Origin of the sequence: Kitasatospora saccharophila, assembly GCF_039529925.1 — a bacterium.
Classification (GTDB): domain Bacteria; phylum Actinomycetota; class Actinomycetes; order Streptomycetales; family Streptomycetaceae; genus Kitasatospora; species Kitasatospora saccharophila.
Window position 1 is genome coordinate 1 of record NZ_BAAANS010000044.1, and the last position, 56,388, is coordinate 56,388.

Here is a 56,388-nt window from a genome sequence, read left to right on the forward strand (position 1 = left end):
CTTCCAGGCAGTCACACCGAGCCCGGCCGCCGCAGCGGCATGACCCGATCACTGGGCGTCACCACCCCGGCTTGACAATGCCATTGGGAATCTCCTTGGGGTGGATGGTGCGGGCGCCGACGGCAGCTCGACTGTCAGGGGTGACGGCACCTCGGGACCCACGCTATGTTTACAGTGCTAACACAGCATGGGAGGGCAGAGTAAGCGATGTCAACATTGGAGAAGAGCAGCTACCACCACGGCGACCTGCGGGCGGCGCTGCTGTCGACCGCGATGGAGATGCTGGAGAACGGCGAACCCTTCTCGCTGCGCGCCGTCGCACGCCAGGCAGGCGTGTCGCCGACCGCGCCGTACCGGCACTTCAAGGACCGCGACGCCCTTGAGTCCGCGCTGGCCGTCGAGGGTTTCCGCGACCTGCTGGCCGACCTGGGCAGCGGGCGCGGCCTGCCCGCCTCCGCCTCGGACCTGGCCGAGTTCGCCGTCGCCTACGTCGCCTTCGCGCTGCGGCGCCCGGCCCTGTTCGGCGTGATGTTCGGCAAGCCGTGCGACGACGCCGACGACGAGCGGGTCAAGGCCGCCGACGCCCTGCACGCGCTGCTGGCCGACGCGCTGGATCACGTCTTCCCCGACGCGGACGCCTCGGCGCTGGCGTCGGCAGGGTGGGGGCTCGCCCACGGGCTGGCCTGCCTGCACCTCGACGGCAAGCTGCGAGCCATGTCGGAGGAGGAGGTCGCCGACCGGGTGCGCAGCGCCTTCCTGGCCATCACGTCGGTCGGCTCCTGATCCGTGCCGCCCAGCCCGCGCATGCCCTGCACCGCGACGGAGCGTCACCTCGCCGTCCCGGCCCGCACGAAGGAAGATCAGCCATGACCAAGCACGTCCTCCACGTCGTCACCAACGTCGGCCACTACGACGACCCGTCCCACACCACGGGCCTGTGGCTCTCCGAGCTCACGCACGCCTGGCACGTCTTCGAGGAACACGGCTACGAGCAGACACTCGTCAGCCCGGCCGGCGGCGCGGTGCCCCTTGAGCCGCGCGCCCTGAAGTTCCCGAACTACGACAAGACCGCCAAAGCCTGGCGTGCCGACCCCGGGAAGACGGCACTGCTGGAGAACACGGCCAGCCCGGACCGGATCGACCCCTCCGAGTACGACGCGATCTACTTCACCGGCGGCCACGCGGTGATGTACGACTTCCCCGACAGCGAGGGCCTGCAGCGCATCACCCGCGAGATCCACGAGCGCGGTGGCATCGTCTCCTCGGTCTGCCACGGCTACTGCGGCCTGCTCAACACCCGGCTGTCCGACGGCTCCTACCTCATCGCCGGCCGCAAGATGACGGGATTCGCCTGGACCGAGGAAGTCCTCGCCCGCGTCGACGGACTGGTCCCCTACAACGCCGAGGAGAAGGCCAAGCAGCGCGGCGCGCTCTACGAGAAGGCGGCACTGCCGTTCGTCCCCTACGTCGTCACCGACGGCAACCTCGTCACCGGCCAGAATCCTGGCTCGGCCAAGGCCACCGCGAAGAAGGTCGTCCAGGCCCTTGAGGGCAACGCGTCCAAGGAGCGCGGCTGAGTCGGGACGCCGTCCCTCCACGGGATTCTGACCCGTCAGCTTCCTCTTTTCGGGGCGCGCATGCTGACCGGGTCGACCGCGCAGCGGGACCAGTCCAGCTCACCGCGGCTGCCGAGTTCGTCCAGGAGCACCCGATGGAGCTCGGCCCGCACCGGAGCCTTGCTCCACCCCCGTGCCGCCGGCGACCGCCGCCCTACCCCGCCGGGCCGAACCAGCGCGCCAGGGCCTCCGGCAACCCCTCCCCGGCCCCCGGCTCCTCACCGACCCAGGCCACGTGCCCGTCCGGACGCAGCAGCACCGCCGCCGCCCCCAGCTCCGGGCAGCCGTCCACCAGCACGTCCACCCGGTCCTCCCGGCCGGCCGCCGACAGCAGCCCCGACCGGTCCAGCAGCACGCCCCGCCCCGCGTGCATCCGCCCGTACAGCCGGTCCGCCGGCGCCGGGGCGTCGACCAGCCGGACGTCCCGCAGCCGGCGGCCCAGCAGGGCCGGGCCCGGACCGAAGTCGTAGCGGACGTCCACCCCCGAGATCACGCCCGTGATGTACCGGTTGACGTCCGGGAAGTCCATCAGGCGGGCGAACACCCCGCGCAGCGCCACCGCGCCCGGCGCCGTGCCCAGCAGCGTCATCTGCGCCCGGGTGTGCGCGATCACCGCCGCGCCCACCGGGTGCCGCTCCGCGTGGTAGCTGTCCAGCAGGCCCGGCGGGGCCCAGCCGGCCACCTCGGCGGCCAGCTTCCAGCCCAGGTTGAACGCGTCCTGCACGCCCAGGTTCAGCCCCTGGCCGCCCGTCGGCGGATGGACGTGCGCCGCGTCCCCCGCCAGCAGGACCCGGCCCGCCCGGTAGCGCTCCGCCTGCCGCGTCGCGTCCCCGAACCGGGACAGCCAGCGCGGCGAGTGCACCCCGAAGTCCGTGCCCGCCACCGCGCGCAGCCGGGCCCGGAACTCCTCCAGCGTCGGCGCCGCGCGGTCCTCCGAGACGCCCTCCGCCGGAACGATCACCCGGTACACCCCGCCGCCCTCGTGGTGCAGCCCGAACCGCAGCTGCGTGCGCCGCACCTCGGCCACCACCTCGGCGATCCGCTCCGGATCCTCCGCCGCCGCCATCTGCCCCAGCAGCGTCTGCACCGTCGCCGGCTCGCCCGGGAACGCCACGCCCGCCAGCCGGCGCACCGTGCTGCGCCCGCCGTCGCACCCCACCAGCCAGCGCGCGCGCAACCGCGAGCCGTCCGCCAGTTCGGCCTCCACCCCCTCCTCGTCCTGCGCCAGGCCCACCAGCTCGCAGCCGCGCCGCAGCTCCGCGCCCAGCTCCTCGGCCCGCTCCCACAGCAGCCGCTCCGTCACCGGCTGCGGCGTCGCCAGCCCGTACGGGTGCGCCGTGTCCATCCCCTCCGGCCACGCGCGCGCCTCGCCCGCGAACAGCCCGCCGACCCGGAACTCCTCGCTCACCGCCCGGAACCGCTCCAACAAGCCGCGCTGATCCATCACCTCCACACTGCGCGCGTGCAACCCCTGCCCCCGGGACTCCCCGGTCGGTGCCGTCAGCCGCTCAAGGACCACCACCTCCACCCCGTGCAGCCGCAACTCGCAGGCCAGCATCAACCCGGTCGGCCCGCCGCCGACCACCAGCACGTCGATCATCAATCCTCCGAAAACGTCCGACAAGTGATTTTCCGTCAGCTTGCGGACTTCTCTCCGCCATCCCGGCACCAGCCGGACATTCTGGGCCATCGACCGGGCCTTGCGGCAAGGCCCCCGGCGCGCGGTACCTTGGAAGTGGCGGGGCCTCCGGGGCGGGGCTCAGCGGACCACGTCGAAGACGTTCTTCTGCACGCCGTTGGAGTACGCCGCGAACTCGACCAGTTCGAGCTTCTGCACGTCCTTGTCGGTGTCGCTGAACAGCCGCCGGCCCGCGCCCAGCAGCAGCGGGAAGACCAGCAGGTGGTAGCGGTCGACCAGGCCCGCGTCGGACAGGGCGTGGTTCAGGCGGGCGCTGCCGTGCAGGACGATCGGGCCGCCGTCGGTCTCCTTCAGGGCGGCCACCTCGTCCACCGAGCGGAGGATCGCGGTCGGCCCCCAGTCGGAGACCAGCTCGTCCTCGCCGAGGGTGGTCGACACCACGTACTTCGGCAGCTCCTTGTAGCGGGCGAACTCCGCCATCCCCGGCCACACCGGGCTGAACGCCTGGTAGCTGACCCGGCCCAGCAGCACCGCCCCGGCCTCCTCCTGCTCCCGGCCCTTGATCTCGAACGCCTCCGGGACGAAGTCGATGTCCTTGAACGTCCAGCCGGCGTTGCGGTAGCCCGGCTCGCCGCCGGGGGCCTCCATCACGCCGTCCAGGGAGACGAAGGCGGTGCTGATCAGGGTGCGCATCGGTGGTACCTCGTTCTGCTGGGAAGGGGAAGGGGAAACGGATCGGGGGTCAGGAGTCAGGGCTCGGGGGGCAGGCGTCAGCGGGCGGGCAGGGCGGAGAGCCAGTGCTGCCAGGCGGACTCGGCCGCCGCGGCGGCCGGGGCCGGTTCGGCGAACAGGTGGTGGAAGAGCAGCAGCACGCCCGGCGGGTGCAGGAAGGCGTACAGGCCGTCGGCGGTGCGGACCTCGAAGCGCTCCTCGTCCGACCAGACCAACTCGCCGTCCAGCGGCGGCAGTCCGGGCAGATCGGCGCGGACCCGGGTGCCGGTCGGCGGGTCGGCCGGGAGGGCGAGCGCGGCGGTCAGCGCGGCGCGGACCCCGGCGGCCGGGAGGCCGGCGGTCGGCCGCACGGCGAACACCGGGACGGCGGTGCGGCCCGCGAAGTGCGTCAGGTACTCGCGCAGCGTGTGCAGGTGGAACGGCCAGCCGCGGCGCAGCGCGTCGTACTCGTCCGCCCAGTCGTCGCCGAGCACGCCGCTGTGCACCACCCGGAGCACGGTGCTGCCGCCGTCGCGGCCCTCGACCAGGTACTCGAAGGCCATGAACCGGCCGTCCCCGCCCGGCTCGGTGCGGGTGGCGAAGCGCTTGCCCGGCTCGTACGCGGTGACCGTCGAGGTCTCCCGGTGGCCGCCGGTCTCCATCGAGGCCGCGCCGCCGACCCGGGGGTCGACCTCGTTGCGGCCCATGAACCAGGAGTCGATGCCCGGGCCGGTGGCGATCGCCGCCCAGACCTGCTCGGGATCGGCCGGCAGGGTCAGTTCGAATTCCAGCTCGAAGGGGTGCGGCACGGTGTCAGTCCTCCTGCGGGGCGGACGGGTCGGTGGTCGGGGCGGGCGCGGCGGCGGGCGGGTCGGTGGTCGGGATGGCCGGGATCTGGTGCAGGCCGACCACCAGTCGGTGGTCGCGGCCCTGCGGGGCGGACTCGTCGTGGTAGCGGCCCACCAGGGCGGTGACCGCCTGCGAGAGCTCCTCGGCGAAGGCCGCCCGGTCGGCCGCCGAGGCGAACCGCACCCGGGCGTCGATCCCGAACGAGGCCACCCGCTGCCGGGCCCGGGCCGCGCCGGTCAGCAGCGAGCCGACCTCCTGCACCAGCCGGGCGCCGAGGGCCAGCAGCCAGCGCGCCGAGAGCTGGTCGGGCGAGCGGGCCGGATCCGGACTGACCGCCGCGAGGGCGGCCGGCGAGATCACGTACGAGGCGGCCGTCGCCCGGTACACCCGCTCCGCCACGTTCCCCTTGCGGCGCTCCTCGGTCAGCTCCACCAGGCCGTGCCGCTCCAGCTCCTTCAGGTGGTAGTTCACCTTCTGCCGGGGCAGCCCCAGCCGGGCGGCCAGCATGGCGGCCGAGCCCGGCTCGGCCAGGGCCGCCAGCAGGCGGGCCCGCATCGGGTCCAGCGAGGCTTCGGCGGCGGCGGGTTCTTCGATCACGGCTACGTCCAGCACCCCTCCAGGATCGCGCCGACAAATTTTCTTGTCAAGGAGGAAAAGTTTGTCGGCGCGGCGCGGGCGGGTGCCGGGGGAGGGTCGAAGGAGGGCCGGAACGGGGGTCACCCGTTCGGGTGATCGGCCTTGCGGGGGGCGGCCGGGGCGGAGAGCGTCCGTTCGGGGGCCGGTCCGGACGCGAGGAGCACGCGAGCATGATGTCGGACGATCTGCGGACGCTCGCCCACGAGGCGTACGTGTACCTCTACCCACTGGTCACCATGGACGTCACCCGGCGGCAGGCGGTGTCCGCGCCCCCCGGGGACAAGCCGCTCTTCGGGCCGCCCAACGAGTTCCACCACCTGCGGGAGTTCCCGCCGGCTGAGTTCCGCTCGGTGGTGCGGCCGAACTTCGACACCCTGTACTCGTCCGCGTGGCTGGACCTGACGGCCGGCCCGGTGGCGCTGCACGTGTCGGACACCGGCGGCCGGTACTTCATGGTCCCGCTGCTGGACATGTGGACCGACGTGTTCGCCACCCTGGGCCCGCGCACCACCGGCTCCGGCGACCAGGACTACCTGGTGGTCGGCCCCGACCACGAGGGCGAACTCCCGGCCGCGGCGCGGGTGCTGCGCGCGCCCACGCCGCACGTGTGGGTGATCGGGCGGATCCAGACCAACGGGCCCGCCGACTACGAGAAGGTCCGGCGGATCCAGGACGGCCTCACCCTGGAGGCCCTGCACCCGGTCGAGCACCCGGTCGACCCGGCGGTGGACGCCGTCACCGACCCGCTGGCCACCGTCAACGGCTTCACCGCGGTCGAGTTCTTCACCCGTGCGTGCCGGGCGCTGGCCGACAACCCGCCGCACCCCACCGACTTCTCGGTCCTGGCACGCATCGCGCCCCTGGGCATCGTCCCGGGCCGCGACTTCGACCCGGACCGCTTCACCGACCCCGACCTCGCGGCCCTCGAAGCGGGCGCCGTCAGCGCCCGCAAGGCGATCCTCTCCCCCCTCGACACCATCGCCACCCCCGTCAACGGCTGGCGCGTCAGCGCCGAGACCATGGGCGTGTACGGCAACGCCTACTTCAAGCGGGCCGCCATCGCCGCCATCGGCCTCGGGGCCAACCCGCCGGAGGACGCGATCTACCCCGTCCTCGCCACCGACGCGGACGGCGAACCCGTCACCGGGGAGCACGACTACCTGCTGCACTTCCCGGCGGACGGCCTGCCGCCCGTCGACGCGTTCTGGTCGCTGACGATGTACGACGCGGAGGGCTTCCAGGTCGCCAACGGGATCGACCGCTTCGCGCTGGGCGACCGCGACCCGCTGGTGTACGGCGCCGACGGCTCGCTCGACCTCCTGATCTCCCACCGCGACCCCGGCCCCGACAAGCGGGCCAACTGGCTGCCCGCGCCGACCGGCCCGCTCGGCCTCACCCTGCGCCTGTACGCGCCCCGGCCGGCCGCCCTGAACGGGCGCTGGGCCCCGCCCGCCGTCCGCCGGATCGGCTGACCGCCGCCCGCCGCAGGGCCCCGGGCCGGTTCACAGGGCCGGGGCCAGGCGGGTGGCGGTCTCCAGCAGGAGGGCGTGGACGAACGCCTGCGGCAGATTGCCGCGGAGCTGGCGCTGGGCGATGTCGTACTCCTCGGCGTAGAGGCCGGGCGGGCCGCAGGCGGCGCGGTTGCGCTCGTACCAGCGGAGGGCCTCGGGGAGGTTCCCCTGGGCGAGGTGGGAGAGGGAGACCAGGAAGCCGCAGAGCAGGAAGGCGCCCTCGGCCTCGGCCAGCGGGCCGGGGGCGTGCCGGAAGCGGTAGCAGTGGTGGTCGTCGGCGAGGTCGGCCAGGACGGCCGCGAGGGTGGCCCGGCTGGGGCGGGCCCGGGGCGGGACGGCGCCGCGCAGGGCGGGGAGCAGCAGGGCGGCGTCCACGGCGGGGTCGGTCGGGGAACGCTGCCAGCGTCCGCCGGAGTGCAGGGAGTCGGTGAGGGCGGCGGCGGTGAGGCGTTCGGCGAGGGGCAGCCAGTCGGGGCGGCGCAGGGCGTCGGCCGCGGCGCGCAGGCCGGCCGCGCAGGTGAGGCGGCTGTGGGTCCAGTGGTCGGGGTGGATCTCCCAGATGCCGCTGTCGGCTTCGCGGTACCGGGCGGCGATCGCCTCGACGGCGACCCGGGCGGCCCGGTGCCCGTCGGCGTCCAGCTGGTCGTGCCGGGCGGCGGCCGCCAGCAGGAGCAGGCTCTCACCGAACCCGTCGAGCTGGAACTGCCGGTTCACCCGGTTCCCGGCCACGTCGAACCCGCCCGGGTAGCCCGGGAGTTCGAGCCTGCGCAGGTCGGGGACGGGTCCGCCGTCGACGGTGTACGCGGGGGCCAGCCGCGGCCCGTCGGTGAGCAGCCGGGCGGTGACGAAGCGGGCCGAGCCGGCCAGCAGCGGGTGCGGTCCGCGGGCCGCGACGGCCTGGCCGATGTACGCCTGGTCGCGGATCCACACGTACCGGTAGTCGTAGTTGCGGCCCTGTTCGGCGCGTTCGGGCAGGCTGGTGGTGGCCGCGGCGACGGTGCCGCCGTCCGGCCCGGTCAGGCCGGTGAGGACGGCGTGGGCGTGCCGGGCGTCCCGGCGGCCGGGCAGCCCGGCCAGTTCGTCCAGGGGCGGGACGTCCGCGGCCCAGGCCGCCCCGGTGGCCGCCCAGGCGCGGTCCGGATCCGGCGGGGCCTCGCGGAGCGGACGGTCGGCGAGCTCCAGCACCAGGTCGTACGAGGCGCCCGGCGCCACCCGCAGCACCGCGTGCAGCCCGCCGCAGCGCTCCGGCCGGGCCTCCGGCAGACCGGTCAGCCGGGCGTGCAGCGGGCCGGTGCGCAGCGTCCAGCGGCCCGCGGCGTCCCGCTCCGGGCCGGTGGCGGGCGCGGTGCCGAAACCGGCGGCCAGGTGCAGGGAGACGTCGAGCTCGGCCGGGCCGTCCACGGCCAGCACGCGGCGCAGCAGCACCACCCGGTGCGGCTCGGCCGGGCGGGCCAGGGCCTCCCGGCACTCCACCACCCCGCCCCGGGTGACCCAGCGGCTGCGGTGCACCAGCCCGCCGTCCTCGTACCGGCCGCCCGGCACGTACGTCCCCGTCGGGGTCAGGCCGAACCAGCCCGGGCCGCCGATCAGCGAGGACAGCACCGCGTCGCTGTCCCAGCGCGGCGCGCACAGCCAGCCGAGCACGCCGTCCGGGTCGAGCAGCGCGCCGCGGCGGCCGTCGGCGAGCAGGGCGTAGTCGCGCAGCGGGTGCGGGGCGGGCGGGGCGCAGGGACGGGACGCGGCGGGCACGGCGGCCTCCGGGAGTCGGGCGGCTCTCGCGGTCGCGGCTGTCCGCTCCGGCGCCGCCGGAAACCTCCGGTCCGTTTCCGGCCCCGGGCGCCGGGCAGACGTCCGGCGCACGCGCCGGCCCCCGGGCCGGCGGCGGAACGACGCGAGGAGACGGCGATGGGACGGCAGGAACGTCCGCTGCACGACATGGGCGGGGCGATCGGCCCCGCCGACCAGGGGCGGCGGGACGAACACGGCCCGGCGGGCGACGGCCCCGGACGCGAGCCCGCACCGATCGGCAAGGGCGGCACGCCGAACGTGGCGGGCAGCGACGAGCAGCAGCCCGAGATCGCCGAAGGGCCGGTGCCGGGCGTCCAGCCGGACGAGACGGGCGGCGGGCACGGCGACGGGGACGGCGGGGACGGTGGTGACGGCGGGGACGGGGACGGCGGGAGAGGAGTGACCCGGGAGCTCGATCCGCCGGGCCCGCCGCGCGCCCCGTCCCGCCCGGTGCGCCCCGACGCGGTGGAGGACGCCCCCGCGGCGCTCGACCCCGAACGGGCCCGCCCCGCCGACCCGGGCGCGGACCCGCGGGACGAGGGGCTCCCGAACCTCGCGGACGGCTCGCCCGCCGCCGACCGCGCCGCCGACCCGCAGCGCCCGTCGGTGCCGGGGGACCGGCCGGTCGCGGCCGAGGCGTTCGGGGTGACGGGGGAGGAACAGGCGCTCGGCGAACCGCTGGAGGACAAGCTGGCGGCGGAGCAACCGGAGGTCTGGGAGGAGCAGCCGGAGCGGGCGGACGACCGCCCCGGGGCGTCGGCGGAGGAGGCGGCGGTGCGGGAGGAGGGGGAGTGACGGCCCGCCGGGGGAAGCACCGGTGACGGTGCGCGGCGGTGCGCGGGGCTTCTGGGAGTGTCGAGGGCCGGGGCCGTCAGTGGGCGGGTGGTCGGCGTGCCGGGGCGAGGCTCCGGGGGAGGGATGGGGGCGGAGCGGGCCGTCAGTGGGCTGGTCAGCGCAGGGTGGTGGTGGGTGCGGTGCCGGAGGCGGTGCGGTGGTCGGCGGCGAGCGGCTCGCGCTGGGCGGCGCCCGGGCGGACCCGGCGCAGGTGGGCCAGCGGGGTGGCGTCGAGGTGGCGGCGGAACGAGTACCGCAGCGCGCGCGGGGTGACGGCCGAACTGTACGCCGTGCTGGGGGAGGACTGAGACGTGGCGCCCGCCCGGGGCTGCCAGGTCTGCGGGAACCCGCCCGCCGCCGGGCGGAGGTACAGCGCCGTGGTCCGGGGCCGGGGACCGGGCGGCGTCCGGCTGCTGGTCGCCTGCGGGGCCGAACACCTGGCCGCGCTCGTCGCGCGGCGACGCCGACACCGCCGCACGCCCGAGGAGTTGTGGCTCGGCCAGATCTACGCCGCGCTGCGCCTGGTCGGCCGCGAACCCGCCGAGGAGGAGCTGCGGGAGGTCGGCGGCCTCGCCGCGCAGCGGATCGACCGCGCCGTCCGGGGCGGCCGGAGCCCCCGCCCCGGGGAGGCGCTCGGCACGGGGTGAACCGATCGGGGCCCGCGAGGGCCCGGCCCGCGGGGGCGGGGTTTGAGACGCGCGGCCCTGGTCAGCCGCTGGGTATGGAGTTCACGCCGGAGTACCTGGAACCGCTGCCCACCGCCGACCGGTGGTCGGGGGGCGGCGGGCCGCGACCGTCCGCACCCTGGGTGGTGGTGCGGGACGCGGGCGGGCGGCGGGCGGCCGGGGGCGGGGACGGCGGGGTGGCGGTGCTGTTCGACCGGGACGCCGTGCTGATCGAGGACATCGCGTACAACGGCGACCCGGGCCGGGTCTACCCCCGGCCCGGCGCCCGCCGGGCGGTCGGCGAACTGCGGGAGCTCGGCGTCCGGTTGGGGGTGCTCACCGAGCAACCCGGGATCGCCCGGGGGGTCCTGACCCGGCGTCGGGTCGAGATCGTCCAGCACCGGATCGAGGAACTGTTCGGCCCGTTCGACGCCTGGGCGCTCTGCCCGCACGGGCCGGCCGAGCGTTGCGGTTGCCGCGCGCCGGCCCCCGGGCTGGTCCTCGCCGCGACCCGGGCGCTGCGGGTGCGACCGGCCCGCACCACCGTCATCGGCGGCACCGCCGCTGGCCTGGTCGCCGCCGCCGAGGCCGGGGCGCACGGCCTGCTCGTCCCCACCGCGGTCACCCGCCCCGGGGAGATCAGCGCGGCGGGGCACCGCCGGGCGGCGGACCTGGGTGGTGCGGTGCGGCTGGTGGTCGCGGGCGGGTCGGTGCGCTGAGGGTGAGCGGGGGGCGGGGGTTGGGGCAACGCCCCGGGGGTATGCGCGGGGCGCGGGCCCGCGGCCGTGGGTCGGACGGGTCGTGGAGGAGCAGGGTCAGGTGGGTGTCATGGACGGGCCGCACGGTTACCGGATCGCCGTCCCCGGGCGGCCGGGGACGCACGCGCCGCAGCTGATGGTGGTGGTGTACCGCTCCTCGGAGACCACCGAGGAGGGCCTGGCCGTGTACGTGGGGGCGGACGGGCTGCGGGTGACGGTGCACGGCACGGTGGCCTGCTTCCTGGCGCCGTACCCGCCCGGCCTCGGGCACCCCTACGGGTACGCCTACCCGCTGGCCGCCGCCTGAGGGCGGACGCGCCGGGGCCGCCGGGCCCCGGGGACCGGTTTCCGGATCCGCCCCCGCGACCCCACACTGGCCGGATGGGTACCGAGACCGAACCGTTCCGTGCCGTTCCCGCCGAAGTGCGGCCCTACCTGACGGAGCTCGTGCACCGCACGCGCGCGGTGTGCGGTCCCCGGCTGACCGCGGTGGTCGCGGTCGGGTCCCTCGCGCTGGGCGACTACCGGCACGACCGCAGCGACGTCGACGTCACGGTCGTCCTGGAGGGCCCGCCCCCGGACGGGGTGCTACGCGAGCTGGCCGAGGTCCTCGACCACCGGCGGCTGCCGTGCCCGGCGGCGGGGCTGGAACTGGTCTGCTACGCGGCCGACTTCGCCCGGGTCCCGTCCGGGGAGGCCGGCTACCTGCTGGATCTCAACACCGGCGCCCAACTGCCGGGCCGGGCGGCCTTCGGCCCGGACGGGGGGCCGTCGTTCTGGTACGTGATCGACCGCTCGGTGGCCCACCAGTCCGGGATCGCGCTGTACGGCCCGCCCGCGCCGGAGGTGATCGCGGAGCCCCGGCCGGCCGACCTGTACGCCGCGGTCCGGGCCTCGGTGCGCGAGCACGGCGACGGCGAGGGGCACCTCGCCGACAACCGGGTCCTCAACGGCTGCCGCTCCGTGGTCCACTGCCGCACCGGGCGCTGGTTCGCCAAGCGCGACGCGGCCGGGCGGGTCGCCGCCGCGGAGGAGGAGTTCCGTCCGCTGATCGAGGCCGCGGTCCGCAGCTTCGAACTCCCCCGGGCCGCCGCGCTGCCCCTGCCCGCTCCGCGGGTCCGGGAGTTCCTGGGCTGGGTGCGCGCCCGCGTCGAGGAGAGCGCCGCGGCGGCCGGGGCCTGACCGGCCCGGACCGGGCGTCACCCGTCCGGGCGGCCCGCCCGGGTGGCCCGGACGGGGTGGAGGCGGCGGCCGGATGCCGGGCCCCGGGCGGATGTCAGGGGGTGGCGAAGGCGGTGACCAGGGCGCGGTCGAAGGCCGGGAGGTCGTCCGGCTTCCGGCTGGAGACCAGGGTGTTGGGGCCGTCGGTGCAGACCACCACCTCGCGGTCCACCCAGTGCGCGCCCGCGTTGGCCAGGTCGGTGCGCAGGCTCGGCCAGGAGGTCATGGTGCGGTCGCGGACCGCGTCGGCCTCGATCAGCGTCCACGGGCCCTGGCAGATCACCGCGACGGGCTTGCCGCGGCCGAAGAACCCGGCGACGAACTCCACGGCCCGCTGGTCGGTGCGCAGGAAGTCCGGGTTGGCGACGCCGCCGGGCAGCACCAGGGCGTCGAAGTCGGCGGCCGAGACGTCCTTGACGGCCGCGTCCACCATGAACGGGTCGGCCCGGTCGAGGTGGTGGAACGCCCGGATCTCGCCCAGCTCGGTGGAGACCAGGCGCGGGGTGCCGCCGTGGTCCAGGACGGTCTGCCAGGGCGAGGTCAGCTCGACCTGCTCGGTGCCCTCGGGCGCGACCAGGAACGCCACGGTCAGGCCAGCCAGCTCGTCCGGCCGCCCGGCGCTGGCGGCGGTGGCGGTGGCGTCGGCGGTGGTTTCGGTGTCGGTGGGGGTGTCGTTCACGACGGTGCTCCGTTCTTCGATCGGGCGGACGTGCGGGGGAACCCCCGTGCGGGGCGTCTGGCCGCGAACGGTGCCCGGCAAACCGGTGTGAAAGGTGTGGATCGGGCGAACGGTCGGCATAGGGTGGAGGCCGGGTGGAGGAGGTGGAGGACGCGGTGGACGGTGAGCGGGCCGAGCTGGAGGCCACGGTCGACCGGCTGCGCACCGAACTGGAGGGCGTGCGCACCGCGATGCGGACCCGGGCCGTGATCGAACAGGCCAAGGGCGTCCTGGTCGAGCGGCTCGGCTGCGCGCCCGAGCGGGCCTTCGACGAACTGGTGCGCCGCTCCCAGGACGGGAACCGCAAGCTGGCGCTGGTCGCCGCCGACCTGGTCGCCGCCGCCGCCCCGCCCCCGGCCGCCCGCGAGGCACCGCCCGAACCGGCCCCCGCCGCCTCGCCCGAACCGGAGCCCGAACCGGAGCCCGGACCGGCAACCGCCGCCGGACCACCGGCCGCACCGGTGGAGCCGGTGCGCGGAGCGGATGCGGCCGGGGCCGAGGACGAGGGCGCGCTGGCCGCCCGCTTCCACCTGGCCGCCGCCGCGCTCGCCACCGCCAGCGGCCCCGACGAGGTCGCCGAACAGTTGCACCGGACGGCCCTCGGACCGCTCGGCGCCCAGGCCCTCGCCCTGGCCGTGCGCGAACCCGACGACGCGCTGCGCCTGGTCGGCGCGCACGGGGTCACCTCGCGCCAGCTCAGCCAGTGGCAGCGCATCCCGCCGCACACCCGGGTCCCGCTCACCGAGGCCGTCCGCACCGACCGGCCGGTGTGGGTGGGCGACCGGCGCGAGTTCGCCTCCCGCTACCCCGACCTGACCGGCGAGGACCTGGTGCCCGGCAGCACCGTCTGCGCCCTCCCGCTGCACGCTGGCGGACGGCTGCTCGGCGCGCTCAAGATCGGCTGGGCGGACCGCCGACCCCCCGACCCGGCCGTCACGGCCCACCTGGCCGCGCTCGCCGACCTCGCCGCCGACGCCCTGCTGCGCCTGTTCGACGCCCTGCCGTCCGCCGCGCCGTCCGCGCCCGGGGCACCCCCCGTCGCATCGGCCGGCGCGCTGGAACCGGCCGGCACCCCCTGGTTCCGGGCAGTGCTGGACGGCCTGCTGGACCCGGTGCTGCTGCTGCGCACCGTCCGCGACCAGGACGGGAAGGTCACCGACCTGCGGGTCGAGCACGCCAACGCGCCCACCGTCGACCTGGCCGGGCGGGACGCCGCCGAACTGCGCGGCCGACGGCTCACCGAGCTGTACCCGGGCATGGTCGCCTCCGGCACCTTCGACCGGCTGCGCACCGCCGCCGCCGACGGCATCCCCTACCGGGGCGAGGCCGAACGGTACGTCGAGACCGTCGCGGGCAGCACCCGCTCCAGCGCGATGACCGTGCACGCCACCCCCTTCCAGGACGGCCTGCTGCTCACCTGGCGGGCCCACGACGAACGCGACCGGCGGATCGCCCAGCTCGCCCAGACCGCCCGGCTGGCCCGGGTCGGCACCTGGGAGTGGCACCCCGGCGAACGCCGGATCACCTGCTCGGACGGCGTCCCGCAACTCTTCGGCGCCCCCACCGGAACCGCCGGCCTCGACCCGCGTGCCGCCCTGGACGCGGTCGCCCCCGCCGACCGCGAAGCCGTCCGGACCGCCGCCCGGGCCCTGCTGGACGGCCGCACCCCCGTCATCGCCGACTTCGCCGTCCGGGCCGCCGACGGCCGGCGCGACCTGCGCGCCCTCGGCGAGGCCACCCGCGCCGACGACGGCCGACTGCTCGCGCTCAGCGGCGTCGTCCAGGACGTCACCCCCTGGCGGCGCGCCGAACAGGCCCTCAACGACACCCGCGACCGCCTCGCCGACCAGCGCCGCCGCACCGAGGACGAGCAGCGCGCCGTCCGCGCCCTCCAACAGGCCCTGATGCGCGCCCCCGCCGGCCGCCCCGTCCCCGGGCTCGACACCGCCGCCCGCTACCTGCCCGCCGAACGCGAACGCAAGGTCGGCGGCGACTGGTACGACCTGCTCGACCTGCCCGACGGCACCGTCCTGCTCGCCGTCGGCGACGTCTCCGGACACGGCCTGCCCGCAGCCGGAGTGATGTCCCAACTCCGGTACGCGCTACGGGGGATCGCCTACGACGGCGCCCCACCCGGACAGCTCCTCGACCGGCTCGACCGGATGCTCTGCCACCAGCGCGCCGACCACATCGCCGCCGTCACCGTCGCCCGGCTCGACCCCCGCACCGGACACCTCGCCTGGGCCCGGGCCGGCCAACTGCCCCCCGTCCTGATCCACGACGGCACCGCCCGCACCCTCGACCCGCCACCCGGCCTGGTCCTCGGCGTCACCCCCCGGGCCCACCGCCCCACCGCCGAACTCCACCTCGCCCCCGGCGACACCCTGCTGCTGCACACCGACGGCCTGGTCGAACGGCGCAGCCCCGGCGCGGGCTCCGACGCGGGCACCGCCCGACTGCTGCGCGCCTGCGCCGACTACCGGGCCGCCCCCGACCCGGGCGCACTGGCCGACCACCTGCTGCGCCGCCTCGGCGGCCCCAACCCCTTCGACGACATCTGCCTGCTCGCCGTCCGCCGCCGCGACGCCTGACCTTCCGGATCAGGTCCGGCTGGAGTCGCCGAAGCGGAAGCGCCGGTGCATCCGCTCGCGCCAGGGCAGTTCCGGAGCCACCAGTTCGTCCGGCGGGGCCTGGGCCAGCGGGCCCGGGAGCGGCATCGCGGAAGCCTCCGCCTCGGTGGCCCGGACCTGGGCGCCCAGGGCGGCCAGCCGCACCGGGGCGAGCCGCTCGCGCACCGCCGGGAACACCCGCGCCTCCTCCCGGCCGAAGTGCCCGGTCGCCGCCTCGACCAGCCGGGCCACCAACCGGTCGAACTCGGCCGAACCCGGCGCCGCCCCGCGCAGCTCCCGGACCAGGGCCCGCAGCGCGGCGTGCGACTGCAGACCGTGGTCCACCGCGTCGTCCCCCGGCGGGTGGCCCGGCCGGGCGAGCGGGTACAGGTGCTCCTCCTCGGCCGTCAGGTGCCGCACCAGGGCGTCTGCGGTGACCGCCGCCAGCCGGCAGCGCCGGGGGTCGCCCAGCGGCAGCCCCCCGAGTTCGCTGAAACGCACCCGCAGCACCTCGTGGTCGGTCGTCAGCTGCTCCAGCAGGTCGGGTTCGCGACGGGCGGCCATCTCCACGCGCCTCCTCGGATCGTCCTTCCGCTCCTCGGCGCGCGCCTGCCCACCGGCGGAGTGCGGAAACACCGGCGGGGTGGGGGGAACCCCGGCGGGGTGCGGGAGCCCGGGCGCGGCCGAGGGGCGGGGTCCGGGTAGCCGTCCCGGGCCCCGCCCCTCGGGGTCCTCACTCCTCGTCGCTGGCGATCTCGATGCAGGCCAGGTCGATCTGGTCGGCGAGCTGGCGGACCAGCTCGGCGAGGGTACCGGTGGTCGCCGGGTCGAGGCCGCTGTCAGTCTGCTCGGCCCACTCCTCCCACTCCTCGGGCAGTGCCCGTAGCAGTTCCACCACCTGGAGGGCCGGAATGGCCAGGCCACCCGACAGCCCGCAGATCACCGGAACACTGAGCCGTCCCACGGCGTCCACCTCCTCCTGCGCTCACCTGCCGCTCGACGTCCTGAGCTCATCCGGGCGTCTGCCCGGAGCCGTCCGGCGGAAACGGCGGCGCGGCGCGGTCGGGGCCGGGGGCGGGATCGGGGCCGGGGTGGGGGCGGCGGGTGCGGTGGCTGGTGTCGCACAGCGGGTAGTGGCGGCTGCGGCGGCAGGTGCAGACCGCGACGACCGGGCGCTCACAGGTCAGGACCGTGCCGTCCGGCAGCAGCAGCTCCACCGGGCCGTCGATCAGCAGCGGACCGCGCTCGGTCAGCCGGACCCGGGGCGGGGGCGGCCCGGCGGTGCGCCCCGGCTCAGTCGCGGACACCGCGCACCACCACCAACTCCTCGGTGCGGACGCCCGGTTCGATCAGTCCGGTGCGCTCGAACCAGCCCGCCCGGGCGGTCATCACCGGCCCGAACCCCTGCAGCCGCCGGGCGGCCACCGTCGTCCGCAGCCCGGCCGCGCGCAACTGCCGCACGGTGGCGGCGGGGTCGGCCAGCGAGGACTGCACGAGCAGCAGCACCCCGCCCGGCGCGAGCAGCGGCGGCACCCGCCGGCAGAGCGGGTCCAGCAGCAGCCGTCCGTCCGGCCCGGCGTCCCAGGCCCGGGCGGGGCCGGACCGGGGCGGCGGCCCGGGATACGGGGAGGGCACGTACGGGGGGTTGCTCAGCACCAGGTCGTACCGGCTGCCGGTGGCGGGTGCGGTGAGGTCACCGCGCCGCACCCGCAGCGGCAGGTGGTGCAGGTGGGCGTTCAGCCAGGCGGTGGCCAGCGCCGACCGCGACAGGTCGACGGCGGTCACCCGGCAGCCGCGCCGGGCGGCGGCCAGGGCGAGCGCGCCGGAGCCGGTCCCGAGGTCCAGGCAGCGCGCGCCGGGGCGCACCGGCTCCCGGTCGAGCACGTCGAGCAGCAGGGCGGTGTCCCCCTGGGCGGGGTACACGCCGGGCGGTCGTAGCAGCAGCATGGGCCCGCGTATGCCCGCCGGGCGGCGGGCGACACGTCGGCGGGTCGGGGCGGTGGGTGCGGCGCCGGGTGGGGGTGGTGAACTCGGCCGGGGTGGGGGTGGGTCAGTGGGGTCGGGCGGTGCGCTGGGTGAGGTCGTCGACGACGGCGGAGAGGTGGCCGTGGCGGGCGAGGGCGGCGCGTTGGCGGTCGGCGCCGCTGCCGGTGGCCAGCAGGTGGGCGGTGAGGTGGCGGGCGAGGCCGAGTTCGTGGGTGCGGCGCAGGGCGGGGGCGGTGAACTCGACCAGGGCGGGGAGGAGTTGGCGGGCGGGCCGGGGGTGGCCGGTGAGCGGGTCGGGCAGTCGGGCGTCCAGGGCGGCGGCTGCGGCGCGGCGGTGGGCCAGGTGCAGCGGGCCGTCCGGCAGGGGCAGTGGGCGGGCCGGGGTGCGCGGGTCGAGCAGGGTGTGGGCGAGGGCGCGCAGCAGGACGGCCAGCAGCAGGACGGTGTCCAGGTCGGCGCTGCTGTCGGCGATCCGCACCTCCAGGGTGGGCAGGTGCTCGGACGGCCGGGCGTACCAGTACAGCATCCGGCGGTCGAGGATCACCCCGTCCGCGAGCAGCCGGTCCAGCGCGGTGCGGTAGCCGGGTTCGTCCAGCACCGGGGCCGGGCCGAAGGTGGGCCAACGGGCGTACCGGTCAGGCCGGTTGGAGGCGGTGCCGTGGTCGGTGCCCTCGCAGAACGGGGAGTTGGCGCAGAACGCCTGGAACAGCGGCAGCCAGCCGCGCATCCGGGCGCTGAGCGAGAGGGCCTGACGGTGCGTCAGATCGCCCAAGTGGACGTGGCAGCCGCACAGTTCGGCGCCGACCTGGTCGGCGACGCCGTCGATCCGGTCGGCCAGCCGCAGGTAGCGGGACTTCGGGGTGACCGGCAGCGGGTGCCGGCTGGGCAGCACGGGGGTGCCGGTGGCGGCCAGCCGGCAGCCGGCCCGGTCCGCGGCGGCGACCAACACGGCCCTGGTGTCGGCGAGTTCGGTGCGCAGTTCGGCGGCGGTGCCGACCGGCCGGGTGCAGCCCTCCACCTGGGTGGCCAGGAACTCGTGCTGGGCGCGCGGCCCGAGCGTCCGGGCGGCGTCCGCGACCACCGCCCCGGCGGCCGGCACGGTGACCCGGCTGCGCGGGTCGGTCAGCAGGAACTCCTCCTCGACGCCGAAGCGGAGCAGCGGCGGCGGGCGGCGGCCGTCCGGTGCGGCGTTCACGCCGGGTGGCCCGGGTCGAGTCCGCTGACGTCCCGCAGGGTCAGCACGGCGGGTGGCGGCGGCTCGGCGCCGCCGCCGGTCAGCGGGGCGAGCAGGAACCCGGTGTGGTCGCCGCCCCCGACCCGCTCGACCACCCGCCCGGCGAACCAGGCCGCCGCGTCCGCGAGCACCGGCACCCCGGCCGGGCCCGGACGCCACGCGGCCCGGGCGAACTTGTCGACCTCGTCGCCGGTGCTCCCGCCGAACAGCCGGGCCAGCGCCGCCCCGGCGTCGTCCGGCGGCAGCAGGTGGACGGCCAGGACCTCCGCCCGGGACGCCACCCGGTGGGTGCGGTTGGCGTGCGAGAGCCAGACGGCGAACCGCTCCGGGTGGATCGAGCACTGCGAGCCGAAGCCGACCAGGCAGCCGGCCCGCTCCTCCCCGGCCGCGGCGGTGACCACGTACACGGGCGGGTCGAGCAGGCCCAGGAACGCCCCGGTGCCGTCCGCCGCGTTCACCGCGGGGCCCCTTCCGGCGGAAGCGGCGGACGACCGGCCGGTCCGTGGAGCCGGTCGGGCCGGTCGGACTGGTCGGGCCGGTCGGACTGGTCGGGTAGGCCGGGCTGATCGGGCTGGTCGGGGGCGGCGGGTTCTGCGGGCAGGGGTGCGCGCAGCGAGCAGGTGCCGGAGCGCCAGGCGGTCAGCAGGTGGTCGGCGAACCGGTCCTCGGCCAGCGAGTAGGCCAGGGCGCCGAAGGCGATCTCCGCCGCGGGGCAGTCCGCGGGGCCGGCGAGCAAGGGCTCGATCACGGTGTGCCGCACCAGCTGCTCGTGGACGGCGTCGGCGAGGACGTGCTCCCGGTAGAAGAGCGTCCCGCGCGGCGAGCCGCCGAGCCGTTCGAACGCGGCGGCGAGCCGGGCCGCGCCGGGCGGAGAAGTGATCTCCAGGGCGGCGAACTGCCCGACCAGCGCGGCCCGCAGCGAGCGGTGCAGGCCGAACAGCGACATCGTGTTGACCACGGCCAGGGCGGGCGCGGGCACCACGTCCAGGTAGCGGCCGTACGCCGGGTCGAGGCCGAAGTCGGCCATCATCGCGGCGAACAGTTCGGCGTGCGCCCGCTCCGGCCGGCCCGCGCCGTACTCGTCGTACTGCAGCGCGACGAGTGCCGCCTTCGCCGGGTGCGGCAGCCGGGGCACCGCCCACATCTGCGGGTCGGCCTCCTTCAGGTGGTACGTCGAGCGGTGCGCCAGGTACTCGCGGGCCTGCTGCCGGGTGCCCGCCGTCAGCAGGTGGTGCGAGGGCCCGTCGCCGTCCGGTGGTTCGGCCAGCAGATCGGCCAACACGGCCTCCAGCGGCGGCGGTTCGCCCACCTCCCGGCGCAGCGCGGCCAGGAACGCCCGCTCCAGCCGCCCGCGCAGGGCGAGCAGCGGCGGCGACCACTCCCAGGCGTCGTCGACGTCCGCGAAGCCCCGGTAGTGCAGCTCGTAGCAGACGTACAGGGCGAGTTGGGCGTCCTCGCCCCAGGGGTCGGCCGGGACGTCGAGCGGCGGGGGAGACAGGTGGGTCGGGGGCGGCCGGTGCAGCGCGGTGAGGACGGCGGCCGAGAACGGGCCGCGGGCCGCGGGCAGTCGCGGCGCACCGGTGTTCGTGCGGGTGGCGGTCGACACGGTTCCCACCTCGTTTCGTTCCTCGGGGGCTCGGTCGTTCAGGCCGAACGGAGTTCCAGTACGCAGCACTTGGGGCCGCCGCCGGCCTTCAGCAGCTCCGGGAGCGAGACCGGCACCGGTACGAACCCGGCCGCCCGCAACTGACCGGCCAGGCCCCGGGCGGCGGCCGGCAGCACCACGTGGCGGCCGTCGCTGATCGCGTTCAGGCCGAACGCGGCGGCGTCCGGCGCGTCGGCCAGGATCGCGTCCGGGTAGAGGCGGTGCAGCACCCGGCGGGCGGCCGGGGCGAACGCGTCCGGGTAGTACATCACCCGGGTGTCGTCCAGCACGGCCAGCGCGGTGTCCAGGTGGTAGTAGCGCGGATCGGTCAACTCCAGTGAGACCACCGGCAGTCCGAGCACCCGCTGGGCCTCCCGGTGGGCGGCGGTGGTGGTGCGGAAGCCGCTGGCCGCCAGGATCCGCCGCCCGACCACCAGCAGGTCGCCCTCGCCCTCGTTCACCTCGGCGGCGGTGCGGACCTGCCGGAACCGGGCGGCCGCGAACCAGCGCCGGTGCGCCGCCGACTCGCCCGCGCGCTGCCGGTGGCGGAAGTTCGCGACCAGCACCCGGCCGGCCACCACCGTCGCCCCGTTCGCGGTGAACACCATGTCGGGCAGGCCCGGCTCCGGCGCCAGCAGGTCGACCCGGTGGCCGAGCGAGCGCAGCACCGCCGCGAGGTCCCGCCACTGCCGCAACGCGACCGCCCGGTCCACCGGCCGGTCCGGGTCCATCCACGGATTGATCGCGTACTCCACCGCGAAGTGCTCCGGCGGGCACAGCAGGTACCGCCGTCGGCGGGCCGGGAGCCCGGGGCGGGCCGGGACGGCGGGGGCGGTGAGCGGGTCCATGTGCCGCGTCTGTCCGCCGCCGCCCGCAGCGAAACGGCGGCCCGGCGGGAACGGGACGGTGCTGGCGGGGACGGCGACGGGGACGGGACGGAGGCAGGAGCGGGACGGGCTGCTGGGGTGGCGGGATGGAAGGGCGCTGGCGGGGACGGCGGTGGCGGAACGGAGGTAGCGGGGCGGCGCGGGGTGGGCGGGGGTGGAACGGCTGGGGGCGGGCAGACGGTACGGCCGGAGGTGGTGGTGCGGTGAAACCGGGAGTCGAGCGTCGAACGGTCGGGGGCGGGCGGAGGGGCCGTCCGGTGCGGGGGCCGCGCGGGCCGGTGGTGCGGGGAGTGCGGCCGGGCGCGGGGCCGGGGCAGGTCGGGAAGGGGAGCGGGCTGGAGCGGGCGGCGGCGCGGGCGTGGCGGTTGCTGGTGCTGGCGGCGGCCGGGTACGCGGGCTACCTGCTGGTGGGGAAACTGCTGCTGCCGGTGGTGGCGGTGTTCGTCGCCCTGGTGATCACGGCCGTGCTGCGGCCGCCGGTCGACCTGCTGTCCCGCCGGATGCCGCGCGCGCTGGCCGTGCTGCTCACGCTGCTGGGCGGGCTGGCGCTGATCGCCGGACTGGGGCTGCTGGTCGCGATGGTGGTCCGGGCGCAGGCGGGGCAGCTCGGCGGGCAGGTGCGCGACGGCGTCGACCGGCTGGAGCACTGGTTGGAGGGGCCGCCGCTGCACGCCAGGACCGGGACGCTGTCCGACCTGCGGCAGCGCCTGGGCGACCTGCTCAGCACCCACCGGCAGGCGGTGCTGTCCACCGCCGTGACCAGCGCCGGATGGGTGGTCGAGGCGGCGGCCGCGCTCGCGCTCGCGGTGTTCTGCGCCGTGTTCCTGACCCACTCCGGGGAGCGGATGTGGCACTGGGCGACCGACCTGATGCCGGCCCGGAACGCGGCCGTCTGGCAGCGGGCCGGGCACGCCGCGTGGCGCACCTTCGCCGGGTACACCCGGGGCCTGTTCCTGGTGGCGGGCACCAACGCCGTCCTGGTCGGCGTGGTGCTGGCGGTCCTCGGGGTCCCGCTGGCCGTGCCCCTAGCCGGGCTGGAGTTCCTGGCGGCGCTGATCCCGCTGGTCGGTTCGCCGATCGCGCTGGCCGTCGCCTCCCTGGTCGCCCTCGCCACCCGGGGCCCGGTCACCGCCCTGTTGGGGCTGGCGCTGATCGTGCTGATCGGCCAGCTGGAGGGGCACGTGCTGCACCCGCTGGTGATGGGCTGGGCCGTCCGGCTGCACCCCGTCGCGGTCGCCCTGGCGGTGGCCGTCGGCGGCACCCTCGGCGGGATCGTCGGCGCGGCCGTCGCGGTGCCGGTGCTGTCGGTGGGCTGGGCGGTCTTCCGCGAGCTGCACGAGGGGGACGGACGGGACGACGCCGGGGCGCGGGGAGCGGGGCGGGGCGGCGGCCCGTGAGGCGGTGCGGCCCGTGGGGGCGTCCCACGGGCCGGTCGTGGTCGGGCCGGGGGTGACGATCGGGGCGGCGTCTCCGGCGCGGGTGCGGCCGATCCGGACCGGGCAGCGGCCCTGGGGGCGGGGAGGGCATGACCAGGTCCGCGGCGGCCGTCCGCACCGTCCGGGCGATCCCGTCAGCCCGTGGCGGCGCGGCTCCGACGGGAACACGAACGGCCTGCTGCGCCAACACTTCCCGAACGGCACCGGCCGGGGGCGGCTCAGGACGGCGACTCCTGCACGGGCGGGGAAGGCCGGGAAGGCGCCCGTGGCGCGACCGGAGGACCGGTCGCGCCACGGGTCGGTGGTGCTGCGGGTCAGTGGTGGCGCGGCTGGTTGCGCCGACGCCACCACAGCAGTGCGCCGCCGGCCAGGAGTGCCGTACCGGCTGCGGCGGCGGCCGGTGCCGCGCCGCCCGGACCGGTCGAGGGCAGGTGCCCGCCCCCGCCGTGCCCGCCGCCCCCGCCGTGCCCGCCGGTGGGCACGGGGGCGGGAGCGCTGGTGGAGGCCGTGGGTGAGGGCTCGGCGCTGGTCGGTGAGGGGCTGGGTGTGGTGCCGCCGGTGGGGCTGGTGGTCGGTGAGGGGCTGGGTGTGGTGCCGCCGGTGGGGCTGGTGGAGGGGGAGGGGCTGACCGTGGTCGGTGAGGGGCTGGGGGAGGGGCCGACGTTGCCGGTGGGCGACGGGCTGGGCGAGGGGGACGGGGTGGTGACGGTGGTCTCGGTGGCGCAGGAGGTGTTGTCCGTGCAGGTGCCGGAGCTGCCCGGGACGACGGTGTTGCGCAGGACCCGGTCGCCGGTGGCGGGGGCGTTGACGGTGACGCTGTAGGTGACGGCGGTGTGCGCGCCGGCGGCCAGCGGGCCGGACCAGTTCAGGGCGGTGCCGGTGACGGTGGCGCCGTTGGTGGCGTCGCCGTTGTAGGCGGCGTCGTCGAGGACGGCGCTGAGGTCGTCGGTGAAGGCTGCCGGGGTGTCGGCGGTGAAGTCGGTGGTGCCGGTGTTGGTGACCGTGACGGTGTAGGTGACCCGGTCGCCGGGCCCGGCCGTCGTGCTGGAGGCGGTCTTGGCGACGGTGAAGGCACGTGCGGTGACGGGCGTGCCGGTCGCGCAGTCGGCGTCGGTGGCGCAGGTGCCGTACGGGCCGGGAACGGCGGTGTTGGCCAGCACGGCGCCGGGCGCGGTGCCGGGCCGGACGGTGGCGCCGTAGGTGAGGGTGGTGGTGGCGCCGACGGGCAGTGGCAGGTCCCAGGCGAGGGTGGTGCCGCTGAGGGCGCCGCCGTTGCTGGCGTCGCCCGCGTAGTCGGCGTCGTCGAGGACGCCGGAGAGGTCGTCGGTGACATGGGCGGCGGGCGCGGCGCCGGGTCCGGTGCCGAAGGGCACGGCACCCGTGTTGGTGACGGTCAGCGTGTAGGTGACCTTCTCGCCGGGGGTGGCGGTGGTGGGTGCGGCGCTCTTGTGCAGGGTGAACTCGGCGACGGGGGTGGTGCGTTGGCAGACGTCGGCGCAGCTGCCGGTGCCGCCGGGGACGACGGCGTTGCGCAACACGTGGTCGCCGGTGTCGGGGGAGCCGACCACGACGACGTAGGTGAGGGTCCGGGTCTCACCGACGTCCAGCGGGCCGGACCAGGCGACGCCTTCGGCGGTGGCCCGCAGGCCGCCGGTGAGGGAGGCCGGGTCGAGGGCGGCGTCGTCCAGGACGTTGGCCAGGTTGTCGGTGAACGAGGCCGGGTTGGCGTCGGTGTAGGCGAGGGCGCCGGTGTTGGTGACGGTGACGGTGTAGGTGACGCGGCCGCCGGGGCCGGTGAAGTCCGGCGCCTCGATCGAGGCGGCCTTGGCGACGGTGAACGAGGGGGCGGGCAGCCCGGCCGGGCAGGCGGTGGAGAAGGAGGCGTTGTTGGCAAGGTCGGGGTCGGCCTCGTTGCCGAGGACCTGCGCGGTGTTGCTGATGCCGCCGCTGACGCAGTCGGTGCCGGCGGTGGCGGGCGCGGTGCCGGTGACCGTGAGGGTGGCGCTCTGCCCGGGGGCGAGCGGACCGCCGCTGCACTGCAGGACGCGGTGGCCGCCGTCGTCGCTGGTCACGGCGCAGCCGCTGCTGGTGGTGGCGGTGCCGGACAGCGCGTCGGGCAGGGTGTCGGTGACCACGTAGCCGGAGGAGGCGCCCGGGCCGCGGTTGGTGACGGTCAGGGTGTAGGTGAGGGTGTCGTTCGGGTTCCACTGGGCGGGGCCGGTCTTGGTGATCGCCAGGTCGGCCGTCTCGCCGGGGTACGCGGCGCCGTCGTTCTGGGTGTTCGCCGGGCCCTTGGTCGCCGAGACGATCACCGCGGACGGCGTCGCGGAGGCGGGGTCGACCAGGCGCAGCTGGTAGACGGTGCCGGTGACGTTGTTGGAGATGCCGATGTTCCCGTTGCCGTACACCCACTGGGCGCCGTACGGGTTGGCGGGCAGCTTGGGCGCGGCCACCGACAGCACCTCGCCGGTGGCCGGGTCGATCCGGTGGATCCGGCCGCCCTCGCCGTACACGCCCCACAGGTAGCCGGAGGCCCAGACGAAGTCCGAGAGGTTCGGGACCTGCGCGGACAGGGCGATCCGGGTGGTGGTGCGGGTGGTGACGTTCACCGCGTAGAGGTTGCGGTCGGCGGTGGCCGGGCGCACGTACAGGGTGTCCGCGGTGGGGCCGTCGCCGAAGGTGCCCTGGTTGTAGTTGAACTGGCTGGACGGCAGCCCGACCTGGCCGAGGTTGGTGGCCGCGCCGCCCTGGCCGATCCGCACCAGCGCGCCGTTGTCGTTGACCCCGTACAGGTAGCGGTCGGCGGTGCGGTAACCGATGGCGTTGTAGCCGGAGGCCGCCGTGCCCTGCTTGGCGAAGGCGATCGCCCCCGGCCCCTGGACGGCCTCGTACAGCGTCGTGGGCTCGCCCCGGGCCGGGCCCTGCGCCACGAACACCAGGCCCGGCCCGGCGGGGAACGGGTCCCCGGCCGCCGCCGTGGCCGGTTGCGGCCCCCAGGGCACGGCGGCGGCCCCGAGACCGCCCGCCAGCATCAGCCCGATCCACCATCGACGCCTCATCGCGTCCGCCTTCCGTCCTTCGGTACGAGAACGGGCGGATCGTAAGCTTACTATTAGTCATATATGTAGCATTTACGCCGAATGTGGTCGAGCCGGTCGGCCCGTCCTCACGGGAGGCGCGGGCCCCGACAGTCGGGAGCACCGGGGGAGGGACGGACGGCGCGGGCTGTCGAGGCGGCCAGGGCGGTCAGCGCCGCCAGCGTCGCCACCAGCCCGAGCCGGGCCAGTCGGGCCGTCCGCGCCACGGCCGCTGCCAGGGTCAGCAGGACGGTGAACAGGGCCCGGCAGGGCGGGCCGAGGACGGCTCGGAACTGGTGGTGGCGCATGGTGCGCAGGCGGAGGTCGAGTTCGACGTCCACCCGGAGTTCGGCCTCCAGGGCCGCCAGCAGTTGGCGTTCCCGGGGGGAGAGCGTCGCGCCGCCGTCCACCGTCCTCACCACCAGTCGTCAGGAGCTCAGCCGTCGGCCGTTCCGGGCACCGGGCCGGTCTCCGCGACCGCGACCGCGCCCGGAACGGCGACCGCGGCCGGGCCCAGGAAGGCGCACAGGGTGCTCAGGGCGGTCCAGGACACCGTGCGGGCCCGGTAGGCCAGGCGGCGGGCGAGCGGGCCGACCCGGCGGGGCCGGTCGGTCGGGACGTTCATCGTCCACCGGTCCGGGGGTGGGCCAGCACGCTGGTGCCGAGCTCGTCCAGCAGGGCGCCGACCGAGGAGTGCACCTCGACGGCGCCCGCGCCGCGCAGCTCGGCGGCGGCGAAACCGCCGCTCTCCACGCCCACGCACGGCGTCCCGGCCCGGCCCGCCGCCTCGACGTCCCACACGCTGTCGCCGACGAACACCGACCGCTCCGCCGGGGCGGCCGCCTGCTTCAGCGCTGCCTGCACCAGGTCCGGGGCGGGCTTCGAGGCGTCCACCTCGTCCGCGTCGGTCACCGCGTACAGGGCGTCGTCGGCGTCCAGCACCCGGCGCAGCACGTCCAGTTCGCGTCCGGAGGCGGAGGTGGACAGCACCACCCGCCAGCCCCGTCCGGCGCACTCGCGCAGCAGGTCGCCCGCGCCGGGGAAGGCGCGCAGGCCCGGCCAGTGCTGGGCGTAGAGCGCGAGGTGCGCGGCGTCGACCGCGTCGTCCTCGGAGCGGTCCCGGTCGTCCCCGAGCAGGTGGTCGAGCAGTTGTCCGCTGCCCATGCCGATGGCCCGGTGGATCCGGGCGGCGTCCACCTCGTGCCCGTACTGCGCCAACGCCTGCCACCAGGCCAGGGTGTGCAGGTAGACAGTGTCCACCAGGGTGCCGTCCACGTCGAACAGTGCGGCCGCGACGTCCGCTGCCATGCCGTCGCCTCCTCCCGACCGGGGCTCTGCGGCCCGGACTTCTTCCGCTGCGTGCCCCCGTCTACCCCGGTCGGCGTGCTCCACACCCCCGTTTTCCGCCGGGCCCGGACGGACAGACGCCCGGGAGGAAGGGGACGGTGCGGATGACCGAGCAGCACCTGGGTCGGCACGAGACCCCGAACGAACGCGCGGACCGGCGCTGGACCGAACTCCTCCAGGAGGTCCGGGTGGCCCAGACCGGTGCGCAGATCCTGTTCGGCTTCCTGCTGAGCGTCGTCTTCATGCCGCGCTTCACCACCCTCAGCGGCTTCGAACGCGGCCTGTACGTGGTCACCGTCGTCCTCGGCGCGCTCGCCACCGGCGCCCTGATCGCTCCCGTCGCCTACCACCGGCTGCTCGCCGGACGCCGTCTCAAGCCCCAACTCGTCGACGCCACCGCCCGGGTGGTCACCCTCGGTGTCGTCCTGCTCGCGCTCACCGTCGGCTCCGCGCTGCTGATGCTGCTGCACCTGGCCACCGGCGGCAGCCCGCTGGCCTGGGTGGTCGTCGCCGCCGTGATGGGCTGGTTCGCGCTGTGGTGGCTGGTGCTGCCCTGGCTGCTGCTGCACCGCAGCGGCAACGGGAGCGGCGGGGACGGGGACGGGAGCGGCGGGGACGGGAAGGGGGCGCGGGACTGAGGGGGCCGGTTTCCGTTCCGGCCCCGGTGGTCAGACGCCCGCCATGGCACCCACCGAACCCCGTACCGTCGTCGTCACCGGCGCCTCGGCCGGCGTCGGCCGCGCCGTGGCCCGCGCCTTCGCCGCCCGCGGCGACCGCCTCGCCCTGCTCGCCCGCGGCCGGGCCGGACTGGACGCCGCCGTGGAGGAGGCCCGCGACATGGGGGCCCGCGCGATGGCCGTCCCGGTCGACCTCGCCGACCCGGACGCCGTCGAACGCGCCGCCGAGAGCGTCGAACGCGAACTCGGCCCGATCGACGTCTGGGTCAACGCGGCCCTGGCCTCCGTCTTCGCCCCGTTCACCGAGATCACGCCCGCCGACTTCCGCCGCGTCACCGAGGTCAGCTACCTCGGCTACGTGTACGCCACCCGGGCCGCGCTGCGCCGGATGCTGCCGCGCGACCGGGGCTGCGTGGTCCAGGTCGGCTCGGCGATCGCCTACCGGGGCATCCCGCTGCAGAGCGCGTACAGCGGGGCCAAGCACGCGCTGCAGGGCTGGAACGAGGCGGTGCGCTGCGAACTGCTGCACCGGGGAACGGCGGTGCGCACCACGATGGTGCAGCTGCCCGCCGTCAACACGCCGCAGTTCGACTGGGTGCGCTCCCGGCTGCCCCGGACGGGCCGCCCGGTCGCGCCGGTCTACCAACCCGAGCCGATCGCCCGCGCGATCCTGTACGCCGCCGACCACCCCGGCCGCCGCGAGTACCGGGTCGGCGCCTCCACCGTCCTCACCGTGCTGGCCAACGGGCTCGCCCCCGGCCTGCTGGACCGCTACCTCGCCCGCACCGGCTACGACGCCCAGCAGACCGACGCCCCGCGCCCGCCCGACCAGCCCGACAACCTGTGGGCCCCGCTCGACGACCAGCGCGACCACGGCGCCCACGGCCGCTTCGACGACGAGGCGAAGCCTCGCAGCCTCCAAGCCTGGGCCGACCGCCACCGCGTCCCGCTCGCCGCGGCCGGCAGCGCCGTCCTGCTGCTGGCGGCGGGCGCGGCCCGGCGCGGGCGGGCGGCGCGGGGGTGAGCGGTCAGGGCGACCGGGTGCCGACCGGGTCGTCGCCGGGCGGGGGCGGCGCGGCCGCCGGTGCGGCGGGGAGTCGTCGACGGACGGCGAATTCCCCGGTGCCGGGCACCCGGGTGGGCGCGGGGCAGCGGGGAATTCGGGTTCCGGGCGCGGAGGGTCCTTGCCGGCGGAAGTCCGCCGGGTCGACCGGCCGTCGCCTGCTCCGTCCTGACGGTGCCTCTCCTCGACCTGTCCTCGAACCGCCGGGTTGGTGGCTCAGTGCGTGAAGCGGTGGCGCGGCCGGCCGGTCGGGCGCTGGGCGGCGGTGGAACCGCCGGTGGTGGTGCCAGTGGTGGTGCCGGTGGTGGTGTCGGTGCTGGGGAGGCCGGTCCGGTCGTCGGTGCGGTCCAGGACCACCGGGGCGTCCGCGGTGGCGGCCGCCCGGTGGCGGCGGTGCCAGCGCAGGCCGCCGACCGTCAGGGCGATCCCGGCGCAGAAGAGCAGGGCGAGGGCCAGGCCGGCCAGGAAGGCGCCGAGGGTGCTCATGGTGGCGATCTGGTGGCCGAGCACGTCGACGCCGGTCTCCGGGCCGCCGCCGAGGTTGTCGGCGATCAGCAGGCCCGCGAACGCGCCGGACGCGGCGAACAGCAGGATTCCGAGCAGCAGCATGGTTCAGGTCCTTTCGCTTGCTCCGTTGCTCCTGGTCGGCGGGCGTCTGCCCAGCCCGGCCGGGCCGAATCAGCCCGGGTCAGACGTCCGCCAGGTAGGGCGCGGCGCGCCCCTCGGCGAGGGTCAGGCCGTGGCCGGGGGCGCCGTCCGCGCCGGGGGTGACGGTGCCGCCGGCCGGGTCGAGGGTGCCGTCGAACAGCAGCGACTCGACCCGGACGTGGTCGTGGAACCACTCCAGGTGCCGGACGGCGGCGCCCCGGGCGGCGGCCGCGTGGGCGTGGGCGTGCGGCGAGCAGTGCGCGGAGAGCGGGACGCCGGACGCCTCGGCGACGGCCGCCGCCCGCAGGAAGCCGGTCGGGCCGCCGCAGCGGGTGGCGTCGGCCTGCAGGCAGTCCACGGCGGGGGCGAGCCGGGCGAAGTAGCGGCTGTCGTCGCCGTACTCGCCGGCCGCCACGTCGGGGGCGACGGCGGCGCGGACGGCCGCCAGCCCCGCCGGGTCGTCGGAGGACACCGGCTCCTCGAACCAGCTCACCCCGTCGTCGGCGAACGCCGAGGCCAGCCGGATCGCCCGCTTCGGGGTGAACGCGCCGTTGGCGTCCACGTACAGCGCCGTGTCCGGGCCGATCGCGGTGCGGGCGGCGGCGATCCGCTCCAGGTCGCGTTCGGGGCGGGTCCCCCAGGACTCGCCGATCTTGATCTTGACGCGCGGGATGCCCTGCTCCTCGACCCAGCCGCGCAACTGCCGCTCCAGCACCCGGTCCGGGTACGTGGTGAAGCCGCCGCTGCCGTACACCTCGACCGGCCGGGGCCGCCCGCCCAGCAGCCCCACCAGCGGGACGTCCAGCAGCCGCGCCGCCAGGTCCCACAGCGCCAGGTCGACGGCGGACAGCGCGTACGTGCCCAGGCCCGGGCGGCCCGCGTTGCGCAGCGCCCGGCGCATCGCCTCGTACGCGCCGGAGGTGTCGAGCGCCTCCCGGCCGAGCACCACCGGGCCGAGCTGCTCGCGCACCAGGGCGGCGGTGGCGGGCGGGCCGTACGTCCAGCCCAGGCCGGTGGCCGGTCCGCTGCCCGCCTCGACCAGCACCAGGGTGGTGGAGTTCCAGGCGAGGGTGCCGTCGGCCTCGGGGCGGTCGGTCGGGACGGTGTACACCCGGGCCGTCAGCCATTCGATCGGACGGTCGGTCCACATGACGCTCACCTCACGGCTCTCGGTTCGGGGTGCGCAGGCCCTGCCGGGCCCCGGCGGCGAGCACGCCCGCCGCCCGGTCGACCAGGGCCATGATGGTCAGCGCCGGGTTGGCGGCGCCCTGGGTCGGCAGCACGCTGCCGTCGGTGATCAGCAGGTTCGGCACCGCGAAGGAGCGCAGGTCGCGGTCGACCACGCCGTCCTCGGGCCGGGCGGCCATCCGGCAGCCGCCGACCAGGTGCGCGTACCGGTCGATGGCGATCACCTCGCTGGCGCCCGCCGCGGTCAGGATCGCCTCCATGGTGCCGCGCGCGGCCGCGATCACCTGCTTGTCGTTGTCGCACTGCGAGTAGGAGAAGTGCGCGACCGGCAGCCCGTGCCGGTCCTCCTCCTCGGCGAGGGTGACCCGGTTGTCGGCCTGCGGGAGCAGCTCGGCCAGCCCGCCGAGCGTCGCCCAGTGCACGTAGTCCGACAGGTAGTGGCGCAGCTTCTCGCCCCAGTGGCCCTGGGCGACCACGTGCTCGGCCCAGGTGATCGGCATCGGCGAGACGGTCTGGATGCTGAAGCCGCGCCGGTACGGCTTGGCCGGGTCGGTCTCGTAGAACGCCTCGGTCGACACCTCCGGCGGCGGCGCCTTGTAGGCCCGCACCTCCTGCTCGAAGCGGCCGGAGACCTGCGGCGCGCCCTGCACCATCACGTACCGGCCGACCTGGTCGAAGTCGTTGCACAGGCCGTCCGGGAAGCGCGCGTTCGCCGAGTTGAGCAGCAGCCGGGGCGTCTCGATCGCGTACCCGGCGACCGCCACCGTCCGGGCCCGCTGCAGGTGCTCGCGGCCGCCGCGCAGGTAGCGCACGCCGCGCGCCAGGCCGTCCGGGCCGAGCTCGACCGCGCAGGCCATCGCGTCGGCGCGGACCTCCACGCCGTGCGCCAGCGCGTCCGGCAGGTGGGTGATCAGCGGCGACGCCTTGGCGTTGACCTTGCAGCCCTGCAGGCAGAACCCCCGGTACACGCAGTGCGGGCGGCGCCCGAACCGGCCGTTGCTGATCGCCACCGGCCCGACCCGGGCCTCCAGGCCGAGCGCCGCCGCCCCGCGCAGGAACACCTCGCCGTTGCCGCCCACCGGGTGCGGCGCGTGCGGGTAGGCGTGCGGCTCGCCCCACGGCCAGTACTGGCCCGCCACCGGCAGCTCCGCCTCCAGCCGCTGGTACGAGCCGCGCAGGTCGCCGTAGGCCAGCGGCCAGTCGGCGCCCACCCCGTCCCGGCGGTGCGTCTCGAAGTCGGACGGGTGGAAGCGCGGCGCGTACCCGGCGAAGTGCACCATCGAACCGCCCACCCCGCGCCCGGAGTTGTTCGACCCCATCGGCACCGGGTCGGAGCCCGACAGCACCCGCGGCTCGGTCCAGTACAGGTGGTGCGAGCCGTACTCGTCGCTCACCCAGTCGCGCAGCGGGTCCCAGAACGGGCCCGCCTCCAGCACCACCACCGACCAGCCGGCCCGGGCCATCCGCTGCGCCAGCACGGTGCCGCCCGCGCCGCAGCCGACGATCACCAGGTCGACCTCGTCCTCGTCCCGGTGGCGGCGCATCCGCTCCACCAGCCGCCGGTCGAAGCCCAGGCCGTCCCGGGGCAGCAGCCAGGCGGAGGCGTTGCGCCGCCGCACCGCGCGCTGCCGCCGGGTGGTCTGCCGCAGGGTGGCCAGCGCGGCCTTCGCCTCGCCGTGCCGGCCGGGGTCGGTGACGGCGGGCAGCGGCGGCGGGTCGGGCCGCTCGGCGGCCGGCTGCCGCTCGGGGTGGGCGTCGGCGACCTCCCAGCGCTCGCGCCGCCCGACGCCCAGCCGGGCGTACCCGGACGGGAAGGCCGGGCCGCCGAAGCCGATCTCGCTCCAGGCCGTCGGGTGGGAGTAGTACGCGGTGCAGGCGTAGCGCGTCCACAGGCTCCACACGTGCTTCGCGGGCCAGCCGTGCCAGCGCACCGCCCGGCGCACCTTCTCCACCAGGCCGTCCTGCTCACGCCCGGTCAGCTCGGCGAAGCCGCGGCGGCCCGGCAGCGCCCGGGCGTCCTCGTCCAGCGCCCGCATCGTCTCCGGCCAGGCCCGGTCGTCCGGCGGCAGGTCCGCGTAGTGCCAGCCGTCGGTCTCCCGCTCGGCCAGCCGGGCGTCGATCATCTGCAGCAGGTCGACCGGCGGGTCGTCCAGCAGCCGGTTCAGCAGGGCCCGGGCGGTGGCCTCCTCGGCGGGCGTGAACAGCCGCAGCGGCGGGCACGGCCCCGCGACCCGGGAGGTCACCAGGGCGGCGGTCACCTCGTCCCACTGCGGGCGGCGGGCCAGCGGGTCGTAGCCGGGGAAGCGGCCCTGGTACGGCCGCTCGCCGTGCGCCGACCGCTCCTCGCCGGGCGGCTGCTCCCCGCCGGTCGGCCGCTCCGGTGCGCTCACGACCGGCCCTCGCGCCGCAGCACCGCCGCGACCAGGCCCATCCCGCCGACCATGCCCAGCAGCAGCGGGGCGAACACCGGCGGGCCGGTCTCCAGGTTGAACCGGGCCATCCGCCAGCCGCCCGGCTTCTCGGCGACCCCGCGCACGTGCAGCCAGAACCCCTGCAGCCCGTTGGCGGCGATCGCCGCCGACACCACCGGCAGCACCGTCCGGGCCGCCCGGGCGTCCGCCGCGCCCGCCACGCCCGCCGCCGCGCCGAGCGGGCCCAGCACCACCGGCCACCACATCATCCGGTTCCCGAACCCGGCCCGGTCGTGCTCCAGGTAGATCTCGGCGGCCGCCACCACCGAGCCCGCACCGGTGGCCAGCGCCAGCGAGCGCTGGAACCGGCCCTCGCGCAGCGCCGCCAGCGGCCCGGTCACGACTTGCTCCGGTGCGGCAGCAGCTCGGCCAGCTTGGCCCGCAGGCCGCGCTTGACCACGGCCACCCGGTCGCTGTCGCCGCGCAGCACCGACTCGGCGGCGTCCTTGATCTGCGACCAGTCGGCGTGCGGCGGGATCGGCGGCACCGCCGGGTCGGTGCGCACGTCCAGCACGCACGGCCGGTCCGCGCCCAGCGCCCACTCCCAGGCCGCCCGCACCTTGCCCGGGTCCTCGACCCGCAGGCCGCGCAGACCCACCGACTCGGCGAAGTCCGCGTACCGGACGTCCGGCAGCTGCTGCGAGGGCAGGAAGCTCGGCGCGCCCTGCATCGCCCGCATCTCCCAGGTCACCTGGTTCAGGTCGTGGTTGTTCAGCACGCACACCACCAGCCGCGGGTCGCTCCAGCGCTCCCGGTAGCGGGCGACGGTGACCAGCTCGGCCAGCCCGTTCATCTGCATCGCGCCGTCGCCGACCAGCGCCACCACCGGCCGGTCCGGGTGGGCGAACTTCGCGCCGATCGCGTACGGCACGCCCGGGCCCATGGTGGCCAGCGTGCCCGACAGCGAGCCGCGCATGGTGCCGCGCATCCGCAGGTGCCGGGCGTACCAGTTGGCCGCCGAACCGGAGTCCGCGGTCAGGATCGCGTTCTCGGGCAGCAGCGCGTCCAGCGCGTGCACCAGGTACTCCGGGTTGACCGGGTCGGCGGGCACCTTCGCCCGCTCCTCCATCACGTCCCACCAGCGCGCGGTGTTCTTCTCCACCTGCTTGCGCCAGCTCCGGTCCTTCTTGCGGTGCAGCATCGGCAGCAGCCGGTCCAGCGTCGCCGCCGCGTCACCGACCAGGTTGACCTCGTACGGGTAGCGCAGCCCCACCATGAACGGGTCGGCGTCGATCTGCACCGCCCGCGCCTGGTCGAACTCCGGCAGGAACTGGGTGTACGGGAAGCTCGACCCGACGGTCAGCAGGGCGTCGCAGTCCCGCATCAGCTCGTACGAGGGCCGGGTGCCCAGCAGCCCGATCGACCCGGTCACGTACGGCAGGGTGTCCGGCAGCACGTCCTTGCCGAGCAGCGCCTTCGCCACCCCCGCGCCCAGCAGCTCGGCCACCTGCTCGACCTGCCGGCGCGCCCCGCGCGCCCCCTGGCCGACCAGCATCGCCACCTTGCCGCCCGCGTTCAGCACCTCGGCGGCCCGCAGCAGCTCGCCGTCGTCCGGGACGGGGTGCGACTTCGGCATCCCCAGGCTGGACGGCACCATCTTGAACGCGTGCTCCGGCGCCTGCTCGGGCAGCTCCTGCACGTCCGCCGGGATGATCACGGCGGTCACCGTGCGGTACGTCGCGGCCGTCCGGAACGCCCGGTCCAGCACGTTCGGCAGCTGCTGCGGGACGGTCACCATCTGGCAGTACGCCGAGGCGACGTCCTTGTACAGGCTCAGCAGGTCCACCTCCTGCTGGTACGAACCGCCCATCGCGCTCCGGTCGGGTCTGCCCGACGATCGCCACCACCGGCACGTGGTCCAACTTGGCGTCGTACAGCCCGTTCAGCAGGTGGATCGCGCCCGGCCCGGAGGTCGCCGCGCACACGCCGACCTTCCCCGAGAACTTGGCGAACCCCACCGCCTCGAACGCCGCCATCTCCTCGTGCCTGGCCTGCACGAACGCCGGCCGGTCGTCGGCCCGCCCCCACGCGGCCAACAGCCCGTTGATCCCGTCCCCCGGGTACCCGAACACCTGCTCGACGCCCCACTCCCGCAAGCGGGCGAGCACCTGATCGGCCACGGTCCTGGACAATGGACGGCCCTCCTTCACGCGCGACGACAGCACTGTCGCGCGTCTGACCGCCTCGCCGGAGGGGAAACCCCGGGAGCGTCGGGGCGACCGGAACCCATGGGAGGGCGGGCGGGGGCGCGGGGACGGTCAGAGTTCCTTGATCCGGGCCTTGAGCAGGCAGAACACATTGCCCTCCGGGTCGGCCAGGACGTGCCAGGACTCCTCGCCGGTCTGCCCGACGTCGGCCGGGCGGGCGCCGAGCGCGAGCAGGCGCTCCAACTCGGCGTCCTGGTCGCGGTCGGTGGCGCTGACGTCGATGTGCAGGCGGGGCAGGCCCGGGTGCGGCTCGGCCTCGGCGCTCAGGAACAGGGTGGGCTGGGCGCCGCCGAAGCCCTCGGGCGGGCCGATCTCGATGCTGCCGTCCGCCTCGCGGCCGAGCACCGTGAAGTCGAGCACCGCGCACCAGAAGCGGGCCAGCACTTCGGGTTCGCGGCAGCCCAGGACGAGTTCGCTGATCCGGCACGCCATCGGGGAACCTGCTTCCGGTGAGGGGACGACGACCTCTCCGCCTACCCCGCACCGGGCCCCCGTACGCGCCGGGCGCGCCCGGGCCCGGTCGGTGGGGGGTCAGCCGGCCGGGTGGGCGAGCAGGGCCAGCAGCTCGGACCAGCCCTGCTCCTGGGCGGCGGCGTTGCCCGGGCGGGTGCCGCCGAAGTCGGTCTCCTGGCCGGTCACCGGGTGGGTGGGGCGGGTGCCGGCCGCGAGGTAGGGGAAGGTGCCGACGCCGTGCCCGGCGTCCGGGAGGACCAGGGCCCGGTGCGGGTGCGGGTCGTGGGCGGCGTCGAGCTCCTGGACGATCTGCCGGGCCCAGAGCGGCGAGGGCCACAGCCGGTCGTCGGCCCCGGCGACGGCCAGCACGGGGCCGCTGACGTGGTCGAGCGGTATCGGGCCCGAACCGACCGCCCTGCCGTCCTTGGTCCAGGCGGTGCTGAGGCGGTCCGGGAAACCACTGTTGACCTGCGCGGACGGGGAGTAGACCACCGCGCCGTGGACCAGTTCGGGGTAGTCGTCGGCGAGCAGCAGGGCCGCCTCGCTGCCGCGCGAGTAGCCCAGCGCCAGCAGGTGGTCGGGGTCGGTGCCGGGCTGCGCGGCCAGCAGGCGCGCGGCGGTGGCGAAGTACTCCAGCGGGACGTCCTTCAGGGCGCTCGGCAGGCCCGGGCGGCCGAAGTAGCTCAGGGCCAGCGCCGGGTAGCCGTGCGAGGCGAGCAGGGCCGCGGCCGGTGCCAGGCCGTTGCCGCCCTCCGAGCCGCCGAAGAGCAGCACCGCCGGGTGGCGCGGGGTGCCCGGGGCGGGCAGGAAGAGGTCGCCGGCGACCCCGTCCGGCGCCGGGGTGAGCTTCCGGTCGGTCACGCCGTCCCCGAGCCACCGGCGGGTCAGCGTCCGGGAGGCGGCCGGGCGTCCGTCCGCCGTGGCGGTCAGCGTGACCGGGTAGCTCTGCCGCAGCATGCCCGGCGGGTAGAAGGAGGCGTGCTCCGGGTCGCCGTCGGCGGGTGCCATCGACCAGAACAGGCCCATCCCGTCCGCCACCCGGTAGCTGCCGGAGGACGGGACGGCGTCGTCCAGGGCCACCGTCCCGCGGGCGTCCGCCCGGAAGACGGCCCGCCCGCTCCACCGCTTCCCCTGCTGGTCCTCCGCCTGCGAGCCGACGGTGACCTCCTGGCCGGACCGCAGGCCGGTGATCCGGACGTGCACCGCCTGGTCGGTGAGCGAGGTCGCGGCGTCCACCTCGATCACGGCGGGGCCGTCAGGCGCCGTCGAGCATCCCGCCGTCCCCGCGCCGACCAGGGCCAGCGCCGCCGTGGCGTCCGCCCAGCGCCGGATCCGTCCCCCCATGCTCTCCACCCTCCGTCCCCGTTCTTGCAAGTTTCAGCAAGAACATTCAACCGTTCGGCGGACAGTGTGCCAGCCCTTGCCGGCGGAGGTGGGCCCGGGGCGGCGAAGGTCGGCCCGGGGCGGCGGTGGCGGGCGCAGGTCGGAGCGGGCGGGGACGGGATGGGACGGGACAGGGCGTTGGCGGGGCGCGGGCGGGGGTCAGCCGCGGATGACGGACAGCAGCCAGAACACCGGGAACAGCACGACGCCCAGGACGCACATCAGGAACAGGGACGCCAGCCAGGCGAACACGTAGCCGTCGCCGCCCTCGGTGCTCCCCTTGCGGGCGGAGACCAGCAGCCACACGGCGGGCATGCCCAGGGTGGCGGCCATCCAGCCGGCGAAGGCGAGGTACTCCCCGGCGGTGACCGGCGAGGGCTGGTAGGCCCGGCCATTGACCTCCCGGACGTCCAGCCGGCCGCCGACCCGCGAGTCGGCGGCGCCGCGCAGCGTCATCGGCCGGGACGGGGCCCCGACCGGGGACGAGGGCGTGTAGCGGCCCTCGCAGCTGACGTCGGTGCTCTCCACCTCCTCGTAGCAGTGGGTGGCCACGTAGCTGCCGGTCGGCCCCAGCAGGCCGCTCATCGCGACCGCCGGGCCGCCGAGCAGCAGCCAGGTCGCCACCGCCGTGCCCGCCAGCCACAGCGCGGCGAACCCGCCCGCCACCCGCCACGGCCAGGTCGGCCCCAGCCAACGGACCCACCCCATGCGACGCCCCCTGCCCCCGGGTCATTCCGCCGCAGGACGCCCTACCCGCCGGAGCCGCTCCGGAACCCCGCCCCGGCCCGAGCGCGGCCCGACCGCCCGCCGTCAGCGACGGCGGGCGGTCGGGCGGAGCTGCCTCAGGGGATCGGGTCCGGCTGCGGGGTGGGTTCGGGGTGCGGGTCCGGGGCGGGCCCCGGCGGGGCGATCGGCGGGTCCGGGTCCGGCGGCAGCGGGGTGGGGCTCAGCGGGTCGGGCGGGTCGGTCGGCCGGGGCGGCGTGTCCGGCGGTTCGGGCGGCCGGACGTCCGGGTCGACGGGCATCGGGATGGTCGCGGCGGGTGCGGCGACCGTCGTGGGTGCGGGCGCGACGGGTGCGGGCACCGGGATCACCTCCCCAGGGCGTGCGCGAGCTCGCTCTTGTTCATCTTCGAGCGGCCCTTGACGCCGCGCTGCCGCGCCTCGTTGTACAGCTGGTCGTACGTCGGACCCCCGGGCCCCTGGTGCGAGCGCTTGCCGCCCCGGTGCCCGGAGGAGACGTCGTGGGTGGAGCTGCGGCTGGCCGTCCGGCTCTCGCCGTGCCGGGCGCGCTCCTTGTTGACGGTGCGGGCGGCGATCTCGGTGGCGCGCTTCTCGCTCGCGCCGCGCTTCAGCTCGCCCTCCTTGATGTGCTCGTACTGGCGCTCCCGCTTGGGGCTCGATCCGGCGGGCATGGTGGGACTCCTTCCGTCGCCGGGTGGGTCACCGGCGCGCATACCCGCCACCCGGCGGGCAAACCGGGCCGATCGGGTCGATCCGCGGAATCCGGTTCGGAACGGGCGGGCTGGGTACAAGTAGGACGCCACGTCGAGCGCGCACCGCCCGGCGGGGCCGACCCGCAGGGGTCGCCACGTCACCTCGTGTGACACGTCACGACACGTGAGCCGGGGCCGCGAGACCGAGCGTCCGCGGCCGTGCGCCGCGTGTCGGGAGCCGTCGCCTGAAGAAGCCGGGTTCCACGGTTCTCGCCCGCCCCGCCGCCGCCACCGCGCGTGCGGCCCGCCGAGCCGCGGACGGTCCGCACCGTCCGGCGCGCGGTGTGCCCGCACCGCCCGGGCCGCCGGGGCAGGCCCCTACCGCACCCGGGAGATGACTCCCCGTGACCACCACGTCCACCACCACCGGCGCCACCGCCGGGGGGACCGGGGGCGGGACGGCCGAAGCCGACCCGCTGCGCCGGCCCACCCGGAGCGAGATGCGCGCGATGGGCAAGTACGAGGCGCGCCGGCTCAGCGACGCGCTGTTCCACCGGCTGGCCGGGCTGCCGCCCGAGGACCCGGCCCACAGCTACGTCCGGGGCACCGTGATCGAGCTGAACATGCCGCTGGTGCGCTTCGTCGCCGCCCGGTTCCGGCACCGCCCCGAGGACCTGGACGACATCATCCAGGTCGGCACCGTCGGACTGATCAAGGCCGTCGACGGCTTCGACCCGGACCGCGGCGTCGAGTTCGTCACCTACGCGATCCCCACCATCTCCGGCGAGATCAAGCGGTTCTTCCGCGACACCTCCTGGCCGCTGCGCGTCCCGCGCAGCGTGCAGGAGCGCTACCTGGCGGCCGTGCACGCCTCCGACCGGCTCGAACAGGTCCTCGGCCGGCTGCCCGACACCGCCGAACTCGCCGAGGAGCTGCACGTCACCGAGGAGGAGGCCGCCGAAGGGCTGGAGGCCGGGCGGCTGTGCCGCTGCGACTCGCTCGACTCGCTGCGCGAGGACGGCCCCGACGACCCCGGCAGCGCCCTGGTCAACCGGCTCGGCAGCTGCGACCCCGAACTGGAGGTCGCCGAACTCCGGGTGATGGCCAAGCCGTTCCTCAACCGGCTGCCGGAACGCGAGCGCACCGTCCTGCTGCTGCGGTTCTGGGGCGGACTCACCCAGAGCGAGATCGCCGCCGAGATCGGCGTCTCCCAGATGCACGTCTCCCGGATCCTCGCCGCCACCCTCACCGGACTGCGCGAGCACATCGAGGGCACGGCCGCCGGGACGGCCGAGGGGGAGGGCGACGGGGCGGCCGACGGGACGGGCCGGGCCGGGGCCGCCGATTGAGTTCCGGGCCGGTCGGGTAGCCGCGACACCGGTCGGGTGGCCGCGACCCGACGGCGGCCCCAGGGTGAAAGACCCCGGATGAAAGGCCCCGGATGGAAGGCCCCGGGTGGAAGGCCCCGACACCGTACGGCAGGAGGTGTTCGAGTCGTGGACGCACTACCGGGCGCGGATCCCGGAGCCCCGCTCACCGTCGCACTGGACAGCCCCGACGGGGCGCTGGTGGTACGGCCCGAGGGCGAACTCGACCACGACAGCGTCGGCCCGCTGCGCGAAGCGCTGGAACGGGCCGTCGCCGACCCGCCCGGACGGCTGGTGGTGGACTGCGGCGGCCTGGGGTTCTGCGACTCCACCGGCCTCAACCTGCTGTTGCGCGCCCACGCCGCCGCCCTCCGGGCCGGCCTCCCGCTGCTGCTGGCCGCGCCCGGGCCGGTGGTCGCCCGGATGCTGGAGATCACCGGCGCGGACGAGGTGCTGGACGTCCACCCCACCGTGGCGGACGCGCTCGCCGCGCCGCTGCCGGGGGCCGGGGCCGGGGCCGGCGGGTCCGGCGGGGCGCACGGGGCCGGGACGGGAGCCGGCGGGGCCGGGACCCGGGCGGGAGCGGGAGACGCGGGCGGGACGGACGACGCGATCGGGGCCCCGTGATGGCCGAGCAGCCCGCCTCCCGCGCCCACCCCGCCCATCCCGCCGACCCGCCGCGAACCGGGACCGACCGGCGCAGCCTGCCGCTGACCGCCGTGCCGGGGACGGTCGCCCGGGGGCGGGAGTTCACCCGGCTCGCGCTGCGGGCCTGGGGCTGGCTGCCCGGCCCGGACGCCGCCGTCCGGGCCGTGGCCGAGGACGTGCTGCTGATGACCAGCGAACTGGTGACCAACGCCTGTCAGCACGCGGCCGGCCCCTACCTGCTGGAACTGACCAGGTACGGGCCGCTGGTGCGGGTCGCCGTGCGGGACGCCGACGACCGGCCGCCGGTGCTGCGCCCGCCCCTGGTGCCCGCCCGGCCCGGCGGGCACGGGCTGCGGGTGGTCGACCGGCTGGCGACCGCCTGGGGCAGCGAGCCGCTGGCCGGTGGCGGCAAGACGGTGTGGCTGGAGGTGGTCCGGCCTCCGGCGGAAGCCTGACCCCGGAGGTGCCACAGTGGAAGCAAGCGTGGAAGCAGGCAGCGGCCCCGCCCGCCGGGGCCGGGCCGTCCTCTCGGAGCCGAGGTGGTGGTCGCGTGGAGAGCACACCGGACCCCGGACGGCCGCACCGGCCGCCGCCCCCCGACCGTTCGGACCGTTCGGACCGGGGCCGGGATCTCGGCGGGAGCCCCGACGGGGAGCACGCCCGGGCGGCCGAGACCGTCCCGGACGCCGGGGCCGACGGCCGGGCGCTGCGCCGGCTGCTGGCGGGCCTGACCGCCGTCCGGGACGGCGACCTCGCGTTGCGGCTGCCCGACGCGCCCGGCGTGCTGGGCGAGATCTCCGGCGTGTACAACGACATGGCGGAGCGGCTGGCCAGGCTGAACGCCGAGGTGACCCGGGTGGCCCGGGAGGTCGGCACCGAGGGCGTGCTCGGCGGGCAGGCGGAGGTGCCGCAGGCGCACGGCGCGTGGCGGGAGCTGACCGACAGCGTCAACGCGATGGCGGGCAACCTCACCACCCAGGTCCGCAACATCGCGCAGGTGACCACGGCGGTGGCCCGGGGCGACCTGACCCGGAAGATCGACGTGGACGCCCGGGGCGAGATCCTGGAGCTCAAGGACACCGTCAACACCATGGTGGAGCAGTTGAGTTCGTTCGCCGCCGAGGTGACCCGGGTGGCCCGCGAGGTGGGCACGGAGGGGATCCTGGGCGGGCAGGCGGACGTCCGGGGGGTCTCCGGGACGTGGCGCGACCTGACCGACAGCGTCAACTTCATGGCGGGCAACCTGACCGCGCAGGTGCGTTCGATCGCGCAGGTCGCCACGGCGGTGGCCCGGGGCGACCTGACCCGGAAGGCCGACGTGGTGGCGCGCGGCGAGATCCTGGAGCTGAAGAGCACCGTCAACACCATGGTGGAGCAGTTGAGTTCGTTCGCGGGCGAGGTGACCCGGGTGGCCCGCGAGGTGGGGACGGAGGGGATCCTGGGCGGGCAGGCGGACGTCCGGGGGGTCTCCGGGACGTGGCGCGACCTGACCGACAACGTGAACGTGATGGCGTCCAACCTGACCGGCCAGGTGCGTTCGATCGCGCAGGTCGCCACGGCGGTGGCCCGGGGCGACCTGTCGCAGCGCGTCACCGTCGACGCGGAGGGCGAGGTCGCCGCGCTGGCCGGGGCGTTGAACACCATGGTGGACACCCTGTCGGCGTTCGCCGACGAGGTGACCCGGGTGGCCCGCGAGGTCGGCACCGACGGCACGCTGGGCGGGCAGGCCCGGGTGCCGAACGTCGCGGGCACCTGGAAGGACCTCACCGACAGCGTCAACTTCATGGCGCACAACCTGACCTCGCAGGTCCGCAACATCGCGCAGGTGACCACGGCGGTGGCCCGGGGCGACCTGACCCGGAAGATCGACGTGGACGCCCGGGGCGAGATCCTGGAGCTGAAGAACACCGTCAACACCATGGTGGAGCAGCTGAGTTCGTTCGCCGCCGAGGTGACCCGGGTGGCCCGCGAGGTCGGTACCGAGGGACGGCTCGGCGGCCAGGCCGAGGTGGAGGGCGTCTCCGGCACCTGGAAGCGGCTCACCGAGAACGTCAACGAGCTGGCCGGGAACCTGACCCGGCAGGTCCGGGCGATCGCCGAGGTCACCGGCGCGGTCACCGCCGGCGACCTGACCCGCTCGATCACCGTGGACGCCTCCGGCGAGGTCGCCGACCTCAAGGACAACATCAACGTGATGGTCGAGTCGCTGCGCGAGACCACCCGGGCCAACCGCGAACAGGACTGGCTCAAGACCCACCTGGCCCGGCTCACCGCGCTGATCCAGGGACGGCGCGAACCGGCCGCCGTGGCCGAGCTGCTGATGGACGAGCTGTGCCCGCTGCTGGAGGCCCAGTACGGCACCTGCTACCTCGCCGAGGACACCGACGACGGCACCGTGCTGGTCCGGGCCGCCGCCTACGGCCACCACCACGCCGACACCCCGCGCCGGTTCGGCCTCGGCGAGTCGCTGATCGGGCAGGCCGGGCGCAGCCGCCGCCCCATCGCGATCGGCGAACTCCCGGCCGGCTACGCCGAGATCGGCTCCGGACTGGGCTCGGCCACCCCCCGCGAACTGCTGATCCAGCCGGTCACCATGGAGGACAAGCTGCTCGGCGTGGTCGAGGTCGCCACCCTGCACCACTTCACCGACCTGCACCGGGACTTCCTGGAACGCCTCGCCCAGGACATCGGCACCACCCTGGCCACCCTGCTGGCCAACGCCAGGACCGACGAACTGCTCCGCGAGTCCCGCCGCCTCACCTCCGAACTGCGGGCCCGCTCCGAACAGTTGGTCGACGGCCAGGAGGAGCTGCGGCGCTCCAACGCCGAACTCGGCGAGAAGGCCGAACTGCTGGCCGCGCAGAACCGCGACATCGAGGCCAAGAACCTCCAGATCGAACAGGCCCGCCGCGAACTGGAGGAACGCGCAAGGCAGTTGACCCGTACCTCGATGTACAAGTCGGAGTTCCTGGCCAACATGAGCCACGAACTGCGCACCCCGCTGAACAGCCTGCTGATCCTGGCCCAGCTGCTCGCCCAGAACCCCGAGGGCAACCTGAGCGGCAAGCAGGTCGAGTACGCCGAGGTGATCCGCTCGGCCGGGTCCGACCTGCTCCAGCTGATCAACGACATCCTCGACCTGTCGAAGGTCGAGGCGGGCAAGCTCGACGTCACCGTCGAACCGTTCGAGCTGCGCGAACTGCTCGACTACGTGGACACCACCTTCCGCCCGCTGGCCGCCGAGAAGGGACTCGACTTCCGGATCACCACCGGGCCCGGCGCGCCCGAGCACCTCTACACCGACCAGGCCCGGCTGCGCCAGATCCTGCGCAACCTGCTGTCCAACGCGGTCAAGTTCACCGACCGGGGCTTCGTCGAGCTCGCCGTCGAACCCGCCCGGCCCGGCGAACTGCCCACCGAGCGGCGCGACCTGGCGGCCGTCGCGTTCCGGGTCCAGGACTCCGGGATCGGCATCGGCGCCGACCACCTGGAATCCATCTTCGGCGCCTTCCAGCAGGCCGACGGCACCACCAGCCGCAAGTACGGCGGCACCGGCCTCGGCCTGTCCATCAGCCGCGAACTCGCCCGACTGCTCGGCGGCGCCGTCAGCGCCGAATCGATCCCCGGCGAAGGCAGCCGCTTCACCCTGCTGCTGCCCGCCGCGCACCTCGGGCCCGGAGCGGAGACGGACACCGGGGAGGACACCGCCGCCCCCGCGCCCCGGGGCGGAGAGCGCCGCATCCTGGTGGTCGAACCCGACCCGCCCGGCCTGCTCACCCTGCTCACCCGCAGCGGTGTCACCGGCCGCGACCCGGCCACCACCGTCGACAGCGCGGGCAGCCCCGACAGCGCTGTCGACGCCCTCGACCGCGCCCCCCACGACCTGGTCGTGCTCGACCTCGGCCTGCCCGAGGACGGCGCCCGCACCCTGCTCGCCGCCCTCGACCGGCGCGCCGACCCCGTCCCCGTCCTCGGCCACACCGGCGGCGCCGGGCGGCCCGTCCCGACCGCCGACCGGCTGGAGGTCACCACCGGCCTGGACGAACTGCGCGAACGCATCACCCGCTTCACGACCGACGGGCGGCCCGGCGAGCGGCCCGGCGAGCGGCCCGAGCCGGGGGCCGGCCGGGGGAGCGGCGGGGAGGCCGCCCCGGCGCCCGTCGGCCGGCTCGCCGGACGCACCGTGCTGGTCATCGACGACGACCCGCGCAACGTCTACGCGCTCAGCACCGCGCTCGAACTGGAGGGCGCCACCGCCCTGCACGCCGCCAACGGCCGCACCGGACTGGCCCTGCTGCGCGCCCACCCGGAGACCGACCTGGTCCTGATGGACCTGATGATGCCGGAACTCGACGGCTACGCCGCGACCACCGCCATCCGGGAGAGCACCGACCACGCCACCGTCCCGATCGTCGCCGTCACCGCCAAGGCGATGCCCGACGACCGGGCCCGCAGCCTCGCGGCCGGGGCCGACGACCACCTCACCAAACCCGTCGACGCCGACCAGCTGATCGCCACCGTGCAGCGCTGGGTGGAGGGTTGACGGCATGAACGACCCCAGGAAGCCGCCGGAGAACCGAGCCGGACCCGGCGGAGCGGATCCCGGCGGAGCGGACCCCGCCGGGCCCGGAGCGCACCCGAGCGTGCGCCAGCTGCTGGCGCTGCGGCTGCGCGGTGCCCAGGCCGAGACCGAGGAACTGCGCACCGCGCTCGCCGCCCGCCCGCTCACCGCGCTGGCCACCGGCGTCCTGGCCGAACGCCTGGGCTGCGGACCCGCCGAGGCCGGGGCCCAGCTGCTCGCGCTCGCCGAACGCGCCCACCTCGGCCCGCAGGAACTCGCCGCCGACATCCTCACCACGCTGCCCGCCACCACCACCGGCACCACCACCGGGCCCGGCCCGGCCCCGCCCGCCCCGCCCGCCGCACCGCCCGACCGGCCGCCGCCCCTCGTCGAGGCCACCCTCACCCAGGCCGCCGACATGCTCGGGGCCACCGCCGCCGTGCTGTGGACCGTCCAGCCCGGCGGCGCCCTGCACCCCGCCGTCGCACCCGGCTTCACCGAGACCGAACGCACCGCCTGGCGGCACGTCCCGCCCGGCCTGCCCACCCCCGCCCAGCAGGCGCTGGCCGCCGGCGCCGAGCTCGGCCCCACCGGCCCGGTCGGCGCCACCCTCGGCGCCGACCGCGCCCCCTACCGCCTGGCCGTCCCGCTGCACCGCGCCGACGGCCCCGCCGCCGTCCTCGAACTCGCCTGGCCGCAGCGCCCGCCCGAACCCACCCCCGCCGAACGGCGCCGCCTGCGGGTCGCCGCCGAGGTCAGCGCCCTCGCCCTCACCGACCGCCCCGCCCCCGCCCCCGCCTCCGCCACGGCGGGCCCCGACACCGCCGCCCTCGACGCCGCCCTCGCCCCCGCCCTGCTGCTCGCCCCCGAACCCGCCACCGGCACACCCGTCGACTTCCGGATCGTCCGGGTCAACGCCGCCTTCACCGACCTCGCCGACCGCCCCCCGCACCGGGTCGAGGGCCGCACCCTCTCCGCCACCTACCCGCGCGCCTGCGCCGACGGCCTGCTCGACCTGCTGCTGCGGGTGCACGCCACCGGCCGCCCGCAGCACGCCGACAGCCTCGCCCTGACCTTCCTCACCGGCCAGACCCCCACCCCCGTCCTGCTGGAGTTCGCCGCCGCCCGCCTCGCCGCCCCGCCCGGCCACCTGCTGGTCAGCTGGCGGCCCAGCGGTGCCGACGACCGCACCGACCGGCTGCTGCGCACCGCCCAGCGCCTCAGCCACCTCGCCGGGTTCGAGGAGGACCTGCGCACCGGCGAGATCCACTGGACGCCGCGCACCGCCGACCTGCTCGGCCTGCCCCCCGGCACCGCCCCCGTCCCGCTCGCCGCACTGCCCGCGCACGTCCACCCCGACGACGAGCAGAACGTCCGCCGGGTCGTCAACTCAGCAGTGCAGAACGGGCGTTCCGACTCCACGGTGTTCCGGATGCGGCACCTCAGCAGCTACACCCACTACGTCCGGATGGTCGCCGAACCCGTCCCCGACCCGAGCGGGCGCACCGCCGCCGTCCAGGGCGCCTTCCAGGACGTCTCCGCCCAGCACTGGACCGAGACCGCGCTCGCCGCCACCACCGAGAGCCTCGCCTCCACCCGGCAGGAGGCCGCCGAACGCCACCTGCTGGCGCTGCGCCTGCAACAGGCCATCCTGCCGCCCGCCCCGCCCCCGCTGGAGAGCGCCGGACTGCGCGCCGCCGTCCGCTACCGGCCCTCCTCGCAGCGCGACCGGGTCGGCGGCGACTGGTACGACACCACCCTGCTGCCCGACCGCACCGCGCTGCTGGTGGTCGGCGACATGGCCGGGCACGGCGTCGAGGCCGCCACCGGCATGGTCGCCCTGCGCCACGCGCTGCGCGGCCTCGCCCACACCGGCGCCGGGCCCGGCCGCCTGCTCGGCTGGCTCAACCAGGCCACCGCCGAGCTCACCGGCGCCGCCACCGCCACCGTCGTCTGCGCCCGCTACCACCCCGACACCCGCACCCTGCACTGGGCCCGGGCCGGCCACCTCCCGCCCGTCCTGCTGCGCGACGGCGCCGCCCGCCCGCTCCCGATGCCGCACGGCATCCTGCTCGGCGCCGCCGAGGACCCCGACTACCAGGAGCACCACCTCGCCATGCGCCCCGGCGACGTCCTGCTGCTCTACACCGACGGCCTGATCGAACGGCGCGACCGGTCCGTCGAGGAGCCGCTCGAACAGCTCGTCCGCACCCTCGCCGAACCCGCCGCCGACCTGGACGCCCTGCTCGACCGCGCGCTGGCCACCAGCACCGCCGACACCGACGACGACACCTGCCTGATCGCCGTCGAGGTCCTCGCCCCGGACCCGGACGAAAACGTTTGAGACGGGACGAACCGGTCAGACGCCCGGCAGGCCCACAGCGGGCCGGCGGCCGCCGTCCGTCCCCACTCGACGGCCGCCCGTGGACCGAGGAGGTGAGCACCGTGCTCGCGATGCTGTTGGTGCTCCTGCTGATCATCATCCTGTTCGGTGCGGGATTCGCCGTGAAGGTGCTGTGGTGGATCGCGCTCGCCGTGCTGATCATCTGGCTGATCGGCTTCGTCGCCCGGGGTGCCGGGACCGGTGGCAGCCGTTCCCGCTGGTACCGATGGTGACCTGCCCGGCCACCGCCCGCAGCCGCTGACGAGACAGCCGCTGAACGAGACAGCCACTGAACGAAACGGAGGAGAACGCATGAGCATGGTCCAGGAGACCATCGAGGTGGACGTCCCCCTGCACACCGCGTACGACCAGTGGACGCAGTTCGAGGACTTCCCCCGCTTCATGGACGGCGTCGAGCAGGTCGTCCAGATCGACGAGCGCCACAACCACTGGCGCACCAAGATCGCCGGCGTGACCCGGGAGTTCGACACCGAGATCGTCGACCAGCTGCCCGACCAGAAGATCGCCTGGCGGACGGTCGGCGGCGACGTCCAGCAGATGGGCGTGGTGAGCTTCGCCCGGCTGGACGACTCGCGCTGCGAGGTCCGGCTGGCGATGGACTACGACCCGCAGGGCATGGCCGAACGCGCCGCCGACACCCTGGGCATGATCGACCGCCGGGTCCGCGGCGACCTCGACCGCTTCAAGTCCTTCATCGAGGAACGCGGAGTCGAGAACGGCGGCTGGCGCGGACGGATCACCCCCGCCTGACCCGCGCCCGCCGCACCCTCGCGCCGCCCCGCACCGTTCAGCGGGGCGGCGCGCGCCTGCGCGTCCGGGGTGTCCGGGGTGTCCGGGCGTTCGGGGGCGGCCGCGGGTCCGGGGGCGGCCGCGGGTTCAGTCGAACGGGTGAATTCGAGGGCGGGCCGGGTGGCGCTCCCGGGCGGCGGGTGCCCTGGCCCGGGGGCGGGAAACCCGGGTCCGGGGCGGCAGGCGACCGGTGGCGGCCGGTTGAAGCCGGTACGCGGACGGCCCCATGATCGAGCTGGTCCCACTGCCCCGCACCCGCTCCGGACGGTACGCCAACTCCACTCCACTGTGGCCGACTTGAGGTGTCCGGTCGGCAGGATTCGGTCGGCAGGATTCGGGCGGCCGGGGACGCGGGAGAACGAGGAGGAGACCGACCGGTGATCGACTTCACGGTGCTGACCGACCTGGCCCGGCGCGAGGGCGTCGAGCGGATCGGCGTCGGCGTACTGGTCCGCGACGGCTCCGGCCGGATCCTGCTGCTCCGCCGGGCCGCGCCCGCCGCGCCGCCCGCTCAGCGGCCGTCGTCCGAGCAGTGGTCGTCGTCCGAGCAGTGGGAGTACCCGGGCGGGGACGTCGCGGACGGGGAGGGCGTACCGGCGGGCGCCGTCCGGGAGTTGGCCGGGCGGACCGGGATCGAGGGCCTGCCGCTGGAGTACCTGCGGCACCTGGACGGCACCGACCGGCACGGCCGGCGGACCCGGCAGTTCGTCTTCACCGCGGTCGTCCCGGACGGCACCGCGGTGCGCCCGTCGCCGGAGCACGACGCACACCGGTGGGCCGAGCCCGGGCGGCTGCCGCCCACCGGCGAGGGACAGCGGGCGGTGGTCGAATGGCTCACCGCCCGCCTGGCGCGGCCCGGTTGGCGGCCGGTCGGCGGCCACCTCACCACCGTCGACCGCCCCGGCGCGTACAGCTGCCTGCTGCTCACCGACCCGCAGGGGCGGGTGCTGGGGATGCGCTCCGCCGCCGACCCGGACGTCTGGGACATCCCCGGCGGCAACGTCGACCCCGGCGAGACGCCGTTCGCCGCCGCGCTGCGCGAGACCGGCGAGGAACTCGGGCTCGACCTCGCCGCCGAGAACCCGGACGTGCTCTCCCGGCGCCGCCTGGTCGCCGTCCTGCACGAACGGGCCGGCACCGGGCACCCGGTCCCGTTCTGCGGCTACGTCTTCGACGGCGGCGTCCTCACCGCCGAGCAGCAGGCCAGGATCCGGCTCGACCCGGCCGAGCACACCGAGTGGCGCTTCGCCACCGCCCACGACTGGCGCGCCCGGATGGACCCGGACCGCTACCGGTGGCTCCTGCAGGTCCTCCGCGCGCACCGCTCCGGACGCGCGCTCTACCTCGAACAGCCCTGCCCCGAAGGCGAGTTCGAAGGCGTCCTGGTCCTGGTCACCGACCGCGACGGCCGACTGCTGATGCACCGGCGCGACGACGTCCCCGGCATCGCCTGGCCCGGCCACTGGACCCCGATCGGCGGCCTGCGGGAAGCCGACGAGACCCCCGAGGAGACCGCCGCCCGCGAGACCCGCGAGGAGGCCGGCATCACCATCACCCGGATCCGCCCCCTCCCCGGCCCGCACCACCCCCTGGTCCACCCCACCACCCGCGTCCTGCACGCCCAGTGGAACGGCCCCGACGCCGAACTGCGCCTCGGCGACGAGGGGACGGCCGTCCGGATGGTCCCGCTCGCCGAACTCCCCGCGCTGCGCGTCCCGCCCTACCTGGAGCACTACCTGCCCCGGCTGGCCACCTGAACCGCCCGCCCGGCCCCGGGCCGCCCGGTGTTTGCCCGCAGCGGGGACGGACAGCCGCGAGGGCATGGACACCTACCACGCTGCCGCCGACCGGCTGGACACCCCCGCGGAGTGGACCTTCCTGGACCCGGTGGCGGAGCGGATCGCCGCCCTCGTGCAGCGGCTGCCGCTCGGCCCGGCCCGGGACGTGCTGCACGGGGTGTGGCTCGGACACCCGCTGCACCCGGCGCTCGCGCAGGCCCCGATCGGCTGCTGGACGGCCGCGAGCCTGCTGGAACTGACCGGGGGCGACGAGCGCGCCGTGCGCCGCCTCACCGCCGCCGGACTCGCCGCCCTGCCACCGGTGCTGCTGGCCGGCTGGGTCGACTGGTCCCGGCTGCCGCCCACCCACCGCCGCACCGGGCTGGTGCACGCCGCCGGGGCCGTCACCGCCGCCCTGCTGCACGCCTGCTCGCTGCGGGCCCGCTGCCACGGCCACCGCGCCCGCGGCCGGCTGCTCGGCCTGGCCGGCACCGGCACCGTCGGCCTGGTCGCCGCGCTCGGCGGCCACCTGGCCTACCACCAGGCGGCCGGCGCCGCGCACGCCGAGGCCGAACCCCGGCTCGCCCCGTCCGACTGGCAGCCGCTCGGGGCGACCGCCGACATCCCCCTCGGCGCCCCCGTCCGCCGCCTGCTCGGGGACGTCCCCGTGGTCGTGGTCCGCACCCACGACGACGGCTGGACCGTCCTCGCCGACCGCTGCACCCACATGGCGGCCTCGCTGTCCGGCGGCGAGGTCGTCGCCGGCTGCCTGGAGTGCCCCCTGCACCACTCCCGCTTCCGGCTCTCCGACGGCCGCCCGGCCCGCGGCCCGGCCACCGCCGCCCAACCGCGCTTCGAGACCCGCGTCCTGGCCGGCCGCATGGAGGCCCGCCCGTACCCGGAGGGCTGAGCGACGGCCGGACGGGGGACCGGCACCGGCGCGGGGCGCCCGGTCGGTCCGGGCGAGCGCGTGCCCAGGGGGCGGGTCCGCGCGGTCCCGGTCGGCCGGGAGTCCGCGCACGCCGCCGGGACCGCGATCAGTACCCGTGGTCGGCGCGGACCGGCGCGGGTGTGCGGTCGGCCGCAGCGGGCAGACGCGTGCGCGGCATGCCCGGACGTTCCGGGCGCACGACCGGACGACGGAGGTCGAGATGTCCGCACCGCAACACCGCACCGTCGGCGCCGGGGGCGACCCGGGCGTCATCGAGACCGACGTCCCGGCCAGACTGGACCGGCTGCCGTGGTCGCCCTGGCACTGGCGGATCCTGATCGGTCTGGGCACCGTCTGGATCCTGGACGGCCTGGAAGTCACCATCGTCGGCAACCTGGCCGCCCGGCTCGCCGAGCCCGGTAGCGGCATCGCGATCAGCACCGCCCAGGTCACCACCGTCGCCGCCGCGATCTACGTGGCGGGCGCCTGCTGCGGCGCGCTGTTCTTCGGCTGGCTGACCGACCGGCTGGGCCGCAAGAAGCTGTTCATGCTGACCCTGGCCGTCTACCTGCTGGCGACCGGCGTCACCGCGCTGTCCTGGACGCCCTGGTTCTTCTTCGTCTGCCGGTTCTTCACCGGCTTCGGCATCGGCGGCGAGTACGCGGCCATCAACTCGGCGATCGACGAGCTGATCCCGGCCCGGGTGCGCGGCCGGGTCGACCTGATCGTCAACGGCAGCTTCTGGATCGGCGCGGCGCTCGGCGCGTTCGCCTCGATCGCGCTGCTGAACACCTCGCTGTTCGCCACCGACGTCGGCTGGCGGCTGGCCTTCGGCATCGGCGTGGTGCTCGGCCTGGTCATCCTGCTGGTGCGCCGGCACGTCCCGGAGAGCCCGCGCTGGCTGTTCACGCACGGCAAGGGCGAGGAGGCGGAGGAGATCGTCCGGGACGCCGAGGCGATCGTCGAGCGGGAGACCGGCGAGCCGCTGCCGCCGGTGGACGAGCCACCGATCCGGATCCGCGAGCGCGGCCCGATCGGTTTCGTCACCATCGCTCGCACCCTGGTCTCCACCTATCCGCGCCGGACGATCCTGGGTCTGTCGCTGTTCATCGGGCAGTCCTTCCTCTACAACTCGGTCACCTTCGGGTACGCGGTGATCCTCACCACGTTCTTCGACGTCCCCGCGGGCGACACCGGCTACTACTTCGCGGTGATCGCGGTCGGCAACTTCCTCGGCCCGGTGCTGCTCGGCCACTTCTTCGACTCGGTCGGCCGCAAGCCGATGATCGCGGGCAGCTACATCGGCTCCGGCGTGCTGCTGTTCGGCACCGCCTGGCTGTTCCAGAACGGTTCGCTGAGCGCCGTCGGGATGACGGCCTGCTGGACGGCCGTGCTGTTCTTCGCCTCGGCGGGGGCGAGCGCCGCGTACCTGACCGTCAGCGAGATCTTCCCGCTGGAGACCCGCGCCCTGTGCATCGCCTTCTTCTACGCGGTCGGCACCGCGGCGGGCGGCATCTCCGGGCCGCTGCTGTTCAACGGCCTGGTGAGCAGCGGCGAGGTCGGCGACGCCACGCTGGCGTTCTGCATCGGCGCGGCCCTGATGACGGCCGCCGGACTGGTCGAGGCGTTCCTCGGCGTGCGCGCCGAACGCCGCAGCCTGGAGTCGCTGGCCGCCCCGCTCAGCCAGGTCGAACGCGCCGACGCGACGGCCTCCTGAGATGTTCCCGCTCTGGGTGGTCCTCCGGCGGGCCGTGCGGTGGGCGGCGTGGTGGGCCGTCTCGCGGCTCGTGCGCCGGACCCTGCGGCACGGCGCCCGGTGAAACCGGACGGGGGCGCCCCGGACGGTGTCCGGGGCGCCCCCGCGCGCAAGCTGACGGTCCGTCAGGAGAACGTGAACCAGTTGAGGTTGACGAAGTCGGCGGGCTGGCCGCTGCTGAAGGTCAGGTACACGGTCTGAGCGCCGGTGATCCGGCTCAGGTCGGCCGGGACGGTCCGCCAGGTCTGCCAGCCGCCGGTGTTGCCGACGGCGAAGCTGCCGACCGGGGTCGCGGTGGGGCTGCCCAGCCGGACCTGGACCAGGCCGCTGACCCCGGCGGCCGCGCCGGAGGCCACCCGGGCGTCGATCCGGGTCGCGCCGGTGGAGCCGAAGTCCAGCGAGTAGCGCAGCCAGTCGCCGTTGGCCAGCCAGCCGACGTCCGTGCCGCCGCCGGTGTCGGAGCACGCCTCGGTCTGCGCGCCGGACTGGGCGGCGTACGACTCGGCCTGCACGGTGGCGAACGCGCTGCCGCCCCCGCCGCCGGGCGTCGGGCTGCTGCTGGTGCCCCCGCCGCCGCTGCCCGCCAGGCCGCCGACGGTGATCACCCAGCGGGTCGGCGCGCCGGACTGCACCTTGCCCTCGAAGTCGACGCCCGCCGGGTGGACGTCGTCGTACGGGAAGGCGTAGCCGAGGCCGTCAGGCGTGGTGGAGTGCAGGATCCGGGCGTAGTGGTTGGTGCGGGCCTGGGTGTAGAACGCGGCCGGGTTCTCGCCGGTGGGCTGGTTCGGGTCGCTGAGCAGCGTGGTGCGGTTGAACGCGGCGGCCAGCCGGGCGCTCAGGTTGCCCATCAGGTCGTTGCCGGTGGTGAACGGCGCGTCGCTGCAGGAGAAGATCGCCAGCGTGGACGGCTTGGCGAAGGACCCGGCGCCGGGGAAGGTGAGCGTGTTGCCGCTGACCCGGCCGGTGAACGCGCCCCAGGTGTACTGGGTGTCGATCCGCAGGTCGGTGCCGGCGTACTTGCTCCACACCTGGTCGACGTAGGGCTCGAAGTAGCCGCTGAACAGGGCGCTGTTGCCGCGGATCGCCAGGTTGGGGGCGAGCACCCGCAGGTCGGCGCCGGAGCGGTTGACCACCAGCCTGCTCCAGTCCGAGCCGTCGGCGGCGGACTGGGCGCGCAGCGCGGCGGCGACCCGGGCCAGGCCGTCGGAGGGCAGGCCGCGCACCGTCTGGGTGGCGCCGCCGGAGACCTCCAGCTGGAAGGCGATCGGCAGGCAGACCATGTCGACGAAGGTGATGTTGCCGAACAACTGGTCGTTGTTGAAGGTGAATTCGCAGAAGTCGTGCCGGACGTCGATGTTCGGGTCGGACGGGTTGACCACCGAGGGCAGGGCCAGGCCGCCGCCGCGGTTCATCAGGAAGGTGAGCTTGGCGCCGACCGAGAAGTAGATCCGGCCGCTGTCCAGGTGCGGCAGGGTCACCCGGCGCGGCGCCGCCCCGGAGGCGTTCAGCGCGATCGCGCAGTCCACGCCCAGCGGCGTCTGGTCGTTGGCCGGGTTCGGCGGGTGGTACAGGCTGGCGCCGTCCGACTGCAGGAAGGCCCAGCCGCCGCCGGTCGCCGGGTCGCGGCCGACCACGTACGCGTAGACGGTGTTGCTGCCGGTGGTGTTGGCCAGGTCGAGCGGCAGGGTCGCGGGCGTCTGCGCCTGGGCCTGCCCGCCGAGCGCCAGGTAGCCGGTCGGCAGGGCGAGCGCGGCGGCGGTCAGCAGGGTGCGGCGGGAGACCTTCGCCGCGTGACGGGGCGTCATGGTGTGGGGGAGTCCTCTCGGGTGGGGGAGGCCGTGCGGGTGCGGGGGCGGGCCCGCGAGTAGGGGCCTGCGGGTCGGCGGGCCGGGGGCGCGGCCGGCCGGCGGTGGTGCGAGGGACGGGCCGGCCGCGCCGGGGGAGGGGCCGGTGGGGGCGGCCCGTGGTCGCGGGGTGCGGTGTCGGCGGTGACGGGGCGTCAGTGCCGACGTCGGGTCAGCCGAACGTCCACTTCTGCGCGCCGGTGCCGTTGCAGGTCCACAGCTGCAGGTGGGTGCCGTCGGCGGCGGAGCCGTTGGGGGAGTCCAGGCACTTGCCGGAGCCGGGGTTCTGCAGGTCGTTGCCGGAGCGGTGGACCCACTGCTGGGCGCTGGTGCCGTTGCAGGTGTAGAGCTGGATGACGGCGCCGTCGTCGTGCGAGGCGGCGGCGACGTCCAGGCACTTGCCGAGGGCGCGGACGGTGCCGTCGGTGCCCACCGTCCACTGCTGGGCGGCGTTGCCGGTGCAGTTGTGCAGCTGGATCGGGGTGCTGTCGGCGCTGGAGCCGCCCGCCACGTCCACGCACATGCCGCCGGGGCCGGTGATCCGCCCGGTGTAGCTGCCGCCGGTGCTGCCGCCCCAGGTGGTGGTGTGGACGTAGTCGACGGTCATGGTCTGCGGGTAGGTCGAGGAGCCGTCGGGGCTGCCGGGCCAGTCGCCGCCGACCGCGAGGTTGAGGATCACGAAGAACGGGTGGTCGAACACCCAGCGGTTGCCGCCCAGGTCGGCGGGGGTGCGGGTCTGGTAGGCGGTGCCGTCCACGGACCAGGTGATGGCGGTGGGGCTCCAGTCGACCGCGAAGGTGTGGAAGGCGTCGGCGAAGGACTGCCCGGCGGGCAGGCTGTACGGGGCGCCGATGCCGGCCGCTCCGGAGTAGCCGGGGCCGTGGATGGTGCCGTGCACGGTGCCGGGCTCGCGGCCGATGTTCTCCATGATGTCGAGCTCGCCGCTGGTGGGCCAGCCGACGGTGCCGAGGTCGTTGCCGAGCATCCAGAACGCGGGCCAGATGCCCTGCCCGCGCGGGATCTTGATCCGGGACTCGAAGTGCCCGTACGCCTGGCTGAAGGTGCGGGAGGTGTTCAGCCGGGCCGAGGTGTACTGGCAGGTGCCGTACCAGCAGGACAGGCCGGGGTCGGTGCTGCGCTTGGCGGTGATCACCAGGTGGCCCTGGCCGTCCAGCGCGGCGTTCGCGGCGCCCGCCGTGTAGTACTGCAGTTCGTGGTTGCCGTTGCCCGAACCGCCGGTCTCCATCGTCCACTTGGCGGGGTCGACGGCGGAGCCGGCCGGTCCGTCGAAGTCGTCGTTCCAGGTGCCGGCGGCCACCGGTGCGGCGGCGAGCGGGGTGGCGGCGGTGCCGGCGGTGGAGGTGGAGCCGAACGGGGCGGCGGTCATCAGGGCGGTGGCGAGCAGGAGCACGAATCCGCCGAGGGGCCAACGGCGCGTGCGTGGGGCAGCAGCCATGGAGGAATCCTTTGCTTGAGAGCGCTCTCTTCGGCGGGGCGCCTCCGCCGGTGGATCTGAATGGTACGGACCCGATATCGGCATGGCAATGTCAAAGAACGGCTGATTTTTCGGACCTTTGGCCGCAACTCGCCTTCAGTTCTTGGCGGCTGATGCCGAATC

The 56,388-nt window shown here is 75.8% G+C and carries 51 protein-coding genes and 2 pseudogenes; 22 read left to right on the forward strand and 31 right to left on the reverse strand.

Annotation, left to right across the window (positions count from 1 at the left end):
* Positions 1 to 207 precede the first annotated feature (207 nt).
* Together ABD345_RS27815 and ABD345_RS27820 are read left to right on the forward strand one after the other, a co-directional pair.
* Complete coding sequence (locus ABD345_RS27815) at positions 208 to 783, forward strand: TetR/AcrR family transcriptional regulator (protein WP_344555836.1); 576 nt, start codon at positions 208 to 210, stop codon at positions 781 to 783.
* Positions 784 to 866: 83 nt separating this feature from the next.
* Entirely contained in the window at positions 867 to 1,577 is a 711-nt protein-coding gene (locus tag ABD345_RS27820) for a type 1 glutamine amidotransferase domain-containing protein (protein ID WP_344555838.1), read from the forward strand.
* Here the strand turns inward: ABD345_RS27820 and ABD345_RS27825 are convergent.
* The 5 genes and pseudogenes from ABD345_RS27825 to ABD345_RS27845 all read right to left on the reverse strand — a co-directional run.
* A pseudogene (locus ABD345_RS27825) lies at positions 1,563 to 1,744 on the reverse strand (IS5/IS1182 family transposase); the annotation flags it as partial. The gene ABD345_RS27820 and the pseudogene ABD345_RS27825 sit on opposite strands and share 15 nt — an antisense overlap.
* A gap of 26 nt (positions 1,745 to 1,770) precedes the next feature.
* Complete coding sequence (locus ABD345_RS27830) at positions 1,771 to 3,216, reverse strand: FAD-dependent monooxygenase (RefSeq protein WP_344555840.1); 1,446 nt, start codon at positions 3,214 to 3,216, stop codon at positions 1,771 to 1,773.
* Between the two features lie 159 nt (positions 3,217 to 3,375).
* Positions 3,376 to 3,948, reverse strand: a complete 573-nt coding sequence (locus ABD345_RS27835) for a dihydrofolate reductase family protein (RefSeq protein WP_344555842.1) — start codon at positions 3,946 to 3,948, stop codon at positions 3,376 to 3,378.
* A 77-nt stretch (positions 3,949 to 4,025) separates the two neighbouring features.
* Positions 4,026 to 4,775: an SRPBCC family protein gene (locus ABD345_RS27840; RefSeq protein ID WP_344555844.1), complete on the reverse strand. Its 750-nt coding sequence runs from the start codon at positions 4,773 to 4,775 to the stop codon at positions 4,026 to 4,028.
* A gap of 4 nt (positions 4,776 to 4,779) precedes the next feature.
* On the reverse strand, positions 4,780 to 5,427 hold the full coding sequence (locus tag ABD345_RS27845) for an ArsR/SmtB family transcription factor (RefSeq protein WP_344555846.1): 648 nt from the start codon (positions 5,425 to 5,427) through the stop codon (positions 4,780 to 4,782).
* Between the two features lie 194 nt (positions 5,428 to 5,621).
* On the opposite strand from ABD345_RS27845, the gene ABD345_RS27850 reads away from it, so the two are divergent.
* Positions 5,622 to 6,923: a DUF1254 domain-containing protein gene (locus tag ABD345_RS27850; RefSeq protein ID WP_344555848.1), complete on the forward strand. Its 1,302-nt coding sequence runs from the start codon at positions 5,622 to 5,624 to the stop codon at positions 6,921 to 6,923.
* Between the two features lie 30 nt (positions 6,924 to 6,953).
* Here ABD345_RS27850 and ABD345_RS27855 read toward each other — a convergent pair whose 3' ends face one another.
* The gene (locus tag ABD345_RS27855; protein ID WP_344555850.1) at positions 6,954 to 8,711 is read right to left on the reverse strand and encodes a glycoside hydrolase family 15 protein; all 1,758 of its coding nucleotides are present in this window, start codon (positions 8,709 to 8,711) and stop codon (positions 6,954 to 6,956) included.
* A 156-nt stretch (positions 8,712 to 8,867) separates the two neighbouring features.
* On the opposite strand from ABD345_RS27855, the gene ABD345_RS27860 reads away from it, so the two are divergent.
* The 5 genes from ABD345_RS27860 to ABD345_RS27880 all read left to right on the forward strand — a co-directional run bounded on the left by ABD345_RS27860 (position 8,868) and on the right by ABD345_RS27880 (position 12,189).
* Positions 8,868 to 9,545: a hypothetical protein gene (locus ABD345_RS27860; protein ID WP_344555851.1), complete on the forward strand. Its 678-nt coding sequence runs from the start codon at positions 8,868 to 8,870 to the stop codon at positions 9,543 to 9,545.
* A gap of 350 nt (positions 9,546 to 9,895) precedes the next feature.
* The gene (locus tag ABD345_RS27865; protein WP_344555853.1) at positions 9,896 to 10,231 is read left to right on the forward strand and encodes a hypothetical protein; all 336 of its coding nucleotides are present in this window, start codon (positions 9,896 to 9,898) and stop codon (positions 10,229 to 10,231) included.
* Between the two features lie 74 nt (positions 10,232 to 10,305).
* Positions 10,306 to 10,968 carry an HAD-IIIA family hydrolase gene (locus tag ABD345_RS27870; protein ID WP_344555855.1) on the forward strand — a complete coding sequence of 221 codons (663 nt, stop codon included), beginning with the start codon at positions 10,306 to 10,308 and terminating at the stop codon, positions 10,966 to 10,968.
* Positions 10,969 to 11,077: 109 nt separating this feature from the next.
* Positions 11,078 to 11,314: a DUF6296 family protein gene (locus ABD345_RS27875; protein ID WP_344555857.1), complete on the forward strand. Its 237-nt coding sequence runs from the start codon at positions 11,078 to 11,080 to the stop codon at positions 11,312 to 11,314.
* Positions 11,315 to 11,388: 74 nt separating this feature from the next.
* Positions 11,389 to 12,189, forward strand: coding sequence for a nucleotidyltransferase domain-containing protein (locus tag ABD345_RS27880; protein WP_344555859.1), 801 nt, complete (start codon positions 11,389 to 11,391; stop codon positions 12,187 to 12,189).
* A 94-nt stretch (positions 12,190 to 12,283) separates the two neighbouring features.
* Here the strand turns inward: ABD345_RS27880 and ABD345_RS27885 are convergent, their stop codons facing one another.
* A complete protein-coding gene (locus tag ABD345_RS27885; protein ID WP_344555938.1) occupies positions 12,284 to 12,820 on the reverse strand; it encodes a type 1 glutamine amidotransferase domain-containing protein in 537 nt (178 codons plus the stop codon).
* Between the two features lie 221 nt (positions 12,821 to 13,041).
* Here ABD345_RS27885 and ABD345_RS27890 point away from each other — a divergent pair, with 221 nt between their 5' ends.
* Positions 13,042 to 15,537: a SpoIIE family protein phosphatase gene (locus ABD345_RS27890; protein WP_344555861.1), complete on the forward strand. Its 2,496-nt coding sequence runs from the start codon at positions 13,042 to 13,044 to the stop codon at positions 15,535 to 15,537.
* 9 nt (positions 15,538 to 15,546) lie between these two features.
* On the opposite strand, the gene ABD345_RS27895 is transcribed toward ABD345_RS27890, so the two are convergent.
* The 8 genes from ABD345_RS27895 to ddaH all read right to left on the reverse strand — a co-directional run bounded on the left by ABD345_RS27895 (position 15,547) and on the right by ddaH (position 21,268).
* On the reverse strand, positions 15,547 to 16,119 hold the full coding sequence (locus tag ABD345_RS27895; RefSeq protein ID WP_344555863.1) for a hemerythrin domain-containing protein: 573 nt from the start codon (positions 16,117 to 16,119) through the stop codon (positions 15,547 to 15,549).
* Positions 16,120 to 16,288: 169 nt separating this feature from the next.
* A complete protein-coding gene (locus tag ABD345_RS27900; RefSeq protein WP_344555865.1) occupies positions 16,289 to 16,519 on the reverse strand; it encodes a DUF6213 family protein in 231 nt (76 codons plus the stop codon).
* A gap of 46 nt (positions 16,520 to 16,565) precedes the next feature.
* The gene (locus tag ABD345_RS27905) at positions 16,566 to 16,862 is read right to left on the reverse strand and encodes a CDGSH iron-sulfur domain-containing protein (protein WP_380271994.1); all 297 of its coding nucleotides are present in this window, start codon (positions 16,860 to 16,862) and stop codon (positions 16,566 to 16,568) included.
* Complete coding sequence (locus tag ABD345_RS27910; protein WP_344555866.1) at positions 16,849 to 17,502, reverse strand: HemK2/MTQ2 family protein methyltransferase; 654 nt, start codon at positions 17,500 to 17,502, stop codon at positions 16,849 to 16,851. The genes ABD345_RS27905 and ABD345_RS27910 overlap by 14 nt, the downstream gene beginning before the upstream one ends.
* Before the next feature lie 103 nt (positions 17,503 to 17,605).
* A complete protein-coding gene (locus ABD345_RS27915) occupies positions 17,606 to 18,736 on the reverse strand; it encodes a carboxylate-amine ligase (RefSeq protein ID WP_344555868.1) in 1,131 nt (376 codons plus the stop codon).
* Complete coding sequence (locus ABD345_RS27920) at positions 18,733 to 19,233, reverse strand: flavin reductase family protein (protein ID WP_344555870.1); 501 nt, start codon at positions 19,231 to 19,233, stop codon at positions 18,733 to 18,735. The genes ABD345_RS27915 and ABD345_RS27920 overlap by 4 nt, the downstream gene beginning before the upstream one ends.
* Positions 19,230 to 20,381 carry an iron-containing redox enzyme family protein gene (locus ABD345_RS27925; RefSeq protein ID WP_344555873.1) on the reverse strand — a complete coding sequence of 384 codons (1,152 nt, stop codon included), beginning with the start codon at positions 20,379 to 20,381 and terminating at the stop codon, positions 19,230 to 19,232. Before ABD345_RS27925 ends, ABD345_RS27920 begins: the two co-directional genes overlap by 4 nt.
* 38 nt (positions 20,382 to 20,419) lie before the next feature.
* On the reverse strand, positions 20,420 to 21,268 hold the full coding sequence (gene ddaH / locus ABD345_RS27930) for a dimethylargininase (protein ID WP_344555875.1): 849 nt from the start codon (positions 21,266 to 21,268) through the stop codon (positions 20,420 to 20,422).
* Positions 21,269 to 21,564: 296 nt separating this feature from the next.
* On the opposite strand from ddaH, the gene ABD345_RS27935 reads away from it, so the two are divergent.
* Positions 21,565 to 22,704 (forward strand): AI-2E family transporter, encoded by a 1,140-nt coding sequence (locus tag ABD345_RS27935; protein ID WP_344555877.1) that lies wholly within the window; start codon positions 21,565 to 21,567, stop codon positions 22,702 to 22,704.
* A gap of 353 nt (positions 22,705 to 23,057) precedes the next feature.
* Here the strand turns inward: ABD345_RS27935 and ABD345_RS27940 are convergent, their stop codons facing one another.
* The 4 genes from ABD345_RS27940 to ABD345_RS27955 all read right to left on the reverse strand — a co-directional run bounded on the left by ABD345_RS27940 (position 23,058) and on the right by ABD345_RS27955 (position 27,128).
* A complete protein-coding gene (locus tag ABD345_RS27940; RefSeq protein ID WP_344555878.1) occupies positions 23,058 to 25,802 on the reverse strand; it encodes a DUF6923 family protein in 2,745 nt (914 codons plus the stop codon).
* Positions 25,803 to 25,909: 107 nt separating this feature from the next.
* Entirely contained in the window at positions 25,910 to 26,239 is a 330-nt protein-coding gene (locus ABD345_RS27945; RefSeq protein WP_344555880.1) for a hypothetical protein, read from the reverse strand.
* A gap of 17 nt (positions 26,240 to 26,256) precedes the next feature.
* The gene (locus ABD345_RS27950) at positions 26,257 to 26,445 is read right to left on the reverse strand and encodes a hypothetical protein (protein ID WP_344555882.1); all 189 of its coding nucleotides are present in this window, start codon (positions 26,443 to 26,445) and stop codon (positions 26,257 to 26,259) included.
* Entirely contained in the window at positions 26,442 to 27,128 is a 687-nt protein-coding gene (locus ABD345_RS27955; protein ID WP_344555884.1) for an HAD family hydrolase, read from the reverse strand. The genes ABD345_RS27950 and ABD345_RS27955 overlap by 4 nt, the downstream gene beginning before the upstream one ends.
* 143 nt (positions 27,129 to 27,271) lie before the next feature.
* Between ABD345_RS27955 and ABD345_RS27960 the strand changes: the two genes are divergently transcribed.
* Positions 27,272 to 27,805, forward strand: a complete 534-nt coding sequence (locus ABD345_RS27960) for a DUF6328 family protein (protein WP_344555886.1) — start codon at positions 27,272 to 27,274, stop codon at positions 27,803 to 27,805.
* Positions 27,806 to 27,848: 43 nt separating this feature from the next.
* Complete coding sequence (locus ABD345_RS27965) at positions 27,849 to 28,868, forward strand: SDR family oxidoreductase (protein WP_344555889.1); 1,020 nt, start codon at positions 27,849 to 27,851, stop codon at positions 28,866 to 28,868.
* A 255-nt stretch (positions 28,869 to 29,123) separates the two neighbouring features.
* Here the strand turns inward: ABD345_RS27965 and ABD345_RS27970 are convergent, their stop codons facing one another.
* The 10 genes and pseudogenes from ABD345_RS27970 to ABD345_RS28015 form a co-directional block, all read right to left on the reverse strand.
* Positions 29,124 to 29,516 carry a hypothetical protein gene (locus ABD345_RS27970; protein WP_344555891.1) on the reverse strand — a complete coding sequence of 131 codons (393 nt, stop codon included), beginning with the start codon at positions 29,514 to 29,516 and terminating at the stop codon, positions 29,124 to 29,126.
* Between the two features lie 79 nt (positions 29,517 to 29,595).
* Entirely contained in the window at positions 29,596 to 30,705 is a 1,110-nt protein-coding gene (locus ABD345_RS27975; protein ID WP_344555893.1) for an enolase C-terminal domain-like protein, read from the reverse strand.
* A gap of 10 nt (positions 30,706 to 30,715) precedes the next feature.
* Positions 30,716 to 33,133, reverse strand: coding sequence for a GMC family oxidoreductase (locus tag ABD345_RS27980; protein WP_344555894.1), 2,418 nt, complete (start codon positions 33,131 to 33,133; stop codon positions 30,716 to 30,718).
* Positions 33,130 to 33,555, reverse strand: coding sequence for a hypothetical protein (locus ABD345_RS27985; protein ID WP_344555895.1), 426 nt, complete (start codon positions 33,553 to 33,555; stop codon positions 33,130 to 33,132). Before ABD345_RS27985 ends, ABD345_RS27980 begins: the two co-directional genes overlap by 4 nt.
* Positions 33,552 to 35,346: pseudogene (locus ABD345_RS27990) on the reverse strand (thiamine pyrophosphate-requiring protein). The gene ABD345_RS27985 and the pseudogene ABD345_RS27990 overlap by 4 nt, the downstream one beginning before the upstream one ends.
* A gap of 126 nt (positions 35,347 to 35,472) precedes the next feature.
* Positions 35,473 to 35,853, reverse strand: coding sequence for a VOC family protein (locus ABD345_RS27995; RefSeq protein ID WP_344555897.1), 381 nt, complete (start codon positions 35,851 to 35,853; stop codon positions 35,473 to 35,475).
* Positions 35,854 to 35,952: 99 nt separating this feature from the next.
* A complete protein-coding gene (locus tag ABD345_RS28000; RefSeq protein WP_344555899.1) occupies positions 35,953 to 37,218 on the reverse strand; it encodes an acyl-CoA thioesterase/bile acid-CoA:amino acid N-acyltransferase family protein in 1,266 nt (421 codons plus the stop codon).
* A 198-nt stretch (positions 37,219 to 37,416) separates the two neighbouring features.
* Positions 37,417 to 37,965: a hypothetical protein gene (locus tag ABD345_RS28005; RefSeq protein ID WP_344555901.1), complete on the reverse strand. Its 549-nt coding sequence runs from the start codon at positions 37,963 to 37,965 to the stop codon at positions 37,417 to 37,419.
* A gap of 134 nt (positions 37,966 to 38,099) precedes the next feature.
* Positions 38,100 to 38,342 carry a hypothetical protein gene (locus ABD345_RS28010; protein ID WP_344555903.1) on the reverse strand — a complete coding sequence of 81 codons (243 nt, stop codon included), beginning with the start codon at positions 38,340 to 38,342 and terminating at the stop codon, positions 38,100 to 38,102.
* A gap of 5 nt (positions 38,343 to 38,347) precedes the next feature.
* Complete coding sequence (locus ABD345_RS28015) at positions 38,348 to 38,671, reverse strand: plasmid stabilization protein (protein ID WP_344555905.1); 324 nt, start codon at positions 38,669 to 38,671, stop codon at positions 38,348 to 38,350.
* Positions 38,672 to 39,096: 425 nt separating this feature from the next.
* Here ABD345_RS28015 and ABD345_RS28020 point away from each other — a divergent pair, with 425 nt between their 5' ends.
* The 10 genes from ABD345_RS28020 to ABD345_RS28065 all read left to right on the forward strand — a co-directional run bounded on the left by ABD345_RS28020 (position 39,097) and on the right by ABD345_RS28065 (position 52,887).
* Positions 39,097 to 40,041, forward strand: coding sequence for a SigB/SigF/SigG family RNA polymerase sigma factor (locus tag ABD345_RS28020; protein WP_344555907.1), 945 nt, complete (start codon positions 39,097 to 39,099; stop codon positions 40,039 to 40,041).
* Positions 40,042 to 40,188: 147 nt separating this feature from the next.
* Positions 40,189 to 40,686 carry an STAS domain-containing protein gene (locus tag ABD345_RS28025; RefSeq protein ID WP_344555909.1) on the forward strand — a complete coding sequence of 166 codons (498 nt, stop codon included), beginning with the start codon at positions 40,189 to 40,191 and terminating at the stop codon, positions 40,684 to 40,686.
* Positions 40,686 to 41,162 carry an ATP-binding protein gene (locus ABD345_RS28030; protein WP_344555911.1) on the forward strand — a complete coding sequence of 159 codons (477 nt, stop codon included), beginning with the start codon at positions 40,686 to 40,688 and terminating at the stop codon, positions 41,160 to 41,162. The genes ABD345_RS28025 and ABD345_RS28030 overlap by 1 nt, the downstream gene beginning before the upstream one ends.
* Positions 41,163 to 41,413: 251 nt before the next feature.
* On the forward strand, positions 41,414 to 45,250 hold the full coding sequence (locus tag ABD345_RS28035) for a HAMP domain-containing protein (protein WP_344555942.1): 3,837 nt from the start codon (positions 41,414 to 41,416) through the stop codon (positions 45,248 to 45,250).
* Between the two features lie 100 nt (positions 45,251 to 45,350).
* Positions 45,351 to 47,612, forward strand: coding sequence for a SpoIIE family protein phosphatase (locus tag ABD345_RS28040; RefSeq protein WP_344555913.1), 2,262 nt, complete (start codon positions 45,351 to 45,353; stop codon positions 47,610 to 47,612).
* Positions 47,613 to 47,713: 101 nt separating this feature from the next.
* Positions 47,714 to 47,884: a hydrophobic protein gene (locus ABD345_RS28045; protein WP_344555944.1), complete on the forward strand. Its 171-nt coding sequence runs from the start codon at positions 47,714 to 47,716 to the stop codon at positions 47,882 to 47,884.
* 79 nt (positions 47,885 to 47,963) lie between these two features.
* Positions 47,964 to 48,422, forward strand: a complete 459-nt coding sequence (locus ABD345_RS28050) for an SRPBCC family protein (RefSeq protein ID WP_344555915.1) — start codon at positions 47,964 to 47,966, stop codon at positions 48,420 to 48,422.
* A 416-nt stretch (positions 48,423 to 48,838) separates the two neighbouring features.
* Complete coding sequence (locus tag ABD345_RS28055; protein ID WP_344555916.1) at positions 48,839 to 50,218, forward strand: NUDIX domain-containing protein; 1,380 nt, start codon at positions 48,839 to 48,841, stop codon at positions 50,216 to 50,218.
* Between the two features lie 64 nt (positions 50,219 to 50,282).
* Positions 50,283 to 51,149, forward strand: coding sequence for a Rieske (2Fe-2S) protein (locus tag ABD345_RS28060; RefSeq protein WP_344555918.1), 867 nt, complete (start codon positions 50,283 to 50,285; stop codon positions 51,147 to 51,149).
* Positions 51,150 to 51,390: 241 nt separating this feature from the next.
* Complete coding sequence (locus ABD345_RS28065; RefSeq protein WP_344555920.1) at positions 51,391 to 52,887, forward strand: MFS transporter; 1,497 nt, start codon at positions 51,391 to 51,393, stop codon at positions 52,885 to 52,887.
* A gap of 164 nt (positions 52,888 to 53,051) precedes the next feature.
* Here ABD345_RS28065 and ABD345_RS28070 read toward each other — a convergent pair whose 3' ends face one another.
* Positions 53,052 to 54,731: a glycoside hydrolase family 64 protein gene (locus ABD345_RS28070; RefSeq protein WP_344555924.1), complete on the reverse strand. Its 1,680-nt coding sequence runs from the start codon at positions 54,729 to 54,731 to the stop codon at positions 53,052 to 53,054.
* A 211-nt stretch (positions 54,732 to 54,942) separates the two neighbouring features.
* A complete protein-coding gene (locus ABD345_RS28075; RefSeq protein ID WP_344555926.1) occupies positions 54,943 to 56,226 on the reverse strand; it encodes a ricin-type beta-trefoil lectin domain protein in 1,284 nt (427 codons plus the stop codon).
* Positions 56,227 to 56,388 lie beyond the last annotated feature (162 nt).

What these genes read in the sequence shown, in the direction of transcription:
- ABD345_RS28070 (WP_344555924.1), bottom strand. Translation starts at nt 54,731, where the DNA reads ATGACGCCCCGTCACGCGGCGAAGGTCTCCCGCCGCACCCTGCTGACC.
- ABD345_RS27860 (WP_344555851.1), top strand. Translation starts at nt 8,868, where the DNA reads ATGGGACGGCAGGAACGTCCGCTGCACGACATGGGCGGGGCGATCGGC.
- ABD345_RS27815 (WP_344555836.1), top strand. Translation starts at nt 208, where the DNA reads ATGTCAACATTGGAGAAGAGCAGCTACCACCACGGCGACCTGCGGGCG.
- ABD345_RS27960 (WP_344555886.1), top strand. Translation starts at nt 27,272, where the DNA reads ATGACCGAGCAGCACCTGGGTCGGCACGAGACCCCGAACGAACGCGCG.
- ABD345_RS27950 (WP_344555882.1), bottom strand. Translation starts at nt 26,445, where the DNA reads ATGAACGTCCCGACCGACCGGCCCCGCCGGGTCGGCCCGCTCGCCCGC.
- ABD345_RS27910 (WP_344555866.1), bottom strand. Translation starts at nt 17,502, where the DNA reads ATGCTGCTGCTACGACCGCCCGGCGTGTACCCCGCCCAGGGGGACACC.
- ABD345_RS27895 (WP_344555863.1), bottom strand. Translation starts at nt 16,119, where the DNA reads ATGGCCGCCCGTCGCGAACCCGACCTGCTGGAGCAGCTGACGACCGAC.
- ABD345_RS27820 (WP_344555838.1), top strand. Translation starts at nt 867, where the DNA reads ATGACCAAGCACGTCCTCCACGTCGTCACCAACGTCGGCCACTACGAC.
- ABD345_RS28015 (WP_344555905.1), bottom strand. Translation starts at nt 38,671, where the DNA reads ATGCCCGCCGGATCGAGCCCCAAGCGGGAGCGCCAGTACGAGCACATC.
- ABD345_RS27875 (WP_344555857.1), top strand. Translation starts at nt 11,078, where the DNA reads ATGGACGGGCCGCACGGTTACCGGATCGCCGTCCCCGGGCGGCCGGGG.
- ABD345_RS28075 (WP_344555926.1), bottom strand. Translation starts at nt 56,226, where the DNA reads ATGGCTGCTGCCCCACGCACGCGCCGTTGGCCCCTCGGCGGATTCGTG.
- ABD345_RS27965 (WP_344555889.1), top strand. Translation starts at nt 27,849, where the DNA reads ATGGCACCCACCGAACCCCGTACCGTCGTCGTCACCGGCGCCTCGGCC.
- ABD345_RS27835 (WP_344555842.1), bottom strand. Translation starts at nt 3,948, where the DNA reads ATGCGCACCCTGATCAGCACCGCCTTCGTCTCCCTGGACGGCGTGATG.
- ABD345_RS27880 (WP_344555859.1), top strand. Translation starts at nt 11,389, where the DNA reads ATGGGTACCGAGACCGAACCGTTCCGTGCCGTTCCCGCCGAAGTGCGG.
- ABD345_RS27850 (WP_344555848.1), top strand. Translation starts at nt 5,622, where the DNA reads ATGATGTCGGACGATCTGCGGACGCTCGCCCACGAGGCGTACGTGTAC.
- ABD345_RS27970 (WP_344555891.1), bottom strand. Translation starts at nt 29,516, where the DNA reads ATGCTGCTGCTCGGAATCCTGCTGTTCGCCGCGTCCGGCGCGTTCGCG.
- ABD345_RS28050 (WP_344555915.1), top strand. Translation starts at nt 47,964, where the DNA reads ATGAGCATGGTCCAGGAGACCATCGAGGTGGACGTCCCCCTGCACACC.
- ABD345_RS28030 (WP_344555911.1), top strand. Translation starts at nt 40,686, where the DNA reads ATGGCCGAGCAGCCCGCCTCCCGCGCCCACCCCGCCCATCCCGCCGAC.
- ABD345_RS27975 (WP_344555893.1), bottom strand. Translation starts at nt 30,705, where the DNA reads ATGTGGACCGACCGTCCGATCGAATGGCTGACGGCCCGGGTGTACACC.
- ABD345_RS27940 (WP_344555878.1), bottom strand. Translation starts at nt 25,802, where the DNA reads ATGAGGCGTCGATGGTGGATCGGGCTGATGCTGGCGGGCGGTCTCGGG.
- ABD345_RS27870 (WP_344555855.1), top strand. Translation starts at nt 10,306, where the DNA reads ATGGAGTTCACGCCGGAGTACCTGGAACCGCTGCCCACCGCCGACCGG.
- ABD345_RS27830 (WP_344555840.1), bottom strand. Translation starts at nt 3,216, where the DNA reads ATGATCGACGTGCTGGTGGTCGGCGGCGGGCCGACCGGGTTGATGCTG.
- ABD345_RS27955 (WP_344555884.1), bottom strand. Translation starts at nt 27,128, where the DNA reads ATGGCAGCGGACGTCGCGGCCGCACTGTTCGACGTGGACGGCACCCTG.
- ABD345_RS27995 (WP_344555897.1), bottom strand. Translation starts at nt 35,853, where the DNA reads ATGGCGTGCCGGATCAGCGAACTCGTCCTGGGCTGCCGCGAACCCGAA.
- ABD345_RS28060 (WP_344555918.1), top strand. Translation starts at nt 50,283, where the DNA reads ATGGACACCTACCACGCTGCCGCCGACCGGCTGGACACCCCCGCGGAG.
- ABD345_RS28065 (WP_344555920.1), top strand. Translation starts at nt 51,391, where the DNA reads ATGTCCGCACCGCAACACCGCACCGTCGGCGCCGGGGGCGACCCGGGC.
- ABD345_RS28000 (WP_344555899.1), bottom strand. Translation starts at nt 37,218, where the DNA reads ATGGGGGGACGGATCCGGCGCTGGGCGGACGCCACGGCGGCGCTGGCC.
- ddaH (WP_344555875.1), bottom strand. Translation starts at nt 21,268, where the DNA reads ATGGACCCGCTCACCGCCCCCGCCGTCCCGGCCCGCCCCGGGCTCCCG.
- ABD345_RS28005 (WP_344555901.1), bottom strand. Translation starts at nt 37,965, where the DNA reads ATGGGGTGGGTCCGTTGGCTGGGGCCGACCTGGCCGTGGCGGGTGGCG.